Origin of the sequence: Comamonas testosteroni (assembly GCF_014076415.1) — a bacterium.
In the GTDB taxonomy this organism is placed as follows: domain Bacteria; phylum Pseudomonadota; class Gammaproteobacteria; order Burkholderiales; family Burkholderiaceae_C; genus Comamonas; species Comamonas testosteroni_F.
The window spans coordinates 2,273,204-2,330,510 of the sequence record NZ_CP043568.1; the positions used below are offsets into that span (position 1 = coordinate 2,273,204).

Genomic DNA, 57,307 nt, shown 5'->3' on the forward strand with positions numbered 1-57,307 from the left:
TCCCGAGAAGCGCGAAGAGATCATCGGCATGGCCGAGATCCGTACCGTGTTCGTGGCGACGAAGATCGGCACCATTGCCGGCTCGTACATCACGCAAGGTCACGTCACCCGCAACGCACACTTCCGTCTGCTGCGCGACAACGTGGTCATCTACACAGGCGAGATCGAGTCGCTGCGCCGCCTCAAGGACGATGTCAAGGAAGTCAAGGAAGGCTTCGAGTGCGGTATCAAGCTGCGCAACTACAACGACATCAAGGAAGGCGACGTGCTGGAAGTCTTCGAGATCAAGGAAATCGCTCGTACGCTGTAAAAGCAATAGCTGCTAGCGCCTGTTGTGCAAGGGTTTGAGGCTGAAAATGCCTTGAGCTCCTTGTGCGGCAAGCGCAAATAGCTCCTTTTTTATTCATGGCAACCAAACGCAAATCTGCTGCTCCCAACCGCAGCTTCAAAGTTTCCGACCAGATCCAGCGTGATCTGTCGGAGCTGATCGCCCGCGAGTTGAAGGACCCGCGCGTCGGCATGGTCACGCTGCAAGGCGTGGAGGTGACTCCTGACTATGCCCACGCCAAGGTGTTCTTCAGCGTGCTTGTCGGCGATCCCGAAGTGACGCTGGCTGCACTCAATCAGGCCGCAGGCTTTCTGCGCAACGGCCTGTTCAAGCGTCTGCACATTCATACCGTGCCCACGCTGCATTTCGTCTACGACCGCACTACAGAGCGCGCAGCCGACATGAACGCCTTGATCGCCAAGGCCGTGGCGTCGCGCGGACCCGAACAGGAATAAGCACATGAACGCCCCTCGCACCCGGGTGCAGCGGCGCCCTGTGCATGGGGTGTTGCTGCTCGATAAACCGCTGGGCTGGTCCAGCAACGATATCTTGCAGAAGGTCAAGTGGCTGCTGCGCGCCGAAAAGGCCGGGCATACAGGCACGCTTGATCCGCTGGCCAGTGGCGTGCTGCCGCTGTGTTTCGGCGCTGCCACCAAATTCAGTCAGCTTCAGCTCGAAGCCGAGAAAACCTACGAAGCCATTGCCCGCCTGGGCCAGACCACGACCACGGCCGATGCCGAGGGCGATGTGGTGCTGGAGCGTGCCGTCGATCTGGCCGCCATCACGCCCGAGCGCCTGGCGCAGGTGCAGGCCCAGTTCACGGGCGACATCAAGCAGGTGCCGCCCATGCACAGTGCGCTGAAGAAGGACGGCAAGGCACTCTATGAATACGCCCGTGCGGGCGTGGAAGTGGAGCGTCCCGCACGCGATGTCACCATTCATGCATTGGATCTGACGCTGGTGCAGGACGATGAGGGGCATCCAGCCATCAAGATGAGAGTGACCTGCAGCAAGGGCACTTACATCCGCACATTGGGCGAAGACGTGGGCGAGGCCTTGGGCTGTGGCGCCCACTTGCGTTTTCTGCGCCGTGTGGAAACCGGCGGTCTTGAGGTGTCGCGCTGCGTGACGCTGCAGGCGCTGGAAGCCATGAACGATGAAGAGCGCATCGCACAGGTCCGGCCTGTGGATACCCTGCTGCATCGTCATGCCGTCGTCACCTTGGGTGAACAGGATGCAGGTCGCTTTCTATCAGGCTTGCGCCGCCGAGGGTCTTGGGCTGATGCCCCGGCCGTGGCGGTGTATGGTGAGCGCCCGCATGCCCTTTTAGGGGTAGGCCGTGTGGCGAGCGGGGAATTGATCCCCGAGCGCCTGCTCAGTCCGCTAGAAATTCAACAAATTTTGGAAGGAACGCCGCGTCCACAAGCAAGCGGCATTTTGGAAACATTATGAGCAAACAAATCCGCAACATTGCGATCATCGCGCACGTTGACCACGGTAAGACCACCATGGTGGACCAGCTGCTGCGCCAGTCCGGCACTTTTGCCGAGCACGAAAAAGTCGTCGACACCGTGATGGACAACCATGCCATCGAACGTGAGCGCGGCATCACCATTCTGGCCAAGAACTGTGCCGTGTCCTGGAAGGACACCCACATCAACATTCTCGACACGCCCGGTCACGCGGACTTCGGCGGCGAAGTGGAACGCGCTCTGTCCATGGTTGACGGCGTGGTGCTGCTGATCGATGCGCAAGAGGGCCCCATGCCCCAGACGCGTTTCGTGACCAAGAAGGCTCTGGCCCTGGGCCTGCGCCCCATCGTGGTGGTGAACAAGGTGGACAAGCCCGGCGCCAACCCCGACAAGGTGATCAACGCCGCTTTCGACCTGTTCGACAAGCTGGGTGCCACCGACGAGCAGCTGGACTTCCCCGTGGTCTACGCCTCCGGCATCAACGGCTGGTCGTCCAAGGAAGAGGGCGAGCCCGGTGCCAAGTGGGGTGAGGACATGTCCGCCCTGTTCGACACCATCCTGGATCACGTGCCTTCCGTGCAGGGCGATGCCAGCGCTCCCCTGCAGCTGCAGGTTTCCGCTCTGGACTACTCCACCTTCGTGGGTCGTATCGGCGTGGGCCGCATCACCCAGGGCACGCTCAAGCCCGGCCAGCAAGTGGCCGTGATGGCCGGTCCTGACGGCAAGAGCTACAGCGGCAAGATCAACCAGGTGCATACCTTCCAGGGTCTGGATCGCGTGCAGGCCACCGAAGCTGGTCCTTCCGAGATCGTGCTGATCAGCGGTATCGAAAACATCGGTATCGGCGAGACCGTCACCGACCCGGTCAATCCCCAGCCTCTGCCCATGCTGAAGATTGACGAGCCCACGCTGACCATGAACTTCTGCGTGAACACCTCGCCCCTGGCAGGTCGTGAAGGCAAGTTCGTGACCAGCCGCCAGATCTGGGACCGTCTGCAAAAGGAACTGCGCTCCAACGTGGCTCTGCGCGTCAAGGAAACCGACGAAGACGGTATCTTTGAAGTCTCCGGCCGCGGTGAACTGCACCTGACCATCCTGCTGGAAGAAATGCGCCGCGAAGGCTACGAGCTGGCCGTGTCCAAGCCCCGCGTCGTGATGCAGATGATCGACGGCGAAAAGCACGAGCCTATCGAGCTGGTGACTGCCGACATCGAAGAAGGCCACCAGGGCGGCGTGATGCAGGCACTGGGCGAGCGCAAGGGCGAGCTGGTGAACATGGAACCCGATGGCCGCGGTCGCGTCCGTCTGGAATACCGTATTCCTGCCCGTGGCCTGATCGGTTTCACCAACGAATTCCTGAATCTGACACGTGGTTCCGGCCTGATTGCCAACATCTTCGACAGCTACGAACCCCATAAGGGCGACATCGGCGGCCGCAAGAACGGCGTGCTGATCTCCATGGACGACGGTGAAATCTTCACCTACGCCCTGGGCAAGCTGGACGACCGTGGCCGCATGTTCGTGAAGGCCGGCGACCCCGTGTACGAAGGCATGATCATCGGCATCCACAGCCGCGACAACGACCTGGTGGTGAACGCCACGCGTACCAAGCAGCTGACCAACTTCCGCGTCAGCGGCAAGGAAGATGCCATCAAGATCACGCCACCCATCGAACTGTCGCTGGAATACGGCGTGGAATTCATCGAAGAGGACGAGCTGCTGGAAATCACCCCCACCAGCCTGCGCGTGCGCAAGCGTCACCTGAAGGAACACGATCGCAAGCGTGCTTCGCGTGATGCGTAATTCACAGGCCTAGGCTGTGAATCCAAAAAAAGGCCCTTAGGGGCCTTTTTTATTGCACGCTGCTGCCCGACGGGCCGCTCATCTGCCTGGTTTGATACATCGCAACCGCTGCAGTATCGATTCGTCGCTATGCGAGCCATGGGTCGAGTTGCTGCCGGGCTGCAGCAGTCAAGTGCTGCAGCAGATGCTGACCTCACGGGTCCGCAGCGAAGCCTGGAATCCTGGCTTCGGAGCGCTGATGAAAGAGCAGGGGATCCGCTGAGTCGCGGTAGCTTCAGAAACAAAAAACCGCATGGGAGGCATGCGGTTTTTGATAACGGCCCTGTCTCGCGCCGTTGAGAAGCAGTCGATTTACTTCTGCGTCAGAATCCAGGCCACCAGCTTCTTGGCATCGGCATCGTTCACCTGGGGATTGGCGGGCATGGGCACGGGGCCCCACACGCCGGAGCCGCCCTTGATGACCTTGGCAGCCAGCTTGTCGGCAGCATCCTTCTGGCCTGCATACTTGGCGGCGACATCCTTGAATGCGGGACCAACCAGCTTTTTGTCAACAGCGTGGCAGGCCATGCAGTTCTTGGACTGCGCCAGGGCCTGATCGGCCATGGCAGGGGCCACGGCAGCGGCGGAAAGGGCGAAAGCGATCAGAAATTGCTTCATCATGAGTTCCCAGGGTGCGGGGTTAAAGTTGATCTTTTAGCGCATTGTAGTGCTTGGCTTGTGTACTCTCCAGTGCACTCTGTGTTCTGGAAAATCAACAAAAAGGGGGATGTATGTATCTGTTAGGTTTGGCGATCGTGTTGTCGCTGCTCAAGCTGGCTGAGATCGGGCCTGTCGCAGGCTGGAGCTGGTGGCCGATTCTGGGCGTTTATGGCGGGGCTGCCGCCTGGTGGGCCTGGGCCGATGCTTCCGGCTATACCAAGCGCAAGGCCATGGACAAGATGGACCGGCGCAAGAAAGAGCGTATCGAACGTCAGAGGCAGGCCATGGCACCGGGTCAGCGACGTCGTTGAGTGGCGAATCAGGCATCGTGATTGACGATGTCTGGCGATTGTTTTGCCTGACAGCCCGCCATGGGCTAGGCATCGCTGCCTTGCAGTGCTGGGCCATAATCCAAAGAATCATTTCCCGATAACGTCTTATAGCGAACCCCATGCCCGCATACCGTTCCAAAACCTCCACTGGCGGCCGCAACATGGCCGGTGCGCGCGCCCTGTGGCGTGCCACCGGCATGAAAGATGGCGATTTTGACAAGCCCATCATTGCGATTGCCAATTCCTTCACCCAGTTCGTGCCTGGCCATGTGCACCTGAAGGATCTGGGGCAACTGGTCGCGCGCGAGATCGAGGCGGCCGGCGGTGTGGCCAAGGAGTTCAACACCATCGCCGTGGACGATGGCATCGCCATGGGTCATGACGGCATGCTGTATTCGCTGCCCAGTCGCGACCTGATCGCGGACTCGGTCGAGTACATGGTCAATGCCCATTGCGCGGATGCGCTGGTGTGCATCTCCAACTGCGACAAGATCACTCCCGGCATGCTGATGGCCGCGATGCGCCTGAACATTCCGGTGATCTTTGTTTCCGGCGGCCCCATGGAAGCCGGCAAGACCAAGCTGGCCAACCCCGAAACCAAGACCATCGAGTTCAAGAAGCTGGATCTGGTGGATGCCATGGTGATCGCGGCCGATCAACGCTATTCCGACGCCGAAGTGGCCGAGGTGGAACGCTCCGCCTGTCCGACCTGCGGTTCCTGCTCGGGCATGTTCACCGCCAATTCGATGAACTGCCTGACCGAAGCGCTGGGCCTGTCCCTGCCCGGCAACGGCACCGTGGTCGCTACGCATGCCGACCGCGAAGAGCTGTTCCTGCGCGCCGGCCGCCGCATCGTCGAGCTGGCCCGCGACTATTACGAGAACGGCAACGACAACGTGCTGCCGCGCTCCGTCGGCTTCAAGGCGTTCGAGAACTGCATCACGCTGGACATCGCCATGGGCGGCTCCACCAATACCATCCTGCACCTGCTGGCCATCGCCCAGGAAGCGGGTATCGACTTCACCATGGCCGACATCGACCGCCTCTCGCGCGTCGTGCCCCAGCTGTGCAAGGTGGCGCCCAACACGCCCAAGTACCACATCGAAGACGTACACCGCGCCGGCGGCATCATGGCCATCCTGGGCGAGCTGGACCGCGCCGGCAAGCTGCACACCGATGTGCCCACGGTGCATGCCAAGACCATGAAGGATGCGCTGGAGCAGTGGGACATCATGCGCACGCAGGACGAGGCCGTGCGCCACTTCTACATGGCCGGACCGGCCGGCATTCCCACGCAGGTGGCGTTCAGCCAGAACACCCGCTGGCCCAGCCTGGACCTGGACCGTGCCGAAGGCTGCATCCGCAGCTACGAGCACGCTTTCAGCAAGGAAGGCGGCCTGGCCGTGCTGCGCGGCAACATCGCGCTGGACGGCTGCGTGGTGAAGTCCGCAGGCGTGGACGAGTCGATCCTGGTGTTCGAAGGCCCGGCCCATGTGGTCGAGTCGCAGGACGAGGCCGTGGCCAACATCCTGGCCGACAAGGTCAAGGCTGGCGATGTGGTCATCGTGCGCTACGAAGGCCCCAAGGGCGGCCCCGGCATGCAGGAAATGCTCTACCCCACCAGCTACATCAAGTCCAAGGGCCTGGGCAAGGCCTGCGCGCTGCTGACGGACGGCCGTTTCTCGGGCGGTACCTCCGGCCTGTCCATCGGTCACTGCTCTCCCGAAGCGGCAGCCGGCGGCGCGATTGGTCTGGTGCAGAACGGCGACATCATCCGCATCGACATTCCCAACCGCAGCATCAACATGCTGGTCAGCGACGAAGAGCTGGCCCGCCGCCGTGAAGCGCAGAATGCCAAGGGCTGGAAGCCTGCCCAGGCGCGTCCCCGCAAGATCTCCGCGGCCCTCAAGGCCTATGCCAAGCTGGTGACCAGCGCCGACACCGGCGCTGTGCGCGATCTGTCGCTGCTCGACGATTAAGTTACGTTTGTTTCGTCATTTCGTCAGCGCGGCCTCCCATGCTGACGGACAATCCCACAGCCGCTCGATGCAAGTCGCGCGGCTGTTTTTATTGTCTTGCCAGAAAGTGATCTCCATGTCTTTCGCTGTTCGCCCCTCCTTCTTGTCGAAGACAGCAGGGCTGCTGGCCTTGCTGGGGGCATTGACGGCGCAGGCTGCAGAAGGGCGTTACCCGCAGCGTCCCGTGCGTCTGGTGGTCCCTTTCACACCCGGAGGCTCCACCGACATCGTGGCGCGACTGGTTGCCGATGCCATGCACACGACTATGGGTCAGCCCGTGGTGGTCGACAACCGCTCCGGCGCCAGCGGCTTCATCGGGGCCGAGGCCGTGGCCAATGCGGTGCCTGACGGCTACACGATCGGCCTGGGCACCATCAGCACGCTGGTGGTCAATCCCATCATGCTGCCTCAGTCGGCACGCATAGATCCTGCCAAGGCCTTTGTGCCGGTGGTTGCACTGGCATCCATTCCGTCGGTGTTCTCCGTGCATCCCAACATGGGTGTGCAGAACTATGCCCAGTTCCTCACTCTTGCGCGCAGCAAGCCGGGTCAGTTCAATATCGGCTCGGCCGGAGTAGGCTCCATCGGGCATCTGATTGCCGAGCGTCTCAATGTCGATCTCAAGCTCAAGCTGCACCACATTCCCTACAAGGGGCAGGGGCCGGTGATCAGCGGCGCATTGTCGGGCGAGACCCAGGTGCTCAGCGATCAATACCCCTCGTCGGCTCCGCATGTGGCTGCGGGCCGCCTGGTTCCGTTTGCCGTGGCTGCACAGGAGCGCTTGCCTGCCCTGCCGCAGGTGCCCACGTTCAGGGAGTTGGGTCACCCTTCGCTCAACGATCTGGCCATCACCTGGTTCGGCATCGTTGCTCCGGCAGGAACGCCGCAGGCCGTCGTGGCCAGGATCAACGGCGCTGCCAACGCGGCCTTGCAGGATCCTGCCGTGCAGGAGCGGTTGCAGGCCATGGGCGTGCAGGTATTGGGCGGCACACCGCAGCGATTGAGCGCCATGATGGATGAGAGCGCCAAGGTCGTGCGCCAGACCGTGCGCGAGCAGGGCCTGGCGGTGGACAAGCCGCATTGACGCTTGAAGGAGCGCCGCCTGCGCCGCTGGCGCCGGATGCAGCAGGATGCCAGGTCGAGGTTTTTCGCATCAGGGGGCTTTGAGCCGGTGAATGAGGCCCTGCAGCGTTCTCGGAGCATGCAGTTTTGCAGAAACGTCATCGGCCTGCGGCACAATGCCTGACATGCTGATGTATCCGCACATTGATCCTGTAGCCGTGCAGATTGGCCCGCTGGCCGTGCACTGGTATGGCATTACCTATCTGGTGGCCTTTGGTCTGTTCCTGTTTCTGGGCACGCGCCGACTGCACCACCCTCCATTCAAATACATGACGGGCGAGCGTGCCTGGGCGCGCAAGGATGTGGAGGACATTCTCTTTCTCGGCGTGCTGGGCGTGGTCGTGGGCGGGCGCATCGGCTATTGCCTGTTCTACAAGCCCGGCTACTACCTCTCGCATCCGCTGGAGATTCTTGCCGTTTGGCAGGGCGGCATGAGTTTTCACGGCGGCCTGCTGGGCGTCATCGGCTCCATGATCTGGTTTGCGCGCTCGCGCAGGCGCAACTGGCTGGAAGTCGCAGATTTTGTGGCGCCCTGCGTGCCCACAGGGCTGGCTGCGGGCCGCATCGGCAACTTCATCAACGGCGAACTCTGGGGACGTTTTGCGAGTGCCGATCTGCCCTGGGCCATGGTGTTCCCGCAAAGCGGCTCCATGCTGCCGCGTCATCCCTCGCAGATCTATCAGTTCCTGATGGAAGGGCTGCTGCTGTTCATCATCCTGTGGCTTTACGCGCGCAAGGAGCGCAAGCCCGGCCAGGTCGCGGCGGTTTTTCTGATCGGCTATGGGGCCTTCCGCTTCATTGCTGAGTACTTCCGCGAGCCCGACGACTTCCTGGGCATTCTGTCGCTGGGCATGAGCATGGGGCAGTGGCTGTGCATTCCCATGATCGTGGCCGGTGTGCTCATGTGGGTGTGGTGCGGCAAGCGCCAGGCCTACGCGGTTCAGCGGACCACGGCCTGAAGGCCAAATCCAGAAAAGCGCAGACTCCGGTCTGCGTTTTTCATGGCGTGCCATGCGAGGCCGAAAAACTGCACATAATGGCTGAAAGCGTTACTGCAATTGCGGTATCTGCTTCTTCAATGAGAGCATGATGGTGCTGGAACAAGGAGATGCATATGGGGTGGGCAGCCGAGTGGATTGAGCAAACCAAGCTGTGGGTGCGCGGTGCAGAGGGCGAGAAGGGCGATGGCCAGCATCGCCCGCTGGCACAACGCCTGGAAGCCACCTTGCGTCGTGGGGAGGAGGCGCTGTCGCCGCGCGAGCTGCGTCGCTTGCTGCAGGACATGCAGCAGGTCGCCGATACCGCGCTCAGCGACGTGGAGGGTGGCCGTCACGCGCAGCTGCTGATGGACTGGTATGGCAAGGCCGACCTGGCCGCACGCAAGGACTTCTGGCTGCTGGCGATTGAAAAGTTCGGCCCTGATGCCAAGGCCCTGCAGGCGGCCCGCGAGCGCTACGACAAGGCGGGCAGCGATGTGGAGCGTGGCGAGGCCGAGATGAGCCTGCGCCGCGCCCTGGTTTCATCGCGCACGCGGCTGTTGCAGCGTTTTGCCCAGCCCAAGGGCGGCATGGGCTTTCTGGTCGACATGCGCGCCGAGTTGCTGGCCTTGCCCAAGGCGGAGCAGCACTATGTGGCGCTGGACGCCGAGCTGGAGCATCTGTTCTCCAGCTGGTTCGATGTGGCCTTGCTGGAGCTCAGAAGCCTGAACTGGGATTCGCCTGCATCGCTGCTCGAAAAGCTGATCAAGTACGAGGCAGTGCACGATATCCGCAGCTGGGCCGATCTGAAGAATCGCCTCGACAGCGACCGCCGCTGCTATGGGTTCTTCCACCCGCGCATGCCCAATGTGCCGCTGATCTTTGTGGAGGTGGCACTGCTGGACAAGATGGCTGGCAGCATGGCTCCGTTGCTGGACGAGGCCGCAGCGGCTGCCGATCTGGCCAAGGCCAACACCGCCATCTTCTATTCCATCAGCAACACCCAGACCGGACTCAAGGGCGTGAGCTTCGGTGATTCGCTGATCAAGCATGTGGTGGAGACGCTCACGCAGGAGTTTCCCAAGCTCAAGCAGTTCGCCACGCTGTCGCCGATTCCGGGACTGCGCAGCTGGCTGAGCAAGAACGGCGATGCGGCGCTGGCGGAGCTTGACGACAAGCAAAAGGCAGCCCTGGAAAAAGTCGCCGGCGGAGTGAGTGCCGCGCAATTGCTGGCTGCACTGGACGATCCCGGCTCGCTGCCGGAGAAATCGGTGGTGCGTCAGGCTGCCATGTTCTGCGCTGCGCGCTATCTGGGTCGGGAAACTGCCAAGGGTCGTCCGCTGGATGCCGTGGCACGCTTTCACCTTGGCAACGGTGCGCGCGTGGAGCGCCTGAACTGGGCGGCAGACCTGTCGTCCAAGGGGCTCAAGCAATCCATGGGGCTGATGGTCAACTATCTGTATGACCTCAAGCGCCTGGACAAGCACCGCAGCCTGTTGGCGCAGAGCAAGATTCCCGTTTCCTCGGAGATCGAATCACTGTGCAAGGGTTGAGTGCATCGCGGCTCGCGCTGCGCCCGGCCTGAGCCGGCTTTTGCTGCTGCGTCTTCCAACCACAAGCCTGGCGGCGGCGATGCGGCTGACCGGGCGCGCAGAGGAGACATGCATGCAGGATTCTTGGGCAAAGAGCGTGGGTTTGCAGCGGCGCACGCTGCTTGGGTCGACGGGGGCATTTTTAGCGGCAGGGGCGTGGGGCTGGTCCGGCATGGCCCAGGCATCGGAATGGCCGAGCAGGCCTGTCAATCTGATCGTGCCTTTTCCTGCCGGCGGTGGCACCGACACCTTTGCCCGACCGTTCTCTGCCCAGTTTGCCAAGACTTCGGGCAAGACCCTGGTGATAGACAACCGCGGTGGCGCGGGCGGTACGCTGGGTGCCAGCATTGCGGCCAAGGCCGCACCCGATGGCTACAACTTCTTCATGGGCGGCACCCACCATGTGATTGCGCCATCGGTCTATCCCAAGCTCGAATACGATCTGGAGCGCGACTTCATCCCGCTGGCGCTGCTGGCCAGCGTGCCGCAGGTCGTGGTGGTCAATCCCAAGAAGGTGACGCATGCCAGCTTGCAGGCTCTTGTTCAGGACCTGCGTGCCAACCCCGGCAAGTACAACTATGCCTCGGCAGGGCCGGGTTCCTCGCACCATCTGGCGGGCGAGTTGTTCAAGCTGCAGACCAAGACCCAGATCACCCATATCCCCTACAAAGGCGCAGGGCCGGCGCTGCAGGACCTGATTGCCGGCAATGTGGACATGCTGTTCGATGGCCTGGGCTCATCGGCCCAGCATATCAAGGGTGGCCGCATCAAGGCCTTGATGGTGGCGGGTGCCAAGCGCAACCCCGCCTTTCCCGATGTGCCCAGCGCGGCCGAGTGCGGCCTGCCGGACTTCACCGTCACCACCTGGTATGGGCTATGGGCCCCCAAGGGCACACCTGCCGCCGTGCAGCAGCAGATGCTGGACGAGGTGCGCAAGATCGGTGCCGCCGAGGACATCAAGGCTGCCTGGGCCAAGAACGGCGCCGATTACGGGCAGCTGAGCCAGCCGCAGTTTGCCAGCATGGTGCAAAGCGAGATCCAGCGCTGGGCCCATGTGGTCAAGGCGGCGAATGTGAAAATTGACTCCTGAGCCTGCTGGCTGCCTTGCGGGGCGCCCTTTGCTGACGCCCCATTTTGAAGAAGTGATTTTTCCAGTGCCTTGCGCCACCGGCCAGGCCAGGGCCGGGCCTATGATGGCCATGGACCTTTTGCTTTCACCGTTTCCGAGTTCGACAGCATCACGATGACCGACATGCCTCAAGCCAATCTTTTCAGCGCGCTGCGCGCTGCATTTCCTGCGGATCTGACGAAAATCGCCGTGGAGGCCATCGAGCCCGATGGCTCCAGCCTCTACTACACCTGGGCCGATCTGGAGCAGGGCAGTGCACGCATGGCCAATCTGCTGGCCTCGCTGGATCTGCCCGAGGGCAGCCGCATTGCGGTGCAGGTGGAAAAGTCGGTCGAAGCCATGATGCTCTACCTGGCCACGCTGCGCAGCGGCCATGTGTTCCTGCCGCTGAACACGGCCTACCAGAGCGCCGAGATGGAGTACTTCATCACCAATGCCGAGCCGGCCGTGGTGGTCTGCTCCCCCGGCTGTTTTGGCTGGGTGTCCAAGATTGCCTTCAACCACGGCGTGGGCCATGTCTACACCCTCGGCACTGATCGCACGGGCAGCTTGCTGGAGCGTGCGGCGCACCATAGCGATGAGCACCAGGTCGCTGCGCGCCGCGCCGACGATCTGGCGGCGATTCTCTACACCAGCGGCACCACGGGGCGCAGCAAGGGCGCCATGCTCAGCCACGGCAATCTGCTGAGCAATGCGGCCATGCTCAAGGTCTACTGGGGCTGGCAGGACGGCGATGTGCTGATTCACGCGCTGCCCATCTTCCATGTGCATGGCCTGTTTGTCGCCATTCACGGGGCGCTGCTCAACGGCAGTCCCATGATCTGGTTTGCCCGCTTCGAGCCCGAGGCCGTCATGGCGCGCTTCAAGGATGCGACCGTCTTCATGGGGGTGCCAACCCTTTATGTACGCATGCTGGCCGATGCCAGGCTGGACCGCGACATGGCTGCGCACATGCGTCTGTTCATCTCGGGCTCGGCGCCCATGCTGATCGAGACCTTCCGTGCCTGGAAGACACGTACCGGTCACACCATCCTTGAGCGCTATGGCATGAGCGAGACCATCATGCTGACCTCCAACCCCTATCAGGCAGATGCGCGCTATGGCAATGAGGCCGAGCGTCGCGGCGCAACCGTCGGCTTTCCCCTGCCTGGCGTGGGCGTGCGCATTCATGGCGATGACGGCAAGGCCCTGCCCGCAGGCGAGATCGGCAATATCGAGGTGCAGGGCCCCAATGTCTTCAAGGGCTACTGGCGCATGCCCGAGAAGACGGCAGAGGAGTTCACGGCCGACGGCTGGTTCAAGACCGGCGATGTGGGCCTGCAGGACGAGCGCGGCTATTTCAGCATTGTGGGGCGCAGCAAGGACTTGATCATCTCGGGCGGCTACAACGTCTATCCGGCCGAGGTGGAGGGCTTCATCAACGATCTTCCCGGTGTGGATGAAAGTGCCTTGGTGGGCGTGCCGCATCCGGACTTTGGCGAGGTCGGCGTTGCCGTCATCGTGCCGCGCAAGGGCGTGCAGCTGGATGGGTTGAAGATTCTGGAGTCGCTCAAGGCCAGGCTGGCCAATTTCAAGGTGCCCAAGCGCTGCTATGTGGTGGACAGCCTGCCGCGCAACACCATGGGCAAGGTCCAGAAGAAGCTGCTGCGCGATCAGTATCAGCAGGAGTTCTCCTGAACCCGGTCGAAGCGGACGCCAAGCGTTGGTTTTTGGCTGCAATATTGCCTGTGTTTCAGGCGCTTGTCTTTTGACTTGACTCCTGAAAAGTGAGCTGATTGTGCAGTCTGTAAGCCATATTCAGCATTGAATCGACTCAAAAATAAAGCGGCTTGTACGCAAGCTGCTTTTAATTTGTGAGTTGCAAACGGCGGCCCTTGAGCGGCCTGTGTCACCGAATATCTGGGACAAGCCGGGCCAGGAACGCCCGGTCAGGGACGCCCGGTCAGGGACGCCCGGTCAGGGACGCCCGGTCAGGGCGACCGGCCGGGGCGACCGGCCAGGGCCGTCCCCCAGTACAGATGCCATCCCCTCAAGGGAAGCCGCTAAGCGGCTCAGGGGGATCCGATCAGCGCAGCACCAGCACAGGCACGGGCGAGTGCGTCAGCACATGCTGGGTTTCGCTGCCCAGCAGCAGGCGCTGCAGACCCTTGCGACCGTGCGAAGCCATGACGATCAGGTCGCAGTCGTGCTTTTTGGCCATCTCCACAATCGACTCGGCTACCAGGTCGGAGTGGGCGATTTCGGTGGTGACATTGACCTTGCGCTCATGGCCAAAGGCTTTGACGCCGTTCAGCAGGGTCTGGGCCTGATTGGTCCATTGCTCCTCAATGCGCTTGGCTTCCTTGATGTCCAGCAAGTCGCTGCCTTCCAGATAGCTGCGCGGATAGTGCGAGACAACCTTGAGCGCAATCACGCTGGCGCCGCACAAAGCGGCCAGATCCAGGCCTGCATGCACAGCCTTGTCTGAGAGTTCGGTGCCGTCGGTAGCAATCAAAATGCGGTTGTACATAGCTTTCTCCTTGGGTTGCATGCGTTGTAAATACAAGCATATGTCGATTGGGCAGTTAACGGTTGATTAATGTCAAGATGGGTATCATCTGGCGTAGTTACGCTTGAAACATGTCCCAACACACTACTGTCCAGCCATCCGCGGCAGAGCCTGCTGTTGCTGACACCGGTTTCCTGAACGTGTCCCAGATGCACAGTCATCTGCTGGACGATCCGCAAGAATGGAGCTCGTTTGGCCGACCCGCCGGCCAGGGCTCCAAGGCTCCAGTCTCCGAAAACACGACCGAATTCCCAGTTTGGGACTCTTTTGTGGTTTTGGAGGGCATGCACTGTGCTGCATGTGCGCTGACCATCGAGGAGGCGCTCAGAGCCGTCCCCGGAGTGCAGGCCGCCGAAGTCAGCGCCGCAACGCGCCGAGCCCGTGTCCAGTGGCGCCCGACCCAGGTGCTTCCATCGCAATGGATGGAGGCCGTCTTGCGTGCGGGCTACCGCGCCTTGCCCGCGCGCGACGCATTTGCGCGCGAGCTGCGCCAGGCCGAGACGCGCCGTGCCCTGTGGCGCTGGCTGGTGGCCGGCCTGTGCATGATGCAGGTGATGATGTATGCATGGCCTGCCTACACGGCGCGTCCCGGCGACCTGTCGCTGGAGATGGAGACCTTGCTGCGCTGGGCATCCTGGGTGATTTCTCTGCCCGTGGTGCTGTTTTGCTGCGGCCCGTTCTTCAAGAGCGCGCTCAAGGACATCACCCAGCGCCGCGTGAGCATGGATCTGCCCGTGGCCATAGGCATGCTGATCACCTTCGTCATCAGCACGCTGGGAACTTTTGATCCTGCCGGTCCCTTTGGTCAGGAAGTCTTCTTCGACTCGCTGACCATGTTTGTCTTTTTCCTGCTCACGGGGCGCTGGCTGGAGCTGCGTCTGCGCGATCGCACGGCCGGTGCATTGGAAGCCGTGATGAACCGGCTGCCGGATTCGGTGCTGCGTCAGCAGCCCGACTCGGGCGAGTTCGAGCGTGTGGCCACGCGCCGCCTGCGTGTGGGTGATGTGGTGCGTGTGCTCGCGGGCGAGGCTTTCCCCGCTGACGGCCGGATTCTGCGCGGCACCACCCATGCCGATGAGGCTCTTCTGACTGGCGAATCCACGCCTGTTTTGCGCGCACAGGGCGATGCAGTCACCGCCGGCAGCTACAACCTTGACAGTGTTGTCGAGGTGAGAGTGGATAGCGTGGGTGAGGGCACCCGCTTTGCGCAGATCGTGAATCTGATGGAAAGCGCTTCGCTGCAAAAGCCAACACTGGCCCAGTTGGCCGACAAGGTGGCCCGGCCTTTTCTCGTCGTGGTGCTGCTGGCGGCGCTGGCTGCAGCCATCTGGTGGTGGCCCACCGACCCAGGCAAGGCCATGATGGTGGCCGTGGCCGTGCTCATCGTCACCTGCCCCTGTGCGCTTTCCCTGGCCACCCCCGTGGCCATGCTTACGGCGGCCGGCACCCTGGCGCGCAGCGGCGTGCTGGTGCGCAATCTGCAGGGGCTGGAGGCGCTGGCCGCCGTGGATACGCTGGTGTTCGACAAGACCGGAACGCTCACGCGCGACGGCCTGGTGCTGCGCGCGCTGACGCCTGCTGAAGGTCAAAACACCGATGAGCTGCTGGCGTTGGCCGCCTTGCTGGCGCGCCAGTCCATGCATCCCGCTTCCAAGGCACTGGCCCAGGCGGCCGAGGTGGCCGAATTGCCTGCCAGCGCATGGCTGCTGGATTCCGTCCAGGAAATCGCTGGCAGCGGCCTCGATGTCTGGGTGCAGGCGCGCAGCAATACCGCCTTGCGCCGCCATCTTCGTCTGGGCTCGGCCGCGCATTGCGGCGTGCCTGAGCTGGCTCCGCATGAGCTGGGGCAGAGCGTGGTGCTGGCCGAGGAATCGCAAGGTGGCTGGCTGCCCCTGGCGCAGTTCCATCTGAGCGAGGATGTGCGCCCTGAAGCAGCCCAGGTCATTGCCGACCTGAGGCAGCAAGGCGTGACGGTGCAACTGCTCTCGGGTGACCGCTCTGCAGCGGTGCAAACTGTGGCCGCCAAGCTGGGCATCGAGCAGGCGCAGGGCGACTGCAAACCGCAGGACAAGCTGGCAGCCATGCAGGCGGCACAGGCAGCAGGGCATAAAGTTGCCATGGTGGGCGACGGCCTGAATGACGGCCCAGTTTTAGCCGGAGCGCATGTCTCTTTTGCTTTTGGTAGAGCAGTGCCGCTGGCACAATCGCGAGCAGACTTCGTGGTACTGGGAGACAGCCTGGAGTTAGTGTTGCAAAGCCTGTTGCTGGCCCGACGGACCCTGTCCGTGGTGCGCCAGAACCTGGGCTGGGCAGCAGCCTATAACGCGATCTCTATTCCTCTGGCCCTCGTGGGCTGGATGCCTGCCTGGCTGGCAGGGCTCGGCATGGCGCTGAGCTCCTTGCTGGTCGTCGCCAACGCAGCTCGTCTTGCACGTGCGTTGCCGCTGCAGGCTGCTGATAGCAACGCGTCCGCCCCCGCGCACCTTGCGCTGCGGGGCACCGTCATGCCACTGATTCAAGGAGGCCATTGATGGACATTCTGTATGTATTGATTCCGCTGTCGGTTGTTCTGGTCATGGCCATTGTGGCTGCCCTGTGGTGGGCCGTGTACCGGGGCCAGTTCGAGAGCGTGGAACAGGAAGGCGAGCGCATTCTTCGCGACGATTGATGTGGCTCAACGAGCCCAATGAGAAACCAGTGAACACTTTGCAAGAAATCTAAGAGGTGCCCGATGGAAGCAACAAATAACAATGCTGTCTATTACGACGACACCGTCGTAAGACAGTTCTCTATCATGGCCGTGGTATGGGGGGTGGTAGGTATGGCAGTGGGCGTGTTTATCGCGTCCCAGCTGGCCTGGCCGGAACTCAACTTCGGCATTCCCTGGCTGAGCTACGGACGTCTGCGCCCGCTGCATACCAATGCCGTGATCTTCGCCTTTGGTGGCTCGGCCTTGTTCGCCACCAGCTACTACGTGGTGCAACGCACCTGCCAGACCAAACTGTTCATGCCCAAGCTGGCCAGCCTGACCTTCTGGGCCTGGCAACTGGTCATCGTGGCTGCGGCCATCAGCCTGCCCCTGGGATACACCCAGGGCAAGGAATATGCCGAACTGGAATGGCCCATCGACCTGTTGATCACCGTGACCTGGGTGTCCTATGCCATCGTGTTCTTCGGCACCATCGGCATCCGCAAGGTCAAGCATATCTATGTGGCCAACTGGTTCTTCGGTGCCTTTATCCTGGCCGTGGCCTTGCTGCACGTGGTCAACAACGTCTCCATTCCTGCAGGCTGGATGAAGAGCTACTCGGCCTATGCCGGCGTGCAAGACGCCATGGTCCAGTGGTGGTATGGCCACAACGCCGTGGGCTTCTTCCTGACCGCCGGCTTCCTGGGCATGATGTATTACTTCATCCCCAAGCAGGCCGGTCGTCCCGTGTACTCGTACCGCCTGTCGATCGTGCACTTCTGGGCACTGATCTTCACCTATATGTGGGCCGGTCCTCACCACCTGCACTACACCGCGCTGCCCGACTGGGCCCAGTCGCTGGGCATGGTGTTCTCGCTGATCCTGCTGGCTCCCAGCTGGGGCGGCATGATCAACGGCATCATGACGCTGTCGGGTGCCTGGCACAAGCTGCGTGACGACCCCATCCTGCGTTTCCTGATCGTGTCCCTGTCGTTCTACGGCATGTCCACCTTCGAAGGCCCGATGATGGCCATCAAGACCGTCAACGCGCTGAGCCACTACACCGACTGGACCGTGGGCCACGTGCACTCCGGCGCTCTGGGCTGGGTGGGTCTGATCACCATGGGCTCTCTGTACTACCTGATTCCCCGCCTCTTCGGCCGCGAAAAAATGCACTCCGTGCCCGCGATCGAGCTGCACTTCTGGATGGCGACCATCGGCATCGTGCTGTACATCGCCGCAATGTGGATTGCCGGTGTGATGCAGGGCCTGATGTGGCGCGCCGTCAACCCCGACGGCACGCTGACCTACACCTTCGTGGAAAGCGTGAAGGCGACCTATCCCTTCTATGTGATTCGCGTGACTGGCGGTCTGCTGTATCTGGGCGGCATGCTGGTGATGGCATGGAACACCTGGAAGACCGCAATGGCCGGCCGTTCCGTCAAGGTGGCAGTGCCTGCCGTGGTGGCTCACGCCTGAGCATTGAGGAGCAAAAGCAATGTCTGATCAAAATAACGCAGCTCCCAAGAGCTTTTCGCACGAGAAGATCGAGACCAGCAACTTTTTGCTGATCGCGCTGACGCTGTTCGTGCTGACCATTGGTGGCCTGGTGGAAATCGTGCCGCTGTTCTTCCAGAAGTCCACGACCGAAGCCGTGGCGGGTCTCAAGCCCTACACGCCGCTGCAGCTGATGGGACGCGACGTCTATCTGCGCGAGGGTTGCTACAACTGCCACTCGCAGATGATCCGTCCCTTCCGCGCCGAGACCATGCGCTACGGCCACTACTCGGTGGCGGGCGAGTTCGTGTACGACCACCCCTTCCAGTGGGGCTCCAAGCGCACCGGCCCCGACCTGCACCGTGTGGGCGGCAAGTACAGCGACGAATGGCATCGCATCCACCTGAACAACCCGCGTGATGTGGTGCCCGAGTCCAACATGCCTGCTTACTCCTGGCTGGAAGCCAACAAGGTGGATGACACGGCCGTGGCAACGCGCATGAGCGCGCTGCGCAAGGTGGGCGTGCCCTACACCGATGCGGAGATCGCTGGTGCTCAGGCCGAAGTCAAGGACAAGACCGAGATGGAGGCAGTGATTGCCTATCTGCAGGTCCTGGGTCGCGCCGTCAAGTAACAGAGGAGGGACTGGAAAATGGATATCACCACCATGCGTGTTCTGGCCACACTGGCATCGCTGGCGTGCTTCGTGGGTATCTGGTGGTGGGCGTATGCCCGCCGCAACCAGGCCCGTTTTGACGAGGCAGCTCAGGTTCCATTCCTGGAAGACTGAGTCTGATCACTACAACGAGAACATCCCATGAGCGACTTCTTTAACAACTTCTGGTCCGTGTATATCGCGGCCGTTTCGCTGATCGGCATCCTCGGCTGCTTCTTGCTGCTGGTGCTGGTGGCGCGCCGCAAGGTCGTTCCTTCCACGGACAACACCACCGGTCACGTCTGGGACGAAGACCTGCGCGAGCTCAACAACCCCATGCCCAAGTGGTGGATGGGGCTGTTCGTGATCACCGTGGTCTTCAGCCTGGCCTATCTGGTGGCCTATCCAGGTCTGGGTTCCTTCAAGGGCGAGCTGGACTGGACCCAGTATGGTGCCTATGACAAGGAAATGGAGAAGGCCCGTGTCGACCTGGAGCCCATGTACGCCAAGTTCGTCAGCATGCCCACCGAAGAAATGGCCAAGGACCCCCAGGCCATGGCCATCGGCGAGCGTCTGTTCATGAACAACTGCGCGCAATGCCACGGCTCCGATGCGCGCGGCAGCAAGAGCTTCCCCAATCTGGGCGACGGTGACTGGCTGCATGGCGGCACGCCCGACAAGATCAAGGAAACCATCACCAACGGCCGCATCGGCGTGATGCCTCCCATGGCGGCAGCCGTGGGCTCGGCGGAAGATGTGCGCAATGTGGCGCACTATGTGCTGAGCCTGTCGGGCAGCCCCCACGATGCCGTCAAGGCTTCGCAGGGCAAGTCCAAGTTCGTGGCCTGCGCGGCTTGCCACGGCATGGACGGCAAGGGTAACCAGGCGCTTGGCGCACCCAACCTGACCGATGACATCTGGCTGCATGGCTGGGGCGAGTCCGTCATTGTCGACATGGTCAACCATGGCAAGATGAACGAGATGCCTGCTCAGAAGGACAAGCTGACCGAGGCGCAGATCGCGGTGCTGGCTTCCTATGTCTGGGGGCTGTCCAACGCAAGCGCCCGGAAGTAAGACGGGTGATGAAGGCGGTGCCGAGGCACCGCCTTTTTCGCATTTGAATTTTCAGTAATTACAAAAATATTAAGGAACTGCGATGCCCTGCGATCCGGAGAAACCTCGCAAAGTCATTCCGATCACGGCTGAGCCTGTGGACGGCGGTCAGGAATATATGCCCATGTTCGCCTCCGAACAGAAGGTGTACTCGCGCGCCATCAGCGGCGTCTTCTCGCGCTGGCGCTGGATCATGGTGTTCCTGACCCAGATCGTCTTCTACGGTCTGCCCTGGCTGCAGTGGGGTGAGCGCCAGATGGTGCTGTTCGACCTCGGGGCGCGGCGCTTCTATCTGTTCGGACTGGTGCTGTATCCGCAGGACTTCATCTATCTGACGGGGCTGCTGATCATCAGCGCGCTGGGGCTGTTCCTGTTTACCGCCGTGGCCGGGCGTCTGTGGTGTGGCTTCTCCTGTCCGCAGACGGTCTACACCGAGATCTTCATGTGGATCGAGAGCAAGGTCGAAGGCGATCGCAGTGCCCGCATGCGTATCGACAAGCATGGTTGGACCTTCGAGAAAATCTGGAAGAAGTCGCTCAAGCAGTTTCTCTGGATCGTTCTGTCTCTTTGGACAGGCTTCACCTTTGTCGGCTACTTCGTGCCCATCCGTGAACTGGGTGTGGAGCTGATGGCCTTCCAGGGCGGCTGGCAGATTTTCTGGGTGGCGTTCTACGGGTTCGCAACCTACGGCAATGCCGGCTATATGCGCGAGCAGGTCTGCAAGTACATGTGCCCCTATGCACGCTTCCAGAGCGCCATGTTCGACAAGGACACCATGATCGTCAGCTACGACGCCCAGCGTGGTGAAGCGCGCGGCCCGCGCAAGAAAGACGTTGACTACAAGGCACAAGGCCTGGGGGACTGCATAGATTGCAAGCTTTGCGTTCAGGTCTGCCCTGTGGGCATCGACATCCGCAAGGGGCTGCAGTATGAGTGCATCGGCTGCGGTCTGTGCATCGATGCCTGCAACTCCGTGATGGACAAGATGGAGTATCCGCGTGGCCTGATCCGGTTGACCACTCAGAATGCCGTGGCCAAGGCCTGGAAGCAGGTGCAGGTGATTCGCCGCATTTTCCGTCCGCGCGTGCTGATCTACTCGGCCGTGCTGGTAGCCCTCAGCGCCGCCATGATCGCCAGTCTGGTGCTGCGCGAGCCGCTCAAGGTCGACGTGATTCGCGACCGTGCCGCGCTTTCGCGCATCGTGGCGGGCGGCAAGCTGGAGAACGTCTACCGTCTGCAGATCATGAACGCCACCGAGTCCGAGCAGCGCTACCGTATCAGCGCCGAGGGCCTGGAGAATCTGGAGGTCGCATCCGATCAGGAAGTGAGCGTTGGCCCTGCAGAGACACGTGGCATTGCGGTGCGGCTGCAGATTCCGTATGGCTCAGCCACTCCCGGCTCGCACCCCGTACACTTCAATGTGGATGCAGTGACTGCCGGAGCAGGGCGTATTTCCGAAAAGACGGTGTTCCTGGTGCCGCGTTAATGCCAAGTCTTGCCGGTCTTCATGAGCCATCACGGAGGCCGGACAAGGGCACCGCCAATCGGCAACAATTGATGCCACCCTGCCATGCGTGCCTGGGTGGTCAGAATTTTGGAAAGAGGTTTCATCATGTTGGCAGCACAAGCCAAGGTCTCGCAAACGGCCAAGATCATCCACCCTGAGGACGGCAAGCCCTGGTGGAAGTTTGCCCATGTCTGGCTCATCATCGCCGGCCCGGTGATCGTGGTGATTGCCGGCTTTGTCACCGCATACATCGCAATGAGCAGGCCCGATCCCGTGATTGACCCTGACTACTACCGCCATGGCATGGAAATCAACCAGCGCCTGAGCGAAAGTGAAAAAAGCCTGGCGCCGGCAGTGACGGGGCGCAACCATGCCGCGACGCCAGCCAAGGATCATCCGCTGGATCGCTGACTGCGATTTCAACGCATCATCCTCAAGGCCGCTTCCGCGGCCTTTTTTTACGCCTATGGTTGCAGACTTTTCTGGAGCACGGCCGGTCGTGGCGGAGCTCTATGTCTTGGTCGACCGCAGAGTCGGACGGTTGTCTGCAGTGCTCAAAAACCGGCAAAGGATGGCCGGGCGGGTTCAATATCAGGAGCGCATAGCGCTTTATCAAAGCTTATTTCAGATAGATATTGACCTTAAGTCAATACAAAGAATGCACTGGAAGCTCTTTAAATAATAGCGGTTCAGGGTTTCCTATCTGAGTGCATGCCCTTGGTATGGCAGGGAAGGTCATGGCAATTGTGCAAAATGGGTTCAAAACCACAGGCCAAGGAGAATCGCGATGGATGCTCGACGCTGGATGTGGATTGTCTGGCCGGCTTTTCTGGCCGCGGCAATCATGGAAATGGTGGTATTTGCCTTTGTGGACCCGCTGGACATGCACTGGCTGGGCTCGCCTCTGGAATGGTCGCGCAATGCCATTTACACCCTGGCCTTTTTTGCCTTCTGGGCGGTCGCCGTGGCCAGCGGACTGATGACTGTCATGTTGGGGCGTTCGGCCAGCGATCTGAACCAGGGCATAGTCTCGGAGCCCCTGGTCGAGTGAAGCGCTGCGCACAGGGCCGCAGTTTCGGGGCCGGTGGCGGCCCCGGATGGTGCTTGGTCGCTCTCTGTGCCGGCGGCCTCGGCGGCGGGAAGCTTCTGGCAGGCATTCGCTGCCATCAAAAAAGCCCGCTGTCTGAACTTAGCCCTGGCATTGCTGGCTGTTGACGATGCGCTTGAGCGCATCGGTATCCAGAATGCGCAGATGGCGCTGTCTGACTTCGATGATGCCTTCCTCGGCGAACTTGGAGAAGGTGCGGCTCACGGTCTCCAGCTTGAGGCCCAGATAGCTGCCGATTTCTTCACGCGTCATGCGCAGCACCAACTCCGACTTCGAAAAGCCGCGTGCCGACAGACGCTGCACCAGGTTCAGCACAAAGGCTGCCAGACGCTCTTCGGCGCGCATGCTGCCCAGCAGCAGCATTACGCCATGCTCGCGCACGATTTCGCGGCTCATGACCTTGTGCACATGATTTTGCAGCGCCGTGACTTCGCGCGAGAGCTGCTCGAGCTTGTCGAAAGGCATGATGCAGACTTCGGCATCTTCCAGGGCCACGGCATCGCAGGTGTGGTGGTCGTTGACGATGCCGTCCAGGCCAATGATCTCGCCGGCCATCTGAAAGCCTGTGACCTGGTCGCGTCCGTCTTCAGTGGCCACGCTGGTCTTGAAGAAGCCGGTGCGAATGGCGTACAGCGAGGTGAACTCTTCTCCATTGCGAAATAGCAGCCCGCCGCGCTTGACCTTGCGGCGCGTGGCCACAATCTCGTCAATACGCTCCATTTGTTCATCGTCCAGGCCCATGGGCATGCACAGTTCACGCAGATTGCAGTTGGAGCAGGATGCTTTGATGGTCTGAAGATTCATGGGCTTTTAGCAACGGCGCAGACAGACACAGAGTGGAGAGTCGCGCCGGTCGTTGACCTCGTGGTTGAAGATGAGATGGATCAAATTGTCGCAGCACTCGCCTTGATGTCTCTTGATTTTCATCAAGGACAGGGTGATTGCCTTGGGGCACATTGCCCGTATTCGTTCAAAAACATGCGCTTTTGCCTATTTCGGGCATGATTTTCAGGATCTGATTTCCATTGAAATCTGCTCTATACAGAGTGTGGGCGCACCCTAACTCCCAGTTATGACCGCAGTCACGCCTGAGTTGCTGAGCCGCTTTGATATCCCCGGCCCACGCTACACATCATTCCCAACAGCCGACCGTTTTGTTGAGGCTTTTGGTGCAGATGACTATATCCTGGCATTGAAACAGCGCAAGACGCATTCGGGCTCACGTGCCTTGCCCCTGTCCGTTTATGTGCATGTGCCGTTTTGCGAGTCGCTTTGCTATTACTGCGCCTGCAACAAGATCGTGACCAAGCATCATGAGAAGGCTGCCGAGTATCTGGATTATCTGAGCCGTGAACTGGCCATGCATACCGAGCATTGCGGTAAAGGCCAGTTGGTAAGCCAGCTGCATCTGGGAGGCGGCACGCCGACCTTCTTCAGCGATGCCGAGCTGCGGCAGCTGATGCTTCTGATGCGTGAGCATTTCAAGCTCGATCCAGCCGGCGAGTATTCCATCGAGGTCGATCCGCGCACGGTCAGCAACGAGAGGTTGAAGGCACTCAAGGACATGGGCTTCAATCGCCTGAGCTTTGGCGTGCAGGATTTTGATCCCGCAGTGCAGAAAGCGGTGCACCGGGAGCAGCCCGCCGAGCAAGTCTTTGAGTTGGTGGCCGAGGCCCGCCGTCTGGGCTTTGTCTCCATCAATGTGGACCTGATCTACGGTCTGCCCAAGCAGACAACCGAGTCTTTTGCGCGAACGCTGGCCCAGGTCAATGAGCTGCGTCCCGACCGCATTGCGTTGTATGCCTATGCGCATCTGCCTGAGCGCTTCAAGCCGCAAAGGCGTATTGCATCCGCTGACTTGCCCATGGGACAGGACAAGCTGAACATGCTCTCCGGCGCAATTGATGCCTTCATGAATGGCGGCTATGTCTATGTGGGCATGGATCACTTTGCGCTGCCCGACGACTCTCTGGCCGTCGCCAAGCGCCAGGGGCGCCTGCATCGCAATTTCCAGGGCTACAGCACCCAGCCCGATTGCGACCTGATTGCGTTGGGCGTATCGGCCATCGGCAAGGTGGGCGCCACCTACAGCCAGAACGTCAAGACCCTGGAAGAGTATTACGACGCCATTGATGGCGGCATGCTGCCCGTGCAGCGCGGATTGGCGCTCTCGCGTGACGATCTGGTGCGCAGAGCCATCATCATGGCCATCATGTGTCAGGGCTCCGTCCTGTATGAGCCGATGGAGCAGGCCTGGCTGATCAATTTCCGCGAGTACTTTGCTCGGGAGCTGGCAGCACTGGCGGAAATGCAGCGCAATGGCCTGGTTCAGCTATCCGACGAGGGCTTCAAGGTCACGGGCCTGGGCTGGTTTTTTGTGCGCGGAGTAGCCATGCTGTTTGATCGATATTTGCAGGCCGACCGAAACCGCGCGCGCTTTTCGCGCATCATCTAGCGCATGTTGTTTTCGCTGGTCTGGACTGCTTTGATCATGGGGCTCGTGGGTGGGCCCCATTGTCTTGTGATGTGCGCTGCACCCTGCAGCGTTGTGACGGGTGCAAGGCCTACCAGCGACGGCCAGGTCATCGCCTTGCACGGCCTGCAAAAACGCCAATGGCTGCGTACCAGTCTGTTTCATCTGGGACGCATTGCTGGTTATGCCCTGCTGGGCGGAGTGGCTGCCGTGGCCATGGAGAGTCTGGCCTGGCTGACCAGCCAGACAACGGCCTTGCAGAAGCTGTGGACGCTGATGCATGTCGCGGTCATGGCCTGGGGTCTGGCCATGGTGGTGCAGGCGCGACAACCGGTGTGGCTGGAGCAGGCGGGGCGTTCTGTCTGGACCAGGGTCCAGCCCTGGGTCGTCGCCCCAGGAGGGAGTCTGGCCGCGGGCTTTGCCTGGGCCCTGATGCCTTGCGGCTTGCTGTATTCGGCAGTGCTGGTGGCCGCGCTGAGTGGCGGAGTCTGGCAAGGTGCTCTGTCCATGACAGCCTTTGCCGTTGGCGGCGCAGTGTGGCTGCTGGCGGGTCCCTGGTTGTGGCAACTGGGGCAGTCGCATCTCAATACATTGCGGGCGCGCTGGGGCACCAGAATTGCGGGTCTGATGCTGATTGGTGTTGCGAGTTGGGCTTTGTGGATGGATCTGGTCTACAAACCCAGCCTTTGGTGCCGATAAGTCACACAGGAAGGGAATGTTGGTGCAGTTTGCATCCCAACAGACCCTAGTCATGCTTGAGCAGTCATGGAACTGCGGAATAATGTCTTATCTTGTGTGTAGCGCTCAAAGTGAATCGTTTCGTTGCTATTGATATCGGACAACTGCGAATTGGCATGTATGTCCATCTGGAGACTGGCTGGTTGCGCCACCCGTTTCCCGTCAGCAGCTTCAAGATTGTCAATGAAGAGCAGTTGCAGACACTCAGGACCTTGAAGCTCAAGGCAGTTCAGGTTGATCTATCCAGAAGCGATCTGGAAGCAGAGGCTGCGCCTCCGGCCGCAGACCCTCAACTCGCTCCTGTCCCCCCTGAGAATGATGCGCATGCATGGCGCAACAGTATCTTGGGCGTGCAATCCAGGTTTCTGGGCGCGGTTTCCGTATTTGATGACGTGCAGGCCTTGTTGCCAGCCAACCCCGAGAAGGCGCGGACAACGACGGATATGCTGGTTGCGCAGCAAGTCGTCAAACTGGCGCAGGCTCGTGATCTGAGTTTGCATCTGCTCGCGGATACGGGTGGCGCCACCTTTGGCGTTCATGGTGTCAACGTCTCTGTACTGAGCCTGCTGCTGGGTAAGACGCTGGGCCTGTGCGATGACATATTGAAGGATCTGGGCACGGCAGCCCTGTTGCATGACATCGGCAAGCCAGGGCTTGAGATTTCCGCGTCGGCCAATGCACTGAATCAGGGCACGGGCCGCACGCCTCTGCGAGAGACCGTGTATGCGCGCCATGTCGGAGAGTCGGTGGCACTGGCGCTATCCATGGGCTATCCCCCTTCCGTCACGACGGCCATCGCCCAGCATCATGAATGGGCCGATGGGTCAGGCTTTCCACTTGGCTTGCTGGCCGAAGACATGGACATTGCCGGACAGATCCTGGCGCTGGTCAATAATTTTGAGCGCTTGTGCAATCTGCCACTGCAAGGCAACGAAATGACGCCCCATGAAGCCATGGCTGCACTGTACGGACAGTATCGCCAGCGATATGCGCCCGATGTGCTCAAGGCATTCGTGCAGACCTTGGGGGTCTATCCGCCGGGCTCTTTGGTGGAACTAAGCGATGGGCGGATGGGCGTAGTGGTGTCTGTCAACACCAGCCAGTCGCTCAAGCCGCAGGTGCTGACCTATGACATGCAGGCGCCGCAGAAGCTGCGGTTCGTAGATTTGCTTGAATATGTGGGTTTGGGTATTCGCCGAGGCTTGACGCGAAATCAGCTTTCTCGAAATGCGTTAGAAGCTTTACAGCCGCAAAGGCGTCTTTGCTACTTTTTTGACAGTTCTGCAGCACCTGCTGCCGAGAAAGACCTCGCGTGACTTTGCAGCAGAGTTTTCTGATTGACCCTCTGCTTGCCTCCATGCTCGATGGTTTGCAGGAGGCGGTCTGGCTGCTGGATGCGCAGACATTGCGTGTCGTGCATGCCAATGCAGCCAGTATGCAGCTCACGGGCTACACGCCCGAGCAGGCGCAGGAGCAGTATGTCGATGTGCTGTGCGCCTCCCTGGTGCAAAAGGCGTTCTGGCAGGATGCCTCAAACTGGGTGGGTGGGGCGAAATTTCTCACAGAAATTTGTACCGCCAATGGTTCATTGACAGCTGTGGAGATGGGGGTGGGCTCCATCGCCTTGAATCCACGCTGGTTGATGCTCACCATGCTTGACCGCAGCGAGCAGTTGCGGCACGAGAGCGAACTGGACATGCTGCTTGCAGAGTTGCGGGCGACGCTTGAGTCCGCTGCAGATGGCATGCTGGTCTGTGATCTGCGCGGCGGAATTCGTGCATTCAACCACCGTTTCGCGGAGCTGTGGCAACTACCCGAGCCACTGCTCGTGCAGCGAGATGATGCGGCCGTCTTTGCCCATCTGGAAGCGCAGACCATCAGCAGCGATAGTCAGTTCACTCTTTTGCAGGATGCGCAGGACCTGTCGGCTCCTGAAACCTCGGAGGTACTGCAACTGCTCAGTGGCAGGGTTCTGGAGCGCCGCTCCGTGCCTCAGCTCAGTCGCGGTGTGGCGATAGGGCGTATCTACTCCTATCGAGACATCACGGTGGAGTCCAGCTCGGCGACAGAGCTGCGTCTGGCTGCAAGAGTGTTCGAGTCCAGCCTGGACGGTATCTTCATTGCCGATGCCAATGGTGTCATCGTTCAGGTCAACCCGGCTGGCGGGCAGCTGCTGCATGGCAAGGCGGTGCTTGGGCTCGCTGCCTGGACTCTGTTCGAGTCCGAGGGAGGGCCTGTGTCCGACCTGCTGGAGCTGGCGGCTGCGCGCTGGGATGTGGGCAGCTTCTGGGAGGGCAATCTTTGGCTCAAGCAGAGCGAAGGTCAGCGCTGCGCGGTCTGGCTGTCCTGGGTGGCATTGCGTGACGGCTATGGGCGTCTGGTACAAAGCATTGGCTTTATGCGCGACATGACCATGCAGCGCAGTGCCCAAAAGCAGATTGAGCAGCTGGCTTACAGTGATGCGTTGACAGGGCTGCCCAATCGCCTGAGCTTGAGCCGTCACGTGCAAGCCGCCATCACTGCAGCACGCTTCACACAGCAGCCCTTCAGCATTCTGTTTCTGGACCTGGACCGTTTCAAGATCATCAACGATTCACTGGGCCATGACTTCGGCGACCGGGTGCTCAAGCTGGTTGCTCAGCGGCTGAGCGGCCTGCTGCGTCCTGCCGATGTGCTGTGCCGTCAGGGCGGGGACGAATTTGTTCTCTACCTGCATGATTGCACGGGGGAAGGTGCTTCGGCCGTGGCCGCCCGTATTCTGGACGAAATGCGCCAGCCCTTCATGCTTGACGGTCTGGGCTTTTCCGTTCAGTGCAGCATTGGGGCTGCGCAATTTCCGGCGGATGGCTTGACGCTGGACGAGCTGATTCGTCAGGCCGATATCGCCATGTATCGCGTCAAGGAGCGTGGACGCGGCAATTTCAGCTTCTACCAGCCGCAAATGAGTGCGGGTCTGCTCTCGCGCATGAAGCTGGAGCATGCCATGCGCCAGGCGCTGGACAAGGGACATATGGCCGTGCACTTTCAGCCACAGGTACATATCCGTTCGGGTCGCATCGTGGCTGCAGAGGCCTTGCTTCGATGGACGGACCCCGAACTGGGGGTGATCTCTCCTGCAGCCTTCATTCCCTTGGCGGAGGAGTCCGGCTATGTGGTTGCGCTGGATGCCTGGGTGCTGGAGCAATCAGTACAAGAGGCGGCGCGCTGGCTGGCTATGGGCAAGCCCGTCAAGGTATCGGTGAATGTCTCCGCGCTGGAGTTCAGGCAGCCGGACTTTGTGGACCGCCTCAAATACGTGCTGGAAGCCAGCGGCTTGCCGGCACAGTGGCTGGAGCTGGAGCTGACCGAGAGCATTTTGCTGCAGGAGGCGCAGGAAATGGCTTTGCGCGTGCATCAGATCGCAGAACTGGGTGTGGGCCTGGTCATTGACGACTTCGGTACCGGCTATTCGAGCTTGGCCTATTTGAAAAAACTGCCGATCTCCAAGATCAAGATCGACCAGAGTTTTGTGCGCGGCCTGCCGCACGATGCGGGAGACAAGGCCATTGTGGGCGCCATCATCAGCATGGGGCAGGCATTGGGTGTGGAACTGGTGGCAGAAGGTGTGGAAACACAGGAGCAATGCCAGGCCATTGAGCAGTTACAGGGTGACTACTTTCAGGGCTATCTGTGCTCGCCAGCCTTGCCTGCGGAGCAATTCCGAAAGCGCTTGGAGCTGGGTGCATCCGGGCAGGAGCCGAGAGTTCAGCCGTATTCGTCGGATGACGATGCCAGCGGTATTCATATTGCAGGTCTGCAATAGTTGGAGGCCATGCTTTTTTGCTAGGTTTCCTATCGTCTGATTTGACGATGTGCAGTTTGTGGGGACTCAGCAAAATCAAGCCATTTCTTGGGCCGACTTCCGGGTGCGTGCATCAATGAAGAACGCGCGCAGAGTTGAGTAACTGTGCGGTATTTGATGGGCCGGATTTTTGAGATAGCAAATGCCCAAAAGCGATTACGCAACTTTTGATTTCTACAACTATCGCTCGGATGCTCTTCAGGCCGTCACCGGCTTTCCCGTTCCGTATGCTGTGGAGCCTGAGGCAGCTTCTTCGCCGGAACAGGTTTCGGTCATCAGTACCGAAGCCTTGAGTCCACTGATTACTGCGCTGTACGAGTCAGCCATGGACCCGCAGAACTGGAGGGTATTTCTGGAGCTGCTGCGCTCAAGCGCCAATGGCAACTACGCTTCGCTCGTGGTGCGCGACCCTCATGGTGAGAATGTGGGCTGGGTAATTTCGGCAACGGGCGGTCGCTCCGAAGTCATTCCCTACGACCCTTATGCGCAATGGAGTCCGTTTCTCGGTATCGTCAAGGACAAGGTGTTCACCCTGTTGGATGTGATGACGGAGGCCGAATGGCATTCCTGTCGCTACTACACCGACTGGTGCAAGGGGGTGGACATCGAGCACATTCTGGCTGTGGATGTCATGACCGATAACGGCTGCTCCTATGGTTGGCGTGTCACGCGGCCTGCGGCGGCGGGAGCATTCGAGTCAACACATCTGGACGTGGTGCGCATGTTGGTGCCGCACCTCAAGCGGGTGTTGAACATGCAGCTGAATCTGCATCGTGACCGGCAGGTCATATCGCTATACGGGCGTGCCACCGCGCAACTGATGATGGGCGTGGTCATTCTCGATCAGACGGGGAAAATGATAGAGGCCAACCCAGCGGCCACCACCATTCTGAACGTGGGTGATGGAATACGGGTCAACAACGGTGGGCTCGAGGCGGTCTATGCCAATGACAATCGCCGGCTGCAGCGTCTGATCCGCGATGCCTTGCTTTCGCCCAAGCTGGAGAGCGTCTCCATGGCCGAGGGTATGTCCATCACTCGCCAGTCCGGTCAACTCAACTGGGGCGTGGTGGTGCAAAGCATCTCTCCCGATGAATGGACCGAAGGCAAGCAGCGTCCCAGCGTAGCGGTTTTTCTGCGCGATACGACGGGCAAGGCAGAGCCGCCCGTCAAGCTCACGCAGCAGCTTTTTCATCTGACTCCTGCAGAGACAGCAGTGGCCACGCATCTGAGCAACGGCATGTCTTTGGAGGAGGCTGCTGACGCCCTGGGTATCAAACCCAATACCGCCCGTGCCCATTTGCGCTCCATCTTTTCCAAGACCGGGGTTCGTCGTCAGACCGAACTGGTGCGACTCTTTCTCAACAGCGTGGCCTGGCTGGGCAATCATTGATTCCAGCCCGGAAAACAGGCAAAAAAGGCCCGCATTGCAGGCTGTTTCTTGTGCCTCGTTGGGGGCTGTTGCAAGCACGGGGGCATCTGCCATTGCCTCGTGGCTGCTGGAGTCGCAGTCATGACGCCTGAAGTCCTCATTCACCGGCTGGGCTCATGCCTTAGAGGTCGGCATTATCACGGCAGAGACGCAGCCTGCAAGGTTGAAACCAGCTTTGAATGCGAATGCAAGCAGGTCACCGACGTCTGGAACTGTTGAATGCCGATCGCAGTCTTTCAGTTGGTCGCCTAGTACGCCTGCTGCACAGGCGAGAGCATCGGGCACTGTCGGCTGAGTTGCCTGCGCAGGCCGCATGCAGGGGAACAGGGTGGCAGTTGTTTGCAATGCTTTGTGGCATGGTCGGGGATCTTGCTTTCGGTTTCCGCTCCTCGAATGAGAACAGTACGCGACGGGCCGAGGTGTTTGTGGACAGTGGCTGCAGGGAGGTGCTCGTCCCTGGGCTTCTTGAAAGCAGGAGGGGAGGGATGCATGGCAGCTGCCGCAGCACCTACCAGATTGAATGGTGATCAGAGGGCTTCAGAAAGTAAAAGCCACATAGTGGAGGGCTATGGGTAAACTATTGCTGATTAATTCAGTGAGGCATGTATGGATCGAATGGATGCCAGTGCAACGTATGAAATGAGCCCGCGCAGGGTTGTTTTTGAGTACATGACCAACGGTGAGGCTCGATCGGCAGCTATCAGTGGCGATGCGCTTGAGCGCCTGACGAGAGCCAAGGAACTTGCTGGAGCGGGGCAGAACTTGGCGGCATACAGAGCCCATTGGCAAGCAATTCACGGGCTGGCAGCGACAAAGCACGATCAAGGTCAGGGTCCTGTCGTCATTCGCGTCGGTGATATTCAAGCTCGATAGAGTGATGTGGGTCCTGTGCCAGACTCCCTGTGCTCGTGAAGGAGTCGGGCGGCGACCTTTCTTGCTTTCTGAATCTGAACGTCAAGCCATTCGGCCTTGACGGCACGCTCTGTACGTTACGAAGCGGCTGTAAAGGGTATGGAGTTTGCTTAATGGTGCAGTGCGCATGGCGCGCGAACCTGTTTGTCGGTTGAAGTGGCTTGTCAGAGCCCACTCATGTGGCTCACGGCTGGAGTGCAGTTAACTCATGTCGGGCGGCGTGGAGTTGGCAGATGGCCGCCGTCGACGTAGATGTTCTGACCGGTGATCCATTCGCCTTGGTCGCTGCACAGGAATGTGACCAAATGGGCAATGTCTTCGCCGGTACCTGCCCGACCCAGAGAGATGTAGCCGGCGATCATGTCGTCCCACACTTTGCCGCGAGGAACATCATCCAGGCGACTTGTTTCCACGATGCCTGGAGCCACGACATTCACGCGGATCTTCTTGGGGCCAAGCTCTCGCGCCATGATGGTGCTCAGGCCATTGATGGCCACCTTGGTGGTGGCATAGGCGCCGGTGTCCGGCGCCAGCAGCTGCGCTGCCAGCGATGAAATATTGATGATGGCGCCGCCATCTCCCTGTGCCCCCATTTGTTTTGCGAACGCACGAGACATATAGAAGGTTCCGTTCAGGTTGACATTCATCACCCGATGCCATGTATCGATGGACAGCTCCGTCACCGGGGTGCGGTCGTCGCCGCGGGTTGCGCCCGCGTTGTTGATCAGAAAATCCACACGCCCCAATTCTGCAATCGTGCGTGCAAGCAGTGCGTCGATGGACTCCGGGTTGCTGACGTCGGAAACCACAGGCAGGGCGCGGCGCCCGAGCTGGCGGATTTCATCTGCCACCGATTCGATATCGCGCCAATATGCATCACGCTCATCTTCCGGATAGGTTTCGGGGGCGCGGCCCGTGCCCGTCAGGACGACATCACAACCCGCCTGCGCCAATGCCAGTGCAATGGGCCGACCAATGCTGCGCATCCGGCCAGCACCGGTGACCACGGCCACTTTGCCTTCAAAACCAGTCAACGTATACGACATGCCACTTCCTTGCGATAGGTTCCCGGAACATTCAGACGAATCAAGATTCTTCGGTCTGGCCTGAGGCTCATGCACTCCAATCTGCGCATCAAGGACGATGCAACCGTTGAAGATCGAGCAACTCATCAGCCGGATTCTTGGAGTGGCGCCGCTGAGGAAAATCGTCTGATGAGACTAGGGATACGCGCCCATTGAAGGGCTCCTGCTGGCTTGTCAGTCTGGGGGCTTTGGGCGTGCGCTGGGTGCAATTGGATAATCCCGGTACTCCTTTTGCGTTAGAGCATTGGCAGCACAGACGCAGGTTGGATCGACTGCCTGCATGGGCTGGAGCAGCGCTTTCCAGAAAGAAAAAACCCGCTCGGTGCGGGTTTGGATCGGGGCCGATCAAGCGCGGCGAAGTGCTCAGATGCCTTGAAATTTGAATGGCGGCGACGCTTTGAATTGTTTGGTTGCATCCCCCGAATAGGTGTGATTCTGGTCCGGTCCCAGATCGATCTTCATTACCTTGCCTTTTTCCTTGCTGAAGTCCAGTGCCTTCAGGTCCACCCAGAATGTGTTGGGCGTCAGCGCCGACTCAAAGAAATACAGCTTGCGCTCGTGATCGAACACGGTGCGCCAGCGGGTGGAGGAGATATTGGGCTCTTCCGGGGTATTAAGGCCGTACGGCACGGAGGCATTGCGGATCACGCTGAAGACGCTGGCCAGTGCCTTGTTCGGGCTTTGATCCTTGGGGATGGCGTTGACGTAGAACGAAGCGCGGGCGAATCGGTCTGCAGCACGGTTGGTACCGGGCAGCATGGTGGTGCCCCCAATCTGCTTCCAATAGGTATTGAGCGCCAGTTGCTGGTCGAAGGTCGGCGAGTTTGTCATGACCTGGTATTGGCGACCGTGATGAATGACTTGCTTGCCACCGATGTACTCCACGATCGCGCTATCACCGCTGGCATCGGAGATGGAGAGGTGCACGGTGGTCAGCCGATTTTCGCCAGGCATGTTGTCGGATACCAGAGTGAATGGTTCTTCGCTCAGGGCGGCCACAGCCTGCTGTACGGTCGCAAAGTTGTCCAGCACATATTGAGCCCAGGCAGCGATCGACAGACCCGGCTTGCTGTTGGCGCCGAAGGAGGGATATTGAGACTCGACGAGCCACAGAAGGTTGGCATTCAGGCCGGCCTCGTTGACGCCGTCGGTGGTGGAAATGTCATAGCCCGAGGTGATGACGCTGCCGTACTTGGACGTCCAGCGCACGGTGTTGGGGCCGGTCTCGCCAGTGCGCTGCATGCCTCGCGGCAGGACCCAGAGGTTGCTGACGATGTCACTCTTCCAGTCCATGGATCGTGCAGTGATCACGTGGCCGTTGGCGCCCTGAAATACCAGCCGTGTGCATGCCCAGGAACTGGACGCCGCCGCAAGACCTGAAACTCCCAGCACGAAAGCAGCCACATGAGGGCGGATACATGGCATGTTCATCTTCATTAGTGCCTCCACGGTTAAAAAATGTGAATGGTGCCAAGCATGCCACATGCATCGGTAGTGAGATATTGATCAAGCTCCAGCGGCATGGATGCCAGGCCATGGACATTCAAACGGCCTCGGTACCCGCTCTTGCAAGAAGCCCAGTAAGGCAGCGGTGATTCACGATCTGTTCGCTTCCACCATATCAGGCATCAGGCATCAGGCATCAGGCATCAGGCATCAGGCATCAGGCATCAGGCATCAGGCGCGGAAGCTTGCCCTTGGCAATGGCTCCACCGGTATTAAGCTGCGATCGTCCAGGCTCTCTTCGTCCATGACCGCATCGAGAAGCACCATGTTCTTGATAGCTGTGGGTAGAGGACGGAATGACCATCCACAAGGATGTTGTCTTGCGGATCAGGCTCTTGGCTAGCCAGAGATTTGAACTAGGCGAGAACTACGCGATTGCGTCCAGCTGCCTTGCCTCGATACATGGCTGCATCAGCGCGCGAGATGAGGGCTTCCGCGGTTTCTCCCTGTCGATACTGAGTCGCACCCAGCGTACAGGTCACTCGCAGATCTTGGTGCACCAACTGTGCCCACGGGAGTGCTTCTGTGCTTTCGCGAATTCTTTCGAGCAGCGCTCCTGCCTGGGCCAGTTGTGTGTCACAGAGCACCAGAAGAAATTCTTCTCCGCCGTAACGACCAGCGCAATCGGTTGCACGAATCTGCGAAGACAGAAGTTGTCCAAAGGCTCGAAGCACTTGATCTCCTCCTTCGTGACCGTAACGGTCATTGACCTGCTTGAAGAAGTCAATGTCAAGCATTGCGATGCAAAACGGTGCGTCTCTGCGTTGAGCTGCATGAATACATTGTTGCAGTCGATCCATGACCCCTCGGCGGTTGGCCAGTCCCGTCAAGTCATCGTTGCGCACCAAGTTTTCAATCTGCTTCAGCGCGACGGCCAGTTTTTCATTGCTCGCACTGAGTCGATATTGCATGCTGCGAAAGTAGGTGACCAGGACGCTGCATCGGACGACCGCTCCGAGCATGACACCGACAGTGAGGAACTGCCCGATGAGGGTATCGGTGGTCATGCGCATCTGCGGCCCTACCCAATAAACGGCCAGCGCAATTGCAATGAGCGTGCAACTCCAGGTCATCCAGAAACTTGTACGCCGCGGAGCAAGAAAGCCGTCGGTACTGAAGACCAGAAGCATAACCAGTGCCTGGAACGCAACCTGAGGAGCTGCGACAAGCAAGCCCAGCACCCCTGTAACCGCGACTAGCTGGTGCCAGAAGAACAAGCCAGGGTCACTCCGAGTCTGGCTCCAGCCACTGGCATAGGCCCAGGTGATGAAGGCCATCCCTGCGCCTATCCAGAGGCCATACAGCAGCACTGCATGCAACGGCACGTAGCCTGCCCAGCAGTGGCCGAGGAATAGAAGGAAGGCATATAGATGGCTCAATAGGACCGAAGCGTGCAACTGCCATGTACGCTTACGCCAGCGTTTGAAATGCTGAGTTTCATCGGCAAGAGGCGATGAAGACTTGGGGCCCCACAAAGGTGGTCCGCGTGTTTTTTCAGGGGAGTAAGCCATTGCCGATTAATGGTCGCTAAGGTGCAAAGTGCGATTGGTTGTTACAAATAATAGTTTGCCCGAATTCTCGCCCTGGAAAAATACGGTGAGTGGCCTGACAAAGCTCGGATCGAACTGACAGCTATCGGGGTATCAGGCAACGCGACTCAGAGCCATTGCAAGGCTATATCGGTAGAAGTGTTTCCTGACGCCATTAACTCGACATGACGACCTAAGACACAGCGGTAAATGTTCATGCTCTTGAACAGTGCACTCCAGAAATAAAAAAGCCCGCTTGAGCCGGGCTGGTGCACTAATTGGGTAGGCAAACAGAATGTTCAACAAGAACTTACATGAGGCGCGCGCGGCAAGACTAGCCTGCAAGGCTCCACGTTCTTAAGGAGTTGCTATGAAGGCGCTACTTTTAATCGCGGCACTTGCCGGTACGCTGGCCGGGTGCTCAATGATGCCGGGGCGTAGTTCCGGGTCTATGCCTGCCGAGGGTTCCAGTCAGACGATGGGTGGCATGAATATGAGCGGCGACCGGGATCGCTGGATGTATGACGACAATGGGCGTTCTTGGACCGGAGGTGATGGTGCCTTTTCTGGCGCCCAGAACAGATAGGTGAATAGCTGGGTCAAGGTTTTGCTTTGAGACACTGCACGGTCCTTTCGTCCAGCCGCTCGGCATACGCGTCTGGGTACACGAATTCGTCGTGCAGTGCCTTCACTGGAACAAAGGACTCATCAGCCTGCGCGAAAGAGCCGATCAGCCTCGACCTCTGATAGACAGGCAAGTTTTATGGCTTCGAAGCTTCAAAAAACAGAGCGTATGAATACTGACTGTTGTATGAATTAGGTAAGCAAAGTAGCCGTTCAACAAGAATTTACAGCGGGCACACGCCTCAGGAATAGTCTTGAAGACTCCTTCTTCTCAAGGAGTTGTCATGAAAGCGCTACTTTTAATTGCAGCAGTGGCCAGTACGCTGGCGGGCTGCTCAATGATGCCGGGGCGTGATGCCGGGCGCATGCAAGAGCAAGGTGCCCAACGGACGATGGGAAACAGTGATATGCGCTATGAATGGGGGCGTGGAGCGTATCAAGGTCCGGGAAGCATGCCGCTGTGGGCTGGCGGGGATGACACTTCTGGAGGCCTTGGCTGGCGTCGTGATTAAGCAGGAAGAACCACATCTTGCAGCGTTGTTGCATTACAGGGACTTCTCATCAATGCAAGCGCGGATAGGTAAGTTGTGACTGACCTGTCTGCCAAAGACGATACAGGTGCTTGAAACGAGGAACAGACTGCACATCTACAGACGGGGTTAGGCACGAGGTGTGCGCCCCCAGAAACAAACCGCGCAGCAGGGCTCCATTCAGATTTCGTGATGTCTTGCGACTCACAATGCAACAACCGAGCTTGCCTGCTGCTGGTCTGACCTGTTCATTGCATCTTTGAGTTCACGTCTGGGATGTTGAAGTGCCTCTCTCAGGCAACGGCAGAGACGGGTGGCCTGGATGCGCGCAATCTGATGCTCACCGGGCACGATAACTGGTATGCCCAGATCTTCAAAAGGTGTCTTGAAGAATGTATTCGCCATGGTGAACACGGTACCCCGCAAACCGACTTTTCGTGCACCTCGCTCCTTTGCCGCATTGCAGGTGGCGTCAATGGCGCTCACTATGGGAATCGGTGACAGCGCGAGTATGCGGTCCAGAACGATGTTGGGCGTATTGCCAGTCAGCCCCACCATGTCCGCGCCACCGGCGGCCAGGCTGTGAATTGCGCCGAGCACGTAGTCGGAAAGCTGGTCAAACTCGCGTGCACGACAAAGGCTGAACACCTTGAAAGCGTTGAGGCTTTCGATGGACAGGCGAGGCAGATTCTCGTTGCCTGCCTGTGTCTGAACGCCGTGAATGATCTTTCGGTAATAGGCTACGGTGGACGCAGGGCCGATATCACCAATGAGGCCGAGTTTTTTTATTTCGCTGTTCCTTGAGGTCATTCCGGGTGCTTGCCCATGGCTGCATTCAGCGAGGCTGATGTATTGCCTGCTGGAACGGTGCCGGCATGGGTTTCTATGAAGCGCCTGAGCAGCATCAACGGCGTTGGTGTGGGGCTAACGCCTTGCAGCATGGCCGCTGGATCCAGACCTTCCGCGCGAAGCAGTTGCGCTCTCGCATTGATGCAGGCTGCCATGACTTCCGATGTGAACTCTGGATGAAACTGCACGGACACTGCGGTGGGGCTGTAGCGGACGATCTGATGAGGATCGTGAGTTGAGCGAGCCAGTGCCCTGGCTCCATTGGGTAAGCACAGGATGGTCTGAAGATGTGTGAGGTGAGCCTGGAAGCGAGGTGGGCATCCGGCGAGCCAGGCGTCCGGCTCTGCAGCCGAGAGCTGTTCGATTTCCAGACTTCCCATCTCTCTGCCGTCAGGGTGGTAATCCACGATTCCTCCCAGTGCGTGGGCCATAAGCTGATGCCCATAGCAAACGCCCATGAGCGGCATCCCCTGTGCCACAGCCTGCCGTATCCATTTGGCTGTCGCTTCGCTCCAGGGGTGCTGATCGGTCACCATGGACCACGAGCCCGTGATGATCGCCGCACGGTGCTGTCCGGGCTCGGGCAGAGGTTCTCCTTCATACACCTTCACTATGTCCATGGTTTCGGGCCTGCAGCCGACGGCTGTCAGAAACCACTGGGGAAGATCGCCTGTGATGGCTCGAATGTCCTCGGGCGGTGTGCCCGCCTGGATCAGCAGCAAAGATTGAGAGTCCACGAGAAATGGGAGAAGGTGGCAAGACCTCACACTTTAGTGAAACAAAACCATCATGAATACTGAATTTCAATGATGAGTGAAGCCTCCTCGATTCTTCACGCCACTTCAAAGTAGAGAATCCACCCCAGGGAGGTCTCTGCATGAAGAAATCCAGATTTACTGAAGCGCAAATCGTCGGCATCCTCAAGGAGGTTGAGCTAGGCGCCAAAGTCGGTGACACCTGCCGCAAACATGGCATCAGCGATGCCACGCACTACAAGTGGAAGAGCCAGTATTCAGGGATGTCCGTGCCGCATCGGGCCCAGATGCGACAACTGCAGCAAGAGAACGCCAAGCTCAAGCGCATGTATGCCGATTTGGTGCTCGTGCACCATGCCCTGAAGGATGTTGTCGAGCGAAAGCTCTAACCCCGGAGCGTCGGCAGTCCATCGTGCATGCGCTCATAACCGAGCATCGCCTAAGCCAGCGCAGAGCTTGTCAAACTGTGGGCCTGGTTCGATCAGCGCTGCGATATGCACCTGCGGCCTGTGACGACTTCAGGGTGATTGACTTCATCCAAGGATAGGTGGCATTGAATCCTCGTCACGGGTTTGGGCTGCTTTACGCCAGCGCCCGCTATCAAGAACAGCCCTGGGGCAAGACCGTGCTTTGGCGTGTGTACTGCCAGCTAAAGCTGAACCTGCCCAGACGGGGCAAGAAGCGTTTGCCTCAGCGCATCAGGCAGCCGTTGGAGGCAGCCCACAAGCCGAATCCGGACTGGAGCTGTGACTTCATGTCTGACGCCCTGTGGTCAGGCCGACGCTTCAGAACCTTCAACTTCATTGACGAGTTCAACCGGGAGTGCCTGTGCATCGAGATTGATACCAGCTTGCCTGCCGCTCGAGTGGCGCGGGCCTTGGAAGAGCTTGCCGAGGTCCGCAGGGTGCCACAGTCCATTCGCCTGGACAACGAGCCGGAGTTTATCGGCCAGGCATTGAAACAATGGGCACAGAGTAAAGGCATAGAGCTGAACCACATTCAGCCGGGCAAGCCGGCGCAGAACGCTTATGTTGAGCGTTTCAACAGAACTTACAGAACGGAGGTGCTCGACTGCCATGTCTTTGAATCGTTGCCGGAAGTGCGCTCGATGACCGAGGACTGGCTGCATCGCCACAACCTCCATCGTCCACATGAATCGATAGGCAGGATTCCGCCGGTCGCGTATCGTGTCAAACGTTTCCCCAACCTCTACTTTTAGGTGGCGCAGGAAAACGAGGAAGCTTGAATTAGACTGAACATTGATTGCAGGTGGCCCTACCTGCCGGAAGACTACCTGATGAACCACTCTGCGCGCTTTCCCTGGCAGCTACGCATTCGCGTGCACATCGCAGTCTTGACCATAGCCTGCATGGGCTTGGTGGCCATCTTGCTGATTGGCCTCGGGTGGGTGGCCACAACCCAGCGATTGGTGCAGGACTCTGGTCAGCGTGCAGCGCGCGACACCGAGGTGTTAAGTCAGCAGATACGCTTGCAGTTGACACCGGCGCAAGGGGCATTGCGCCATATCGGTGCTGGGCGCCTGCCCTTGGCGACGGATGAATCCAGCCGTTTGCAGGCGCTGGATGCATTGTTGGGCGAATTGCGTGCCAATCCGCTGGAAGCTGCCGTGTATGTCGCCTACCCGAATGGTGATTTCGTCGTGGTACGCCCTTTGAAACTGGACGTTGTACGGCAAAGCGTGGCAGCGCCCGATGGGGCAGAATTTTTGATCCAAACGGTCACACAACAGCCGGATGGCAGGCGCCTTGGCCGTTATCGCTTTCTAGACAAAGCCGGCAATCTGCAAGAAGTTCAGGACAAGCCAGATTACCAGTATGACCCGCGCACGCGCCCTTGGTACGCAGTCGCACGGCAACAGCCTGGTGTCGCGCAGCTGACGCAGCCCTACCGGTTTGCCACCACCCAGAGGCTGGGTGTGACACTGAGCCGGCAGTCTGCAACAGCCGATGCTGTGGTTGGCATCGACGTGGATTTTGATGATCTGGAGCAGTTGTTCTTGACGCTGCGTGCCACCCCAGGCACCCGCCTCGCCTTGGTTCACAGCAGTGGCCAGGTGATGGCGGCAACCGTCGACCTGCACAGTGTCGGTGGCGATGCGCAGCCGATGCTCGACGCCATCAACGAACCCCAGTTGCTCCAACTGCTCAAGGCCCCGAAGGCGTTTGGCACACCGCAGGTGATGGAGATCGAGGGGCACCGTTGGGTGGGTCTGCACACACAGATTGATATCGGTCTGGGCACCGCGCTCGATCTGCTGCAAATGCTGCCGTTTGACGAACTGGCCGCAGAGGCACGGCAACGCGCGCTCTACTTCATCGGCATGGCTGCGGCCTTGGCACTGTTGCTGCTGCCCCTAGGCTGGGCCGCCGGCAACGCCATTGGACGCAGCATCAATCTGCTGCGCGAGCGCAGCCTGCGCATCGCACGCTTCGACTTTACGGGAGCGCCGCTTCCTCCCAGCCGCGTCAGCGAAGTGGGCGAATTGTCCCAGGCCGTGCAACACATGGGAGGCACGATCGAAGCCTTCCTCAGCTTGACGGAAAGCCTGGCCACGGAGCCTGAGGTGGAGCGCATGCTGCAGCTTGTGCTTGAACAGCTGACGCAGGCCACCCAATCCGAGGCAGCAGCTGTCTATCTGTGGGATGCCCAATCTGCGCACATGCAGCGCGCCGCCCAGGCTGGCAGTTTGGCCATCCCCCTGTCCGAGCGCTTCACCTACCCGCCCTTGGATGACGCCGGAGCGGGGACCGCTGCGTCGGGCAGCGTCAAGCGGCTCGAATGTGAACTACGCGGTCGCCAAGGCGGTCTGCAAGGGCTTTTGGTGCTTGAGTTCAAGGCCGACGCGGCGCACGAAGATGCCGCCTTCTACCGGTTTGCCCGTCGTCTCTCGGGAATGTTGGCTGTGGCCATCGAGACACGCCAGCTTCTGGAATCGCAGCAGCGCTTGTTCGATGCCATCATCCAGCTGATGGCCGATGCCATCGACGCGAAAAGCCCCTACACCGGCGGCCATTGCGAGCGGGTTCCGCAGATGGCCATCGAATTCGCTGATCGCTTGCATGCATCTACTGATGGGCCGTATGCAAGCTTCAGCATGAACAAAAACGAGCGCTACGCGTTCCACTTGGGCGCGTGGCTGCACGACTGTGGCAAAGTGACCAGTCCAGAACACATCGTCGACAAGGCCACCAAACTTGAGGTCATCCGCAACCGTATCCATGAAGTGCGGCTGCGCTTTGAAATTCTGTGGCGGGATGCTGAACTGGCAGCCACGCGTGGCGAATTGAGCGCCGACCAGTTGCGCGCCCGCCAACTGCAACTGCAAGACGACTTCGCATTTGTCGCCAATTGCAATCTGGGGGGCGAGTTCCTGTCCGATGAATCCATTGCCAAATTGCGCAGCATCGGCGTGCAAGGCTGGCAACGCCATTTCGATGATCGCCTTGGTTTGTCGACCGCGGAGTTGCGCCAACTGGATGCATTGCGCCCCGAGGCGCCGCCGCTACCAGCAATCGAAGCCTTGCTGGCGGACCTTCCAGAACACCGGATTCCCTGGGGCGACGACTGTCCCGCCGTGGAAGTGGGAGACCCACACAACAAGTACGGTTTTGACATGAAGCGCCCCCCTTATCAGCAAGACCTTGGGGAACTGCACAACCTGAGTATCCGGCGTGGCACTCTCACTGACGAAGATCGCTTCAAAATCAACGACCATATGGTGCAGACCTACATCATGCTCAAGGGACTACCCTGGCCGACAGGGTTAGAGCAGGTCCCAGAGTTGGCTGCTACGCACCACGAACGCCTTGATGGCGAGGGTTATCCGCGGCGCATCCCGGGTGAGCGACTGGGTGTGCTGGACCGAGTGATGGCAATATGTGATGTATTTGAGGCGCTAACCGCTGCAGACCGCCCATACAAACCAGCCAAAACCTTGAGTGAGACTCTGCGAATCATGGCCTCTATGTGTATGGAGCAGCACCTGGACGCCGAGTTGTTCCGCTACTTTCTGCACACTAGGCTGTGGGAGGTATTTGCAGCTCGCTTCATGAAAGCCGAACAATACGATGCTGTGGATCTGGATGCTCTTGAAGCATTGCTACCTCTGCAGCCTAGTTCTACAAGTAGTTCTGAGATAGCCCCCTGAATCTCCGGACATGGTCCATCATTTATCTTTGAGATAGGCATAGGACTGTGCGTATGACTAGGCATACAGAGACGATTGAGGTCATCACCCGAGACCAGCGCAGGCGGCGCTGGTCGGCTGTCGAGAAGGCGGCCTTGATTCGCAAGACGTATGCCGGGCATGAGCGTCTCGCTTGTGGCCCGCCAGGAGGGCGTGTCGGCTAGCTTGCTATTCACTTGGCGGCGATTGGATCGCGAAGGCGCACTGGTGGTCGTGAGCGCCGGCGAAGCGGTTGTGCCGGCTTCGGAGCTGGCCGCAGCTCGCGCCGAGATCGCCAAGCTGCAACGTGTGCTGGGCAAAAAGACCTTGGAGAACCAGATCCTCAAGGAAGCCGTGGAGCTTGCCGCAGCAAAAAAGTGGATTGCGCGCTCGCCCTTGTTGCCTGGGGATGACCGATGAAGTCGGTCTGCTCGGTGCTGGGCGTGGCGCGCTCGAATCTGCATGTGCGACATCACCGCTCTGCCCACTGGCAGGACAGCCGCAGAGGCCGCACCCCGGTTCAGGATGAGCTCTTGCTGGCTGACCTGAGGTGCCACATTGCCGAGTTGCCCAGCTATGGCTATCGCCGCGCCGGTGCGCTGCTCAATCGAGAGCGACGTTCGCAAGGTCAACAGGTGCTGAACCACAAGCGCATCTACCGGGTCATGGCGCAGCATCGACTGCTGTTGCCCAAGGCGCCCAAGCGATGGCATTCGAGCCGTATTCACGATGGTCAGGTCAGTGTGCCGATGAGCAACATGCGCTGGTGCTCTGACGGCTTTGAGATCAAGTGCGATTCGGGCGAGACGGTCACAGCCACCTTCGCCAAGGACTGCTGCGACCGGGAGATCCTGGCCTGGCGAGCTTGGGAGGGCAAGGGACTTGCGGGAGAGCCTGTGCGCGACATGCTGGTGGAAGCCGTGGAGCGGCGCTTTGGCACGGCTGAAGCCGTGCCCCTGGAGCGTGAATTGGAGTTGCTCACCGACAACGACAGCGCCTACATCGCGCACGAGACGCGTGGCATTGCTAGATCGCTGGGCCTGAAGCCGATCAACACGCCCGTGTGTAGCCCGCAGAGCAACGGCATGGCCGAGAGCTTCGTCAACACCTTCAAGCGCGACTACATACCTGCGTGACGCGCCGACGGTGCTGGCGCAATTGCCGGTTGCGTTCGAGCACTTCAACGAAATCCACCCGAATTCGAGTTTGAAGATGATGTCGCCCAGGGAGTTCCGACGACGGCAGAATCACCCCGCCCATCAGGGCTAGCTTAGCGACAGGACGGTGTCCGGAACTACGGGGCAAGATCACCAGCTCTCACATGTGGGGCATGTCGTTTCAGGAACGCTCACTGTTCAAATGCAAGATGGCTCTCAGACAACGCTCAGTGCAGGCGAGTCATACGCAATCCCGCCCGGTCACGATGCCTGGGTCGAAGGCGGTGAGCCTTTCGTCGGCCTAGAAGTGCTGAGTGCGGATGTCTACGCAAAATCTTCCCAGTAGCGCAGATGTATGTATCGAGCGAATTTCGCGCTCCAAACGATCCAGGGTCTGAGTCCAGATCAAGACGCATGCAGCCTTGCTGAATGACGACTGTGGGTCGTTTACGGATTTCGAAGCTCGCGTGAGGCTTTGCGCGCCGCAGCTTCTTGTTCAGCGCCGCGCTCCTGCGGTGACTGTTCGCGGGCATAGGCGCGATACCACCCAGCCATGCCTTGCGAGATCATGGCCAAGTCTGCATCGAGTGTGCGCGGCGCCAGTTGGCGCTGAGGCGGGAGCAACCCAGACAGAGCACACTTGTCGCTTGTACCGGCCTATCTTGGTGCAACGTCGCTCAGCTTATTTCTGAAATGTCAGAGCTCGGCTAGTGCTTACCGAACACCTTCTCCAAAGGGCTGCTCGCGTTCTGGGGCGTCGATGCCCTACGGCCTGACTTTGACTTGCTCATAAGCGCCAGATTGGCCGCAGTGAACTGTCAGAGTGCACCGTCCGAGATGCCGACAAGGAGGCAAAGGAGGGCGGCTGCCGAGCATGACCTCAGTCCATTAGGCAAGAAAAAAGCCCGCAATGCGGGCTAATCATCAATTCAAAACAGATGCGTAAGTTGTTGATTTCAATGACGTACAACTGCTTGGTTTTGTTTGGCCTTTTAGGCTGTTTTTATCAAAAAACCAACTGAATCAACAGCCCGTGGCGTGTAAAGGTGTCTGCAAATGCCACCGATTCGTCATCCTGAACCGGGGGTTCAGGTGGGCAAGAGCAACCTATCGTTGGGTTCATCTGACGCGAGACGATCACGCTCAATAGGTGATTTATCAAGCCCATGCTCGTTGAGCATTGGTTCAAGGAAATATAAAAACCGGCAGATTTGCAGACGGTTTTATTCTAACGGGTATTGGCAGTCGCGCGGAGGTCATGACTGCTTTGCTGCTGAGGTTACCTGATCAGAGCAGCCTGGCGTCAGCATCCAGTGCCTGATCGAGCTTGAGCACCAGTTGCTCGGCAAGCTCTTGCTGGCGCTGCAGTTCAGCCTGGGCGGCCTCATTGACCTCGGGGGGCGCGAACTGCTCCTGAGCAAGCGCCTGCATTTCAGCCTGGGCGTTGGCCATATGCGCCTGCTGGGCATCGCGGTCGAGCACATCGAACGCCATGTTGAGGGCTGCCAGCACTGCCACCCGCTCGCGTGAGCGGACCTTGCCGCTGTCGCGGATACGGGTCATCGCCTCGTCCACGCGGCGAACGGCTTCCTGCACACGTTCTTCTTGACCATCGGGGCAGGTCAGCACATAGCTTTGCTGCATGATTTGCACATCGATCTGCTTCATGGGCGTCAGTGGCGGGTCTAGTGATGGAGGGTGACGGCTGTCACTCTCCCTGGTTGGCGGGCAGGCGTTCGATCAATGCATCGACGCGCGCACGTGCGGCCTGCAGGCGCAGACGCAGCAAATCGCGCTCTTGCGTCAGAGCGATGACCTGATCGGTGAGCAGGGTGTTGGTGCGCTGCAGTTCCTCGTGGCGCACCAGCAGACGCTCTACGCGCTCGGCAATGAGATCAAGAGAGGGCTGGGTGGTCATAGACTCTGCCATTGTAGGTCTTGCAGTCCGTGGGTGAGTATAAATGTGCAGGCAAATTCGCAGTTTGCGCCAGAGCACGGCCTGCTTGACTGCCGCAGTCGGGAAACTGCAATATTTCTCTCAAAATCGTAGCGTGCTGCGCAAGTTCTGTGTGCCTCAAAGGCGTGTTTAAGGTAAAAAATCGTCACCTGAACCGCGCAAGGCTACTTCGAATGAAGGATTTGCGCCGCGTAGCGCTCATTACAATGGGCGCCTGTTGGTGCTCGAGGCTGCTTTCTGTGGTCTCAGTTCAACGGGAAGCAGGGAGGGGCTGGCCAGATGCACTGGCTCTCCGAACCTGCGCTGCCCCCGCAACGGTCGGCGAATGGAATGCTGCGGCATTCCGCCTTTTTCCCCATGGCCACTGGCGCTGCGCGCTGGGAAGGCCGGCAAGAGGATGATTCGCCTAGCCCGGATACCGGCCAACACAGTGGATGCGCGCGTCTTTTTCCGATAGGGGTGCTCAGCCGTTATTGCCCATAGGTCGACGGGGAAGTCGGCGGGGTTTTTTGCTTTTGTTTCCCCCTATGAAGAGATATACCTCATGCGCATATTTGGGCGCGCTGAACCTTGCCATCGCTGGTGTATTGCCTGTGACTGCTCAGGCTCAGGAAACCGGTGTCAGCGCACTGCCCGAAACCATAGTCACTGCCACGCGCTTTTTGGAACCGGCTGCCAGCCTGCCTCTGGGTGTGAGTGTGATTACGGCGCGGGACATCCAGGCCGCAGGCGTGAGTACTGTCAATGAGGCGCTGATGCGCCTGCTCGGCGTGGTCGGGCGACAAGATATGTATGGGGGCGGCGACTATGCCTTGGATTTGCGCGGCTTTGGGACTACGGCCGATAGTAACCAGGCGGTGATTGTTGACGGCATCAAAGTCAGCGAGGCCGACCTGGGCGGCACACGCTTGGCTGGGATTCCAATCGAGAGTGTGGAGCGCATAGAAGTGCTGCGCGGCAGCGGTGCGGTGCTCTATGGCGAAGGCGCTACGGGGGGCGCGATAGTCATTACGACCAAGGCCGGTGCGGGCAAGGGTCGTCGCAACACAGCCATGGTGCAGGCGGGCGTCGGCAACTATGGCTTGCGAGAGGCGCGCGCCAGCGCAACGCTGGTGGGCGGAGGCTTTTCGATGGATGTGTCCGGCACCAAGCGCAAGGCCGACAACCATCGCGACAATTTCAAGTCTGACTTCGACGGCATATCGACTACGGGGCAATGGGCCAACGACTGGCTGCGTGCAGGCGTGCGCTATGCCGAGGATTCGATGGACACCGGCTTGCCGGGCTCGCTGACTGCGGCCCAGTATGCGGCCAATCCGCGACAGACCAGCACTCCTTCGGACCATGGCCGCATCGACAACCAACGTACCACGGTGTTTGCCAGTGCCACGCTGGGCGAGTGGGAGTTGGCGGCCGATATGGGCCACCGCGAAAAGCAACTGCGCTATGTCGCGTCCTGGGGGGGCTATGCCTATGACATAGAGGCTGATAGCTATGCGCTGCGCGCCCGCCACTCCGCGCGTTTGGCGAGTATGGACAATGTGTTTGTCGTTGGCAGCGATTACAGCCGTTGGACGCGCGATGTGTTGGGAAACTCTGGATCGCGGTCAAAGGCTACTACGCATGCGTTCTACCTGAAGGATGATCTGACGCTGTCGGGGAGCCGCACCCGCCTGAGTTTGGGTCTGCGCACCGAACGGATCGAAAAGCTTTCGTCGTCGAGTACAGATGGTTTGTCCGATCGCCAAAATGCTTGGGAGCTGGGCGTCAGCCAACCTCTGGGCATGGTCTGGACTGCCTATGCTCGCGTGGGTCGCAGCTTCCGTCTGGCCAATGTAGACGAGTTCACTTTTACCAACCCCACGGTGGCTCTGCGTCCTCAAACTTCGCGCGATACCGAGTTGGGACTGCGCTGGGCGGGCGAGAGAACCAAGGCTGATGTCCGCTTGTATCGCAGCGTGCTGACGAATGAGATCGGTTATGACCCCAACGGAGTGGGACCTTTCGGTCCTGGCTCGAACATCAACTTCGATCCTACGCGCCGACAGGGGCTGGAGGCCAGTGCCAGCTATGCGGTGAGCGCAGCGCTTGACTTGAGCGCCAATATCGCACTGCGCCGCTCCACCTTCCGTGAAGGGCCTTATGCTGGTCACCAGGTCCCGCTGTCGCCAAACCGCACGATATCGCTGCGCGTAGGCTGGCAGATAGCATCCGCGCATCGTCTGAGTGGCGGGATTCAGTGGGTCTCTTCGCAGCGGCCAGATTTTTCCAACCAATGCCGCATGCCCGGTTATATGAACGCAGACGTGCGCTACGCCTACCAGTGGAGGGACACGGAATTTGCGTTGGCCGTGGGCAACCTGATGAACCGAAAGTTCTACACCCAGGCCTATGGCTGCGTGGGCGGTGTCACCACGTCTATCTATCCCGAGGCAGGCCGCACCGTCATGGCGACGCTGCGTCAGCATTTCTGATCAGTGAGCAGAGGGAGTGAAATGGAGGCTTTACTGACTTTGCAACCAGCCCAGGATGCAGTCCGCTGCCCCGCGCTGCTGATCAGTGCTCCCGCCTCCGGCCAGGGCAAGACCACCGTGACGGCTGCTCTGGCACGGCTGCATGCGCGCCAGGGACGCAAGGTGCGTGTATTCAAGTGCGGGCCGGATTTTCTGGACCCCTACTGGCATGAGCTGGCCAGTGGTTCGCCGGTGCATTCGGTGGATTTGTGGATGACGGGCGAGGCGGATGTGCGCCAGCGCCTGCATGAGGCGGCCCAGGAGGCCGATCTGATTCTTGTCGAAGGCGTGATGGGCCTGTTCGACGGCAACTTCAGCGCGGGCGATCTGGCGCAGTTGCTGGGTCTGCCCGTGCTGGCCGTGGTCGATGCCTCGGCCATGGCAGGCACTTTCGGGGCGCTGGCCTATGGCTTGCAGCATTACCGTGATGGTATGCGCTGGGCCGGCATGCTGGCCAACCGCGTCGCCACGGCCCATCATGCCGATCTGCTCAGGCAAGGCCTGCGTGAGCCGTCGCTGTGGCAGGGGGCCATGCCGGGTGTGCAATTGGGCGATGCAGCAGTCAAGGCCAGGTCTGCGGCGCTGCTGCCCGAGCGCCACCTGGGCCTGATCGCAGCCCACGAGCTCGGCGATGCCCTGCAGCGTCTGGATGCCGCAGCCGATGCCCTGGCCCATACGCCGCTGGGGCAAAGGGCCTGGGGTTCGGACGACGGCCAGCCCAGCTGGCAGGATTGGTGCGTGGACTTTGCCGCGACGGACATTCGTGCTGATCAGCCGCGCGTGGAGCCCTGGCTGAGCAGCCGTCGCATTGCCATTGCGCGCGATGCGGCGTTTTCGTTTATCTATCCCGCCAATCTGGACTGCCTGCGTGCCATGGGGGCCGAGCTGTGCTTTTTCTCGCCGCTGGCTGGCGATGCGCTGCCGCTCTGCGATGCGATCTGGCTGCCCGGCGGCTATCCGGAGCTACATGCCCGGGCCCTGTATGAGAACCGGCAGTTGCGCGACGGCATTGCCGAGCATATGGCGCAGGGCAAGCCGGTCTGGGCAGAGTGCGGCGGCATGCTGGCCCTGTGTGACGGAGTGACTGCCCTGGACGGCAGCACCCAGCCCATGTGGGGGCTGCTGCCCGGTCAGGTCGTCATGCAGAGCCGGCTCGGCGGTCTGGGCATGCAGCAACTGGCACTCGATACGGGCTTGTTGCGCGGTCATACCTTTCACTACACAAGGCTGGAGACAGCCATGCCGGTGCTTGCACGCAGCAGTCGCCCCGGCGCGACCGTTCAGGCTGATCGTGGTGAGGCACTTTATCAGCATGGCAGTGTGCGAGCCAGTTACTTTCATGCCTGGTTTCCGTCCTGCCCGGCAGCGGTGGCGTCGCTTTTTGGCGCAACAATCGAAGACTGAATCTTTCGTCCATCACCACCATGAGCCCTGCAAGCACAGTCTCCTTCGTCATGCCGCGTACCCAGCTGATTCTGGGCGGGCAAAAAAGCGGCAAATCCCGTCGTGCGGAGCTGCTGGCGCGCCAGTGGCTGCAGGCGGATGCCGGGCATCAGGCAGCGCTGGTGGCAACCGGCCAGGCCTGGGATGCGGAGATGAGCGAGCGCATTGCGCGCCACCAGCGTGACCGCGCCGAGCGCGTGCCAGGCATGCTGACCATAGAGGAGCCGCGCGAGCTGGCCCAGGTGCTGGCGCAGCACAGCAGCCCGCAGCGGCTGCTGGTGATTGATTGCCTGACCTTGTGGCTGACGAACTGGCTGATGCCGGTGCAGGCCGAGGATTTGGAGAGAAATCAGTCTCAAACCCATGACTGGCAAGAGCAGATAGCTCTCTTTTTGAAAGCGATTGATGAAGCGGCAGGCCCTGTCATTCTGGTTGGCAACGAAATCGGTCTGGGCGTGATTCCCATGGGGCGCGAAGTGCGCGCCTTTGTCGATGCGCTGGGCTTGCTCAATCAGCAGGCGGCTGCGCATTGCGAAAGCGTCACGCTGATGTGCGCCGGCTTGCCGCTGGCGCTGAAAGGGCCGCAGGCATGAGGGCCGCCGTAAAATATTTTGCCGCTGCTGCGCTGCTTGTTTGTGGCCTGGCTGGTGCGTTGTCGGTGGCCGCGCAGTCCGTGCAGATCACCGATGGACGTGGCGCACAGGTGCAATTGGCAAAGCCGCCGCAGCGCATCGTCAGCCTGCTGCCTTCGCTGACCGAGAGCCTGTGTGCGCTGGGCGGCTGCGAGCGTCTGGTGGGGGTGGATCGCTATTCCAACTGGCCAGCCCATGTGAAGACCTTGCCCGTGGTGGGCGGCGGGCTGGATCCGAATATCGAGAGCATTGTGGCGCTCAAGCCCGATCTGGTGCTGGTTTCCATGGCGTCACGGGCCATTGCGCGAATGGAGGCGCTGGGCCTCAAGGTCGTAGCGCTGGAGCCGCGCACCCACGAGGAAGCACGCACTGTGCTGCAAAAGCTGGGCGTGTTGCTGGCCTTGCCGCCGGCGCAGGGTGCAGACCGTGTCTGGGCCGGGATAGAGGCCGATATGAGCAAGGCCGCCGCCAGCGTGCCTCTGTCCATGCGTGGCCAGCGTGTGTACTTTGAGGCCAGCCGCGGCCCTTATGCCGCAGGCGAAAGATCCTTTATCGGCCAGACGCTGACGCGGCTGCATCTGCGCAACGTGGTCGACGCCAGGCAAGGGCCGTTTCCGCGCCTGAATCCCGAATATGTAGTCAAGCAGGACCCAGACCTGTTGATGGCCGGTGAGCGCTCCTGGAAAAATGGCATGCCAGAGTATCCGGGCTGGGCGCAAATGCGAGCCGTGAAGCAAGGGGCCATTTGCTCCTTCACGCCCGAGGAATCCGACATTTTGGTGCGCCCAGGTCCCCGCATGGCCGAAGGCGCGCAGCTCATCGCCCGATGCCTGAATGGGTTGGCCGCCAAGCAGGGCAAGAGTCGATGAGCGACAAGCCCTCTGGCAGCACTCATGCTCCCAATACTCAGGCAGGCATTGCTGCGCCCTGGCTGCTGATCTGGCTGGCGCTGGCTGCAACTGTGCTGGTCCTGCTGGGTGCGGGAGTTGGCAGCACGGGTTTTGAGAGCGTGCTCAATGCCCGCCAAGACCCGCTAGCCTGGCAGATCGTGATGAATATTCGTCTGCCGCGCACGGTGGCGGCCCTCCTGGCCGGAGGCCTGCTGGGGCTGGCTGGGGCGGTGGCGCAGGGCGTGTTTCGCAACCCGCTGGCCGATCCTTATTTGCTGGGCAGTGCCTCGGGCGCATCGCTGGGCGTGGCGCTGGCCATGGGTGCCCTGGGTGTCTCGCCTTTCGCTCTGGCCGGCCTGGCCCGCTGGGGCGTGACGGGTGCCGCTTTTGCTGGTGCCGTGCTTGCCGTGGTGCTGACCCTGGTGCTGGCCAAGGGCGTGCAGAACACCATGCGATTGCTGCTGGCCGGCGTGGTAGTGGGCGTGGTGCTGGGGGCCGTGGCGTCGCTGGTGGTGCTGATGAATCCCGATATTTTGCAGGCCATGCAGTCCTTCATGCTGGGCAGCACGGCCTTTGCGGGCTGGCCTGCCTGCAGGCTGATGCTGTGGGTGCTGCTGCCCACGCTGGTGCTGTCATGGAGCCTGAGCCGGGTGCTCGACGGGCTGGCACTTGGCGAGGCTACGGCCCATAGTCTGGGCCTGCCGCTGGCGCCGCTGCGCCTGCTGCTGATCGTGCTGCTGGCGCTGGCCACGGGTACGGCCGTGGCGCAGACCGGCCTGATCGCTTTTGTAGGCCTGGCCGCGCCCCATCTGGTGCGTTCCGTGGTGCGCGCGCTGCACCGCTGGCTGCTGGTGCTGAGCAGTCTGACGGGGGCGGTGCTGCTGCTGGCCGCCGATCTGCTGGCGCGCTGGCTGATCGCACCGCAGGAGCTGCCCGTGGGGGTGCTCACCGCCGTGCTGGGAGGCAGCTATCTGCTCTGGCTGATGCACAAGCGTGGCGCCATGCCGTCTGGAGATGGCACATGAATGGCGATATCGACACTGGTATCGCATTGGCGACCGATGCCCTGAGCGTGCAGCTGGGCGAGCGTGAGGTGCTGCGCCAGATCAGCCTGCGCATTTCCCAGGGCCGCTGGACGGCCATCGTCGGCCCCAATGGCGCGGGCAAGTCCACGCTGCTGCGCGCCATGGCAGGCATGCGTGCCGCCAACCAGCGGCAAAGCGGTGCCGTGTTCCTGCAGGGCCGCAAGCTCGGCGACTGGAATGGCCGCGAGCGTGCCAAGGCCCTGGCCTGGCTGGGCCAGAATCAGCCTGTTGCGGCCGATATGGCCGTGTATGACGTTGTCATGCTGGGGCGTTTGCCCCACCAGGGCTGGCTGGCACCGGCCTCGAACGCCGACCGGCAGGCCGTGGAGCAGGCGCTGCGCCAGACCCACGCCTGGGACTGGCGCCAGCGCAGCATAGGCCAGCTATCGGGCGGTGAACGCCAGCGCGTGCTGCTGGCACGGGCTCTGGCAGTGCAGGCCCGGACCCTGCTGATGGACGAGCCGCTGGCCAATCTTGACCCGCCCCACCAGACCGACTGGATGCTGACGGCCCGCAGTCTGGTGCAGCAAGGCGTGACCCTGGTCAGCGTGCTGCACGAGCTGTCCTTTGCCCTGCTGGCCGATGAAATGGTCGTTATGCAGGCCGGCCGTATCACCCACCAGGGCGCGTGCGGCGATCCTGCCACCCATGCCGCGCTGGAGGCCGTGTTTGACCGGCGCATACAGGTGCGCGAACTCGACGGCCTATGGCTGGCCCTGCCGCGCCTGAGCTGAGCTCGGCCGTAATTCTTGAATTTTTGCCCTTAAGCCCTTGATAGACAAGCGAGAGTAGCTATGAATATTGAAACGCCTCCCACCGAGAAGCCTTACGAAAAGCCCGAGGGCGAGCGCCGCGGCCTGATCATCGTCAACACCGGCAATGGCAAGGGCAAGAGCACAGCCGCCTTTGGTCTGGCCTTTCGCGCCACGGGCCGGGGCAAGGCCGTCAAGGTCTATCAGTTCATGAAGGTGCCCACGGCCCGCTTTGGCGAGCATCGCCTGGCCGAGCAGGTCGGTCTGCCCATCGAAGGGCTGGGCGATGGCTTCAGCTGGAAGAGCAAGGACCTCGATCACTCCGCCCAGCTGGCGCGTGACGGCTGGGAAAAGGCCAAGGCCGATATTCTTTCGGGCGAGCTGTTCCTGGTCGTGCTCGACGAGATCACCTATCCGCTGATCTATGGCTGGCTGCCGCTGCAGGAGGTGCTGGACACGCTCAAGGCGCGCCCCAAGGATGTGCATGTCTGCCTGACAGGTCGCCGCTGCCCGCAGGAAATCATCGACATCGCCGACACCGTGACCGAGATGACGCTGATCAAACATGCCTTTCAGGCGGGTATTCCCGCTCAAAGAGGTATCGAAGACTGATGGCTTTTGCCATGTCTGTGGCGCGACAATAGTTCCATGACCGAATCCAAGACCAGCTCCTACGCGACGATTGCCGCAACGCCTTTCACCGAGGCCGAGCGTGCTGCCGTCTACCGCGCCATTTATGAGCGCCGCGACATGCGTCATTTTGCAGGAGGGAAGGTGGCAGACGAGGTCTTGCTGCGCCTGTTGCGCGCTGCGCACCACGCGCCCAGCGTGGGGTTCATGCAGCCTTGGCGCTTTATTCGGGTCAGGAGTGCCGAATTGCGCCTGCAGATCCACGGTCTGATCGAGGAGGAGCGCGTGCGCACCGCCCATGCCCTGGGCGAACGTGAAGAAGACTTCATGAAGCTCAAGGTTCAGGGCGTGCTCGATGCGGCCGAGGTGCTGGTCGTGGCCATGCCGCCGGGACGCGAGGCGCATATCTTTGGCCGCCGCACCCTGCCCGAGATGGATATCGCCAGCAGTGCCTGTGCCATCCAGAACCTCTGGCTGGCCGCGCGTGCCGAAGGTCTGGGCATGGGCTGGGTCTCGATTTTCGATCCGCTGGCGCTGGCCAGATTGCTGCAGATGCCTGAGGGTGCCCACCCGCTGGGAGTGCTCTGCCTGGGCCCAGTCGACGCCTACTATGCCGAGCCCATGCTGCAGCAGGAAAAATGGGCCTGCCGGGCGCCTCTGGAAGACATGCTGATGGACGATGTCTGGGATGATTCGCGCGTGGTGGCTGCGGCGACCAAGGGCAAGCAGGGCAGTGGGCCATGCGCCGGCAAGGGCAAGCCAGACGCATGACGAGTTTTGGCTGGACTGAGCTGATCGGTCTTTCTCTCAGTCCGCTGGCATGGCCCTATCAGGCATTCACCGCCAGTGATCTGGCGGCGCTCAACTGGGCGGCCAATGTGCAGGCGGGCCTGCTGGCCGTGCTGGTGGCTCTGCTGCTGGATCGGCTTTGGGGCGAGCCGCCAGTGTGGCTGCACCCCGTGGTGCTGATGGGCAAATTGCTGGGCTCGTCGGGGCAAGCGCTTGCGCCGCGTGCCGAAGTACAGAGTGACTATCTGCGTTTCTGCTTGGCAGCGCTTGTCTGGTGTGCGCTGGCGGCTCTGTTTTTCATCGTTTATGGCCTCGCCCAGTTCATGCTGGGTTTTGCCCCCTGGTGGCTCTGGGGACTGGTGATGGGGGTGTTGCTCAAGCCGCTACTGTCCTGGCGCATGCTCAAGGATGAGGTGCTGGCCGTGGAGACCGCACTGCAGCAATCGCTGCCCGCAGGGCGGGAGCGCCTGAGCTGGCTGGTGAGCCGCGACACGACTCAGCTGGACGCGGCCACCGTGCGAGAAAGCGCCATCGAGACCCTGGCCGAGAACCTCAGCGACTCCGTGATTGCTCCGCTGTTCTGGTTTGCCGTGGCCGGCTTGCCCGGGGCGGCCGTCTATCGTCTTGCCAATACTGCCGACGCCATGTGGGGCTACCCTGGGTGGCGAGGCCAGGGCGACCGCCGCCGCCACTGGCAATGGGCAGGCAAATGGGCGGCCCGCGCCGACGATGTGCTGAACTGGATTCCGGCGCGCATCACCGCAATGTGGCTGGCGCTGCTGGCCGGCGGCCTGTCCTGGACGGGTTTGAGGCGCGATGCAGCCGTGACGCCATCGCCCAATGGTGGCTGGCCCATGGGAGCCATGGCGCAGGCACTGGGGGTTCAGCTTTCCAAGCCCGGCGTCTATAGACTCAACCCGCAGGGGCGGGCACCGCAGGCGACTGATCTGGAGATGTCTGTAAGATTTGCATCAAAAGTGATCGCAGCGCATGTCCTGCTTGCGTTAGCAGCTATGATTTTGATTGTTCTGTGGAGAGGAAGGCTGCTTGCCAATGTTTGATGTGAATGCGGCAGCCATGCATGGCGGTACCGATGCGCTGGGCGTTCCGGCGCACGATTTTTCGACCAATCGCAATGCCTGCGGGCCTTGTCCCATGGCCGTGAAGGCGTTGCAGGCCGCCCATGTGGCGCAATACCCCGATCCGCAATACGGGGCATTGCGCACGCAGCTGGCGGCTTTTCATGGCGTGGCGGTGGAGCGCATCCTGATCGGCGGAAGCGGCAGCGAGCTGATTCATCGCCTCACGCTGCACGCTGTGCGCAGCGGTGCCAAAAGCGTGCAGTTTCCCCAGCATCACTATGGTGACTATCTGCAGGCCGCGCGGGTATGGCGGCTGGCGCTGTGCCGCCGCACAGAAGCGGCCGTGGCGCCGGTGCTCGGCTGGGCCTGTGAGCCTTCAAGCCCGCTGGGGGCGATGGAAGACATTTGGCCTGCCTGGCAGCAGCCGCCGGCGCAGAAGGAATGGCGCGTGCTGGACTGCGCCTACCGTCCGCTATGGCTGGAGGGCCAGCCACCCGGGCGCGATCTCGACGGTGTCTGGCAGCTGTGGACGCCCAACAAGGCCCTGGGCATGACGGGGGTGCGGGCTGCCTATGCGATTGCGCCCATGCAGGTCGCAGCCGCAGAGCTGCAGGCGCTGAACGCGCTGGCGGCATCCTGGGTGGTGGGCTCGCATGGCGTGGCCATGCTGCAGGCCTGGGTGACGGACGAGGTGCAGCAATGGCTGGCCCACAGCCTGATGACCTTGCGCCGCTGGAAGGCGCAGCAGCTTGCGCTGTGCGAGAGGCTGGGCTGGCAGGTTGTTCCCGGTCATCAGGCCAATTACTTTGTCGCAGGTCTGCCGCTGGCAGAGCTTGCCGCGCCTCTGGCCGGGCTGCGTGCCCAGGGCATCAAGCTGCGCGACTGCGCAAGCTTTGGCCTGAGCGGCCATGTGCGGCTGGGCGTACTGCCGCCCGTGTCGCAGGCCGCGCTGGAGCAAGCCTGGAAAAGCATTGAATGACCTTGCCGATCAGACCTGATGAGCGCAAGACGCTACCATTTCCCATGGACACTGAAACCTTGAAGCTGCGCTCGGTGCTGGTGGAGCGCTATGTCACGCCGCTGCGTGAAGGCGGCTCCATGCCGGCGATTGTCGAGGCCGACGACCTGGGCACCTATGTGCTCAAGTTCCGGGGCGCCGGGCAGGGCGTGCGCGCGCTGATGGCCGAGATCATCTCGGGCGGCATGGCACGTGCGCTGGGCCTGCCGGTGCCTGAAATCGTGCTGCTGCACCTGAACGGCGACCTGTCCCGCACCGAGTCCGACCCCGAGATTCAGGATCTGATTCGCGCCAGCGACGGGCTGAACGT

Annotated in this window: 48 protein-coding genes, 3 pseudogenes and 1 riboswitch (2 of these 52 cut by a window edge); of the genes and pseudogenes, 41 read left to right on the top strand and 10 right to left on the bottom strand. The window is 60.5% G+C overall.

The features are described from left to right. The 4 genes from infB to typA form a co-directional block, all read left to right on the top strand. Positions 1-310: the 3' portion of a translation initiation factor IF-2 gene (gene infB / locus F0P97_RS10375; RefSeq protein ID WP_182286641.1), read on the top strand. 2,525 nt of this gene lie to the left of the window's left edge; 310 of the gene's 2,835 nt are visible here — the last part of the coding sequence; its start codon lies off the left edge, out of view; the stop codon is at positions 308-310. 95 nt (positions 311-405) lie between these two features. After that, positions 406-783: a 30S ribosome-binding factor RbfA gene (rbfA, locus tag F0P97_RS10380; RefSeq protein ID WP_003056352.1), complete on the top strand. Its 378-nt coding sequence runs from the start codon at positions 406-408 to the stop codon at positions 781-783. 4 nt (positions 784-787) lie between these two features. Then, positions 788-1,780, top strand: coding sequence for a tRNA pseudouridine(55) synthase TruB (gene truB / locus F0P97_RS10385; RefSeq protein WP_182286642.1), 993 nt, complete (start codon positions 788-790; stop codon positions 1,778-1,780). Further along, positions 1,777-3,603: a translational GTPase TypA gene (typA, locus tag F0P97_RS10390; protein ID WP_182286643.1), complete on the top strand. Its 1,827-nt coding sequence runs from the start codon at positions 1,777-1,779 to the stop codon at positions 3,601-3,603. Before truB ends, typA begins: the two co-directional genes overlap by 4 nt. Positions 3,604-3,954: 351 nt before the next feature. On the opposite strand, the gene F0P97_RS10395 is transcribed toward typA, so the two are convergent. After that, positions 3,955-4,260, bottom strand: coding sequence for a c-type cytochrome (locus F0P97_RS10395; protein ID WP_003063149.1), 306 nt, complete (start codon positions 4,258-4,260; stop codon positions 3,955-3,957). 113 nt (positions 4,261-4,373) lie between these two features. On the opposite strand from F0P97_RS10395, the gene F0P97_RS10400 reads away from it, so the two are divergent. The 7 genes from F0P97_RS10400 (at position 4,374) to F0P97_RS10430 (ending at position 13,149) form a co-directional block, all read left to right on the top strand. After that, positions 4,374-4,613, top strand: a complete 240-nt coding sequence (locus F0P97_RS10400; protein ID WP_182286644.1) for a TIGR04438 family Trp-rich protein — start codon at positions 4,374-4,376, stop codon at positions 4,611-4,613. Between the two features lie 140 nt (positions 4,614-4,753). Continuing rightward, a complete protein-coding gene (ilvD, locus tag F0P97_RS10405; RefSeq protein WP_182286645.1) occupies positions 4,754-6,613 on the top strand; it encodes a dihydroxy-acid dehydratase in 1,860 nt (619 codons plus the stop codon). Between the two features lie 115 nt (positions 6,614-6,728). Continuing rightward, positions 6,729-7,736, top strand: a complete 1,008-nt coding sequence (locus tag F0P97_RS10410) for a Bug family tripartite tricarboxylate transporter substrate binding protein (protein ID WP_182286646.1) — start codon at positions 6,729-6,731, stop codon at positions 7,734-7,736. A 154-nt stretch (positions 7,737-7,890) separates the two neighbouring features. Further along, positions 7,891-8,733: a prolipoprotein diacylglyceryl transferase gene (lgt, locus tag F0P97_RS10415; protein WP_182286647.1), complete on the top strand. Its 843-nt coding sequence runs from the start codon at positions 7,891-7,893 to the stop codon at positions 8,731-8,733. Between the two features lie 155 nt (positions 8,734-8,888). Then, the gene (locus tag F0P97_RS10420; RefSeq protein ID WP_182286648.1) at positions 8,889-10,304 is read left to right on the top strand and encodes a malonyl-CoA decarboxylase; all 1,416 of its coding nucleotides are present in this window, start codon (positions 8,889-8,891) and stop codon (positions 10,302-10,304) included. 112 nt (positions 10,305-10,416) lie between these two features. Further along, the gene (locus tag F0P97_RS10425; protein WP_182286649.1) at positions 10,417-11,433 is read left to right on the top strand and encodes a Bug family tripartite tricarboxylate transporter substrate binding protein; all 1,017 of its coding nucleotides are present in this window, start codon (positions 10,417-10,419) and stop codon (positions 11,431-11,433) included. A gap of 162 nt (positions 11,434-11,595) precedes the next feature. Then, the gene (locus F0P97_RS10430) at positions 11,596-13,149 is read left to right on the top strand and encodes a malonate--CoA ligase (protein ID WP_182286650.1); all 1,554 of its coding nucleotides are present in this window, start codon (positions 11,596-11,598) and stop codon (positions 13,147-13,149) included. Positions 13,150-13,537: 388 nt separating this feature from the next. Here the strand turns inward: F0P97_RS10430 and F0P97_RS10435 are convergent, their stop codons facing one another. Beyond that, positions 13,538-13,981, bottom strand: coding sequence for a universal stress protein (locus F0P97_RS10435; protein ID WP_003063135.1), 444 nt, complete (start codon positions 13,979-13,981; stop codon positions 13,538-13,540). A gap of 188 nt (positions 13,982-14,169) precedes the next feature. Between F0P97_RS10435 and F0P97_RS10440 the strand changes: the two genes are divergently transcribed. From F0P97_RS10440 to F0P97_RS10480, 9 genes are all read left to right on the top strand, one after another. Further along, the gene (locus F0P97_RS10440) at positions 14,170-16,551 is read left to right on the top strand and encodes a heavy metal translocating P-type ATPase (RefSeq protein WP_182287164.1); all 2,382 of its coding nucleotides are present in this window, start codon (positions 14,170-14,172) and stop codon (positions 16,549-16,551) included. Beyond that, complete coding sequence (gene ccoS, locus F0P97_RS10445) at positions 16,551-16,688, top strand: cbb3-type cytochrome oxidase assembly protein CcoS (RefSeq protein WP_003056328.1); 138 nt, start codon at positions 16,551-16,553, stop codon at positions 16,686-16,688. Before F0P97_RS10440 ends, ccoS begins: the two co-directional genes overlap by 1 nt. Positions 16,689-16,751: 63 nt before the next feature. Continuing rightward, positions 16,752-18,188: a cytochrome-c oxidase, cbb3-type subunit I gene (ccoN, locus tag F0P97_RS10450; RefSeq protein WP_182286651.1), complete on the top strand. Its 1,437-nt coding sequence runs from the start codon at positions 16,752-16,754 to the stop codon at positions 18,186-18,188. 19 nt (positions 18,189-18,207) lie between these two features. Beyond that, on the top strand, positions 18,208-18,840 hold the full coding sequence (ccoO, locus tag F0P97_RS10455) for a cytochrome-c oxidase, cbb3-type subunit II (protein ID WP_182286652.1): 633 nt from the start codon (positions 18,208-18,210) through the stop codon (positions 18,838-18,840). Positions 18,841-18,858: 18 nt separating this feature from the next. Next, entirely contained in the window at positions 18,859-18,996 is a 138-nt protein-coding gene (locus F0P97_RS10460) for a cbb3-type cytochrome oxidase subunit 3 (RefSeq protein ID WP_182286653.1), read from the top strand. 27 nt (positions 18,997-19,023) lie between these two features. Continuing rightward, a complete protein-coding gene (gene ccoP / locus F0P97_RS10465) occupies positions 19,024-19,935 on the top strand; it encodes a cytochrome-c oxidase, cbb3-type subunit III (RefSeq protein WP_182286654.1) in 912 nt (303 codons plus the stop codon). A gap of 82 nt (positions 19,936-20,017) precedes the next feature. After that, the gene (ccoG, locus tag F0P97_RS10470; protein ID WP_182286655.1) at positions 20,018-21,460 is read left to right on the top strand and encodes a cytochrome c oxidase accessory protein CcoG; all 1,443 of its coding nucleotides are present in this window, start codon (positions 20,018-20,020) and stop codon (positions 21,458-21,460) included. 126 nt (positions 21,461-21,586) lie between these two features. Then, positions 21,587-21,892 (top strand): FixH family protein, encoded by a 306-nt coding sequence (locus F0P97_RS10475; RefSeq protein WP_182286656.1) that lies wholly within the window; start codon positions 21,587-21,589, stop codon positions 21,890-21,892. 376 nt (positions 21,893-22,268) lie between these two features. Continuing rightward, positions 22,269-22,532: a hypothetical protein gene (locus F0P97_RS10480; RefSeq protein WP_182286657.1), complete on the top strand. Its 264-nt coding sequence runs from the start codon at positions 22,269-22,271 to the stop codon at positions 22,530-22,532. Between the two features lie 138 nt (positions 22,533-22,670). Here F0P97_RS10480 and fnr read toward each other — a convergent pair whose 3' ends face one another. Beyond that, positions 22,671-23,393, bottom strand: a complete 723-nt coding sequence (gene fnr, locus F0P97_RS10485) for a fumarate/nitrate reduction transcriptional regulator Fnr (protein ID WP_182286658.1) — start codon at positions 23,391-23,393, stop codon at positions 22,671-22,673. Positions 23,394-23,661: 268 nt separating this feature from the next. Between fnr and hemN the strand changes: the two genes are divergently transcribed. The 6 genes from hemN (at position 23,662) to F0P97_RS10515 (ending at position 31,946) form a co-directional block, all read left to right on the top strand. Continuing rightward, positions 23,662-25,044: an oxygen-independent coproporphyrinogen III oxidase gene (hemN, locus tag F0P97_RS10490; protein ID WP_182286659.1), complete on the top strand. Its 1,383-nt coding sequence runs from the start codon at positions 23,662-23,664 to the stop codon at positions 25,042-25,044. A gap of 3 nt (positions 25,045-25,047) precedes the next feature. Continuing rightward, positions 25,048-25,761 (top strand): sulfite exporter TauE/SafE family protein, encoded by a 714-nt coding sequence (locus F0P97_RS10495; protein ID WP_182286660.1) that lies wholly within the window; start codon positions 25,048-25,050, stop codon positions 25,759-25,761. A 110-nt stretch (positions 25,762-25,871) separates the two neighbouring features. After that, positions 25,872-27,116 (top strand): HD-GYP domain-containing protein, encoded by a 1,245-nt coding sequence (locus F0P97_RS10500; RefSeq protein WP_256496598.1) that lies wholly within the window; start codon positions 25,872-25,874, stop codon positions 27,114-27,116. Continuing rightward, positions 27,113-29,602 (top strand): bifunctional diguanylate cyclase/phosphodiesterase, encoded by a 2,490-nt coding sequence (locus F0P97_RS10505; RefSeq protein WP_182286661.1) that lies wholly within the window; start codon positions 27,113-27,115, stop codon positions 29,600-29,602. Before F0P97_RS10500 ends, F0P97_RS10505 begins: the two co-directional genes overlap by 4 nt. 181 nt (positions 29,603-29,783) lie before the next feature. Further along, positions 29,784-31,034 (top strand): helix-turn-helix transcriptional regulator, encoded by a 1,251-nt coding sequence (locus F0P97_RS10510; protein ID WP_182286662.1) that lies wholly within the window; start codon positions 29,784-29,786, stop codon positions 31,032-31,034. Between the two features lie 645 nt (positions 31,035-31,679). Next, positions 31,680-31,946 (top strand): DUF1488 family protein, encoded by a 267-nt coding sequence (locus tag F0P97_RS10515; RefSeq protein ID WP_182286663.1) that lies wholly within the window; start codon positions 31,680-31,682, stop codon positions 31,944-31,946. A 245-nt stretch (positions 31,947-32,191) separates the two neighbouring features. On the opposite strand, the gene F0P97_RS10520 is transcribed toward F0P97_RS10515, so the two are convergent. From F0P97_RS10520 to F0P97_RS10545, 5 genes are all read right to left on the bottom strand, one after another. Beyond that, positions 32,192-33,031: an SDR family NAD(P)-dependent oxidoreductase gene (locus F0P97_RS10520; RefSeq protein WP_182286664.1), complete on the bottom strand. Its 840-nt coding sequence runs from the start codon at positions 33,029-33,031 to the stop codon at positions 32,192-32,194. Between the two features lie 402 nt (positions 33,032-33,433). Further along, positions 33,434-34,507 carry a linear amide C-N hydrolase gene (locus F0P97_RS10525; protein ID WP_182286665.1) on the bottom strand — a complete coding sequence of 358 codons (1,074 nt, stop codon included), beginning with the start codon at positions 34,505-34,507 and terminating at the stop codon, positions 33,434-33,436. A 425-nt stretch (positions 34,508-34,932) separates the two neighbouring features. Continuing rightward, on the bottom strand, positions 34,933-35,853 hold the full coding sequence (locus F0P97_RS10530) for a GGDEF domain-containing protein (protein ID WP_182286666.1): 921 nt from the start codon (positions 35,851-35,853) through the stop codon (positions 34,933-34,935). 1,610 nt (positions 35,854-37,463) lie between these two features. Continuing rightward, the gene (locus F0P97_RS10540; protein ID WP_232538189.1) at positions 37,464-38,069 is read right to left on the bottom strand and encodes an aspartate/glutamate racemase family protein; all 606 of its coding nucleotides are present in this window, start codon (positions 38,067-38,069) and stop codon (positions 37,464-37,466) included. Continuing rightward, complete coding sequence (locus F0P97_RS10545; protein ID WP_232538190.1) at positions 38,066-38,845, bottom strand: glutamine amidotransferase; 780 nt, start codon at positions 38,843-38,845, stop codon at positions 38,066-38,068. Before F0P97_RS10545 ends, F0P97_RS10540 begins: the two co-directional genes overlap by 4 nt. Positions 38,846-38,985: 140 nt before the next feature. On the opposite strand from F0P97_RS10545, the pseudogene F0P97_RS10550 reads away from it, so the two are divergent. From F0P97_RS10550 to F0P97_RS10565, 4 genes and pseudogenes are all read left to right on the top strand, one after another. Continuing rightward, a pseudogene (locus tag F0P97_RS10550) lies at positions 38,986-40,082 on the top strand (IS3 family transposase). 150 nt (positions 40,083-40,232) lie between these two features. Then, positions 40,233-43,031 carry an HD domain-containing phosphohydrolase gene (locus tag F0P97_RS10555; RefSeq protein WP_232538191.1) on the top strand — a complete coding sequence of 933 codons (2,799 nt, stop codon included), beginning with the start codon at positions 40,233-40,235 and terminating at the stop codon, positions 43,029-43,031. A 53-nt stretch (positions 43,032-43,084) separates the two neighbouring features. Then, a pseudogene (locus F0P97_RS10560) lies at positions 43,085-44,318 on the top strand (IS3 family transposase). Between the two features lie 42 nt (positions 44,319-44,360). Continuing rightward, positions 44,361-44,552 (top strand): annotated as a pseudogene (locus F0P97_RS10565) (cupin domain-containing protein); the annotation flags it as partial. A gap of 941 nt (positions 44,553-45,493) precedes the next feature. On the opposite strand, the gene F0P97_RS10570 reads toward F0P97_RS10565, so the two are convergent. Together F0P97_RS10570 and F0P97_RS10575 are read right to left on the bottom strand one after the other, a co-directional pair. Continuing rightward, the gene (locus tag F0P97_RS10570; RefSeq protein ID WP_182286668.1) at positions 45,494-45,874 is read right to left on the bottom strand and encodes a cell division protein ZapA; all 381 of its coding nucleotides are present in this window, start codon (positions 45,872-45,874) and stop codon (positions 45,494-45,496) included. Between the two features lie 40 nt (positions 45,875-45,914). Further along, positions 45,915-46,124: a hypothetical protein gene (locus tag F0P97_RS10575; RefSeq protein ID WP_003063053.1), complete on the bottom strand. Its 210-nt coding sequence runs from the start codon at positions 46,122-46,124 to the stop codon at positions 45,915-45,917. A 240-nt stretch (positions 46,125-46,364) separates the two neighbouring features. Beyond that, positions 46,365-46,605: riboswitch (cobalamin riboswitch) on the top strand. A gap of 151 nt (positions 46,606-46,756) precedes the next feature. On the opposite strand from F0P97_RS10575, the gene F0P97_RS10580 reads away from it, so the two are divergent. The 11 genes in view from F0P97_RS10580 to F0P97_RS10630 are tightly spaced (at most 60 nt apart) and all read left to right on the top strand, a layout consistent with a single transcriptional unit that may run on beyond the window. Then, complete coding sequence (locus tag F0P97_RS10580) at positions 46,757-48,637, top strand: TonB-dependent receptor (protein ID WP_232538193.1); 1,881 nt, start codon at positions 46,757-46,759, stop codon at positions 48,635-48,637. 21 nt (positions 48,638-48,658) lie between these two features. After that, positions 48,659-50,080, top strand: coding sequence for a cobyrinate a,c-diamide synthase (locus tag F0P97_RS10585; RefSeq protein WP_182286670.1), 1,422 nt, complete (start codon positions 48,659-48,661; stop codon positions 50,078-50,080). 50 nt (positions 50,081-50,130) lie between these two features. Next, positions 50,131-50,712, top strand: coding sequence for a bifunctional adenosylcobinamide kinase/adenosylcobinamide-phosphate guanylyltransferase (locus F0P97_RS10590; protein WP_182287169.1), 582 nt, complete (start codon positions 50,131-50,133; stop codon positions 50,710-50,712). Next, complete coding sequence (locus F0P97_RS10595; protein WP_182286671.1) at positions 50,709-51,620, top strand: ABC transporter substrate-binding protein; 912 nt, start codon at positions 50,709-50,711, stop codon at positions 51,618-51,620. The genes F0P97_RS10590 and F0P97_RS10595 overlap by 4 nt, the downstream gene beginning before the upstream one ends. Next, entirely contained in the window at positions 51,617-52,666 is a 1,050-nt protein-coding gene (locus F0P97_RS10600; protein WP_182286672.1) for a FecCD family ABC transporter permease, read from the top strand. The genes F0P97_RS10595 and F0P97_RS10600 overlap by 4 nt, the downstream gene beginning before the upstream one ends. Next, positions 52,663-53,460, top strand: a complete 798-nt coding sequence (locus F0P97_RS10605; protein ID WP_182286673.1) for an ABC transporter ATP-binding protein — start codon at positions 52,663-52,665, stop codon at positions 53,458-53,460. Before F0P97_RS10600 ends, F0P97_RS10605 begins: the two co-directional genes overlap by 4 nt. A gap of 60 nt (positions 53,461-53,520) precedes the next feature. Further along, a complete protein-coding gene (cobO, locus tag F0P97_RS10610) occupies positions 53,521-54,090 on the top strand; it encodes a cob(I)yrinic acid a,c-diamide adenosyltransferase (protein ID WP_003080011.1) in 570 nt (189 codons plus the stop codon). Between the two features lie 36 nt (positions 54,091-54,126). Then, entirely contained in the window at positions 54,127-54,879 is a 753-nt protein-coding gene (bluB, locus tag F0P97_RS10615) for a 5,6-dimethylbenzimidazole synthase (protein WP_182286674.1), read from the top strand. Then, positions 54,876-55,958: an adenosylcobinamide-phosphate synthase CbiB gene (cbiB, locus tag F0P97_RS10620; RefSeq protein ID WP_182286675.1), complete on the top strand. Its 1,083-nt coding sequence runs from the start codon at positions 54,876-54,878 to the stop codon at positions 55,956-55,958. The genes bluB and cbiB overlap by 4 nt, the downstream gene beginning before the upstream one ends. Further along, the gene (locus tag F0P97_RS10625) at positions 55,951-56,958 is read left to right on the top strand and encodes an aminotransferase class I/II-fold pyridoxal phosphate-dependent enzyme (RefSeq protein WP_182287170.1); all 1,008 of its coding nucleotides are present in this window, start codon (positions 55,951-55,953) and stop codon (positions 56,956-56,958) included. The genes cbiB and F0P97_RS10625 overlap by 8 nt, the downstream gene beginning before the upstream one ends. 44 nt (positions 56,959-57,002) lie before the next feature. Continuing rightward, positions 57,003-57,307: the 5' portion of a HipA family kinase gene (locus F0P97_RS10630; protein ID WP_182286676.1), read on the top strand. 502 nt of this gene lie beyond the right edge of the window; only the first 305 of its 807 coding nucleotides appear in the window; the start codon lies at positions 57,003-57,005; its stop codon lies off the right edge, out of view.

What these genes read in the sequence shown, in the direction of transcription:
- rbfA (WP_003056352.1), top strand. Translation starts at nt 406, where the DNA reads ATGGCAACCAAACGCAAATCTGCTGCTCCCAACCGCAGCTTCAAAGTT.
- truB (WP_182286642.1), top strand. Translation starts at nt 788, where the DNA reads ATGAACGCCCCTCGCACCCGGGTGCAGCGGCGCCCTGTGCATGGGGTG.
- typA (WP_182286643.1), top strand. Translation starts at nt 1,777, where the DNA reads ATGAGCAAACAAATCCGCAACATTGCGATCATCGCGCACGTTGACCAC.
- F0P97_RS10395 (WP_003063149.1), bottom strand. Translation starts at nt 4,260, where the DNA reads ATGAAGCAATTTCTGATCGCTTTCGCCCTTTCCGCCGCTGCCGTGGCC.
- F0P97_RS10400 (WP_182286644.1), top strand. Translation starts at nt 4,374, where the DNA reads ATGTATCTGTTAGGTTTGGCGATCGTGTTGTCGCTGCTCAAGCTGGCT.
- ilvD (WP_182286645.1), top strand. Translation starts at nt 4,754, where the DNA reads ATGCCCGCATACCGTTCCAAAACCTCCACTGGCGGCCGCAACATGGCC.
- F0P97_RS10410 (WP_182286646.1), top strand. Translation starts at nt 6,729, where the DNA reads ATGTCTTTCGCTGTTCGCCCCTCCTTCTTGTCGAAGACAGCAGGGCTG.
- lgt (WP_182286647.1), top strand. Translation starts at nt 7,891, where the DNA reads ATGCCTGACATGCTGATGTATCCGCACATTGATCCTGTAGCCGTGCAG.
- F0P97_RS10420 (WP_182286648.1), top strand. Translation starts at nt 8,889, where the DNA reads ATGGGGTGGGCAGCCGAGTGGATTGAGCAAACCAAGCTGTGGGTGCGC.
- F0P97_RS10425 (WP_182286649.1), top strand. Translation starts at nt 10,417, where the DNA reads ATGCAGGATTCTTGGGCAAAGAGCGTGGGTTTGCAGCGGCGCACGCTG.
- F0P97_RS10430 (WP_182286650.1), top strand. Translation starts at nt 11,596, where the DNA reads ATGCCTCAAGCCAATCTTTTCAGCGCGCTGCGCGCTGCATTTCCTGCG.
- F0P97_RS10435 (WP_003063135.1), bottom strand. Translation starts at nt 13,981, where the DNA reads ATGTACAACCGCATTTTGATTGCTACCGACGGCACCGAACTCTCAGAC.
- F0P97_RS10440 (WP_182287164.1), top strand. Translation starts at nt 14,170, where the DNA reads ATGCACAGTCATCTGCTGGACGATCCGCAAGAATGGAGCTCGTTTGGC.
- ccoS (WP_003056328.1), top strand. Translation starts at nt 16,551, where the DNA reads ATGGACATTCTGTATGTATTGATTCCGCTGTCGGTTGTTCTGGTCATG.
- ccoN (WP_182286651.1), top strand. Translation starts at nt 16,752, where the DNA reads ATGGAAGCAACAAATAACAATGCTGTCTATTACGACGACACCGTCGTA.
- ccoO (WP_182286652.1), top strand. Translation starts at nt 18,208, where the DNA reads ATGTCTGATCAAAATAACGCAGCTCCCAAGAGCTTTTCGCACGAGAAG.
- F0P97_RS10460 (WP_182286653.1), top strand. Translation starts at nt 18,859, where the DNA reads ATGGATATCACCACCATGCGTGTTCTGGCCACACTGGCATCGCTGGCG.
- ccoP (WP_182286654.1), top strand. Translation starts at nt 19,024, where the DNA reads ATGAGCGACTTCTTTAACAACTTCTGGTCCGTGTATATCGCGGCCGTT.
- ccoG (WP_182286655.1), top strand. Translation starts at nt 20,018, where the DNA reads ATGCCCTGCGATCCGGAGAAACCTCGCAAAGTCATTCCGATCACGGCT.
- F0P97_RS10475 (WP_182286656.1), top strand. Translation starts at nt 21,587, where the DNA reads ATGTTGGCAGCACAAGCCAAGGTCTCGCAAACGGCCAAGATCATCCAC.
- F0P97_RS10480 (WP_182286657.1), top strand. Translation starts at nt 22,269, where the DNA reads ATGGATGCTCGACGCTGGATGTGGATTGTCTGGCCGGCTTTTCTGGCC.
- fnr (WP_182286658.1), bottom strand. Translation starts at nt 23,393, where the DNA reads ATGAATCTTCAGACCATCAAAGCATCCTGCTCCAACTGCAATCTGCGT.
- hemN (WP_182286659.1), top strand. Translation starts at nt 23,662, where the DNA reads ATGACCGCAGTCACGCCTGAGTTGCTGAGCCGCTTTGATATCCCCGGC.
- F0P97_RS10495 (WP_182286660.1), top strand. Translation starts at nt 25,048, where the DNA reads ATGTTGTTTTCGCTGGTCTGGACTGCTTTGATCATGGGGCTCGTGGGT.
- F0P97_RS10510 (WP_182286662.1), top strand. Translation starts at nt 29,784, where the DNA reads ATGCCCAAAAGCGATTACGCAACTTTTGATTTCTACAACTATCGCTCG.
- F0P97_RS10515 (WP_182286663.1), top strand. Translation starts at nt 31,680, where the DNA reads ATGGATCGAATGGATGCCAGTGCAACGTATGAAATGAGCCCGCGCAGG.
- F0P97_RS10520 (WP_182286664.1), bottom strand. Translation starts at nt 33,031, where the DNA reads ATGTCGTATACGTTGACTGGTTTTGAAGGCAAAGTGGCCGTGGTCACC.
- F0P97_RS10525 (WP_182286665.1), bottom strand. Translation starts at nt 34,507, where the DNA reads ATGAAGATGAACATGCCATGTATCCGCCCTCATGTGGCTGCTTTCGTG.
- F0P97_RS10530 (WP_182286666.1), bottom strand. Translation starts at nt 35,853, where the DNA reads ATGGCCTTCATCACCTGGGCCTATGCCAGTGGCTGGAGCCAGACTCGG.
- F0P97_RS10540 (WP_232538189.1), bottom strand. Translation starts at nt 38,069, where the DNA reads ATGACCTCAAGGAACAGCGAAATAAAAAAACTCGGCCTCATTGGTGAT.
- F0P97_RS10555 (WP_232538191.1), top strand. Translation starts at nt 40,233, where the DNA reads ATGGGCTTGGTGGCCATCTTGCTGATTGGCCTCGGGTGGGTGGCCACA.
- F0P97_RS10570 (WP_182286668.1), bottom strand. Translation starts at nt 45,874, where the DNA reads ATGAAGCAGATCGATGTGCAAATCATGCAGCAAAGCTATGTGCTGACC.
- F0P97_RS10575 (WP_003063053.1), bottom strand. Translation starts at nt 46,124, where the DNA reads ATGACCACCCAGCCCTCTCTTGATCTCATTGCCGAGCGCGTAGAGCGT.
- F0P97_RS10585 (WP_182286670.1), top strand. Translation starts at nt 48,659, where the DNA reads ATGGAGGCTTTACTGACTTTGCAACCAGCCCAGGATGCAGTCCGCTGC.
- F0P97_RS10590 (WP_182287169.1), top strand. Translation starts at nt 50,131, where the DNA reads ATGCCGCGTACCCAGCTGATTCTGGGCGGGCAAAAAAGCGGCAAATCC.
- F0P97_RS10595 (WP_182286671.1), top strand. Translation starts at nt 50,709, where the DNA reads ATGAGGGCCGCCGTAAAATATTTTGCCGCTGCTGCGCTGCTTGTTTGT.
- F0P97_RS10600 (WP_182286672.1), top strand. Translation starts at nt 51,617, where the DNA reads ATGAGCGACAAGCCCTCTGGCAGCACTCATGCTCCCAATACTCAGGCA.
- F0P97_RS10605 (WP_182286673.1), top strand. Translation starts at nt 52,663, where the DNA reads ATGAATGGCGATATCGACACTGGTATCGCATTGGCGACCGATGCCCTG.
- cobO (WP_003080011.1), top strand. Translation starts at nt 53,521, where the DNA reads ATGAATATTGAAACGCCTCCCACCGAGAAGCCTTACGAAAAGCCCGAG.
- bluB (WP_182286674.1), top strand. Translation starts at nt 54,127, where the DNA reads ATGACCGAATCCAAGACCAGCTCCTACGCGACGATTGCCGCAACGCCT.
- cbiB (WP_182286675.1), top strand. Translation starts at nt 54,876, where the DNA reads ATGACGAGTTTTGGCTGGACTGAGCTGATCGGTCTTTCTCTCAGTCCG.
- F0P97_RS10625 (WP_182287170.1), top strand. Translation starts at nt 55,951, where the DNA reads ATGTTTGATGTGAATGCGGCAGCCATGCATGGCGGTACCGATGCGCTG.